Here is a 44,736-nt window from a genome sequence, read left to right as displayed (position 1 = left end):
TGTGGACCTGGTCGTACAATTTCACAAAAAAAAGCGCTCTATCAAACGATTGCTGAACAAATCGACTTGAAAACGTCTTTAACCAAAGAAAACATCTTCATTTTACTCAATGAAGTCCCACTTGAAAACTGGTCCTTCGGGCATGGCAAAGCACAGATGATTCAGGAATAAACTATTCTGCCGATTACTCACTATCCTAATAGTTATTTTATGACTTTCAAAAATCACCTAATAATTATTATTCAACACACAGACGTTAGAACGATTAAAGTTAATCCTTAACAATCAGTCATTTTAACTTGTTATCTTACTAAAAAAACTGAGTATGACTAATAGCTTTGTATCTTTTCCATAAAAGAAAAAGATGATGCTGGAATTTATCATTACCAACACCATCTTTTTTTATTTTTTTGTTTAGAGTGACTGATGAATTACATCATTCCGCCCATTCCACCCATACCACCCATATCTTGAGGCATTGGTGATTCTGGTGCCGGTCTGTTAGCAACGACTGCTTCTGTTGTTAAGAAGAGCGCTGCGACTGATGCAGCATTTTGTAATGCCGAACGCGTCACTTTAGTAGGATCAACAATTCCTAATTCTACCATGTTACCCCATTCGCCATTTGCCGCATTGTAACCAATTCCTGCAGCTTCTTTTTTCAAACGTTCAACAATTACTGCACCTTCAACGCCAGCATTTAAAGCAATTTGTCTCACTGGTTCTTCTAACGCACGGAGTACAATATTAATACCTGTCTGTACATCACCAGTTTCTTCTAATGCCGCAACATCGTTGTACACATTAACCAACGCTGTACCACCACCGGCAACAATACCTTCTTCAACTGCTGCACGTGTAGAGTTCAATGCATCTTCAATACGTAATTTACGCTCTTTTAACTCAGTTTCTGTAGCAGCCCCAACTTTAATAACTGCAACACCACCACCAAGTTTAGCTAAACGTTCTTGTAATTTTTCACGATCAAATTCAGAAGTAGATGCTTCTAATTGTGCTTTTATTTGTCCGATACGTGATTCAATATTAAGCGCTTGTCCAGCACCTTCGACAATTGTTGTATTTTCTTTCGTTACATTGACACGACTTGCTGTTCCTAACTGATCAAGTTCCGTATCTTTTAATTCTAATCCTAACTCATCAGTGATCATTGTCGCTCCCGTGATGATTGCAATATCTTGCAACATTTCTTTACGACGATCACCAAAGCCAGGTGCTTTAACAGCAACAACATTAAATGTACCACGTAATTTGTTTAATACTAATGTTGCTAACGCTTCACCTTCAACATCTTCAGCGATAATTAATAGTGCGCGTCCTTGCTCAACAACTTGTTGCAAGACAGGTAAAATCTCTTGAATGTTGTTGATTTTTTTATCAGTCACCAATATATATGGATTTTCTAATTCAGCAATCATTTTTTCTTGATCTGTTGACATATACGGTGATAAATAACCGCGGTCAAATTGCATACCTTCAACCACATCTAATTCTGTTTTAAAACCTTTTGATTCTTCTAAAGTGATAACACCGTCGTTACCCACTCGTTCCATTGCTTCTGCGACTAATTCACCAATTTCTTGGCTTCCCGCTGAAACGGCAGCAACTTGTGCAATTGATTGTTTCCCTGTAATCGTTGTTGAAATACGTTGTAATGCTTCAACTGCTGCTGCAGTTGCTTTTTCCATTCCTTCGCGAATACCTACTGGGTTAGCACCCGAAGTGACGTTTTTTAATCCTTCTTGAATCAATGCTTGTGCTAATACTGTTGCAGTTGTTGTACCATCACCGGCAACGTCGTTTGTTTTGCTTGCTACCTCAGACACAAGTTTTGCACCCATATTTTCAAAAGCATCTTCTAACTCAATTTCTTTGGCGATTGTTACACCATCATTTGTAATTAAAGGTGAACCAAAGGCTTTTTCTAAAACAACGTTTCGTCCTTTAGGTCCTAAAGTTACTTTAACTGCATTAGCTAATTGATCAACCCCACGCAACATTGACGCACGTGCGTCTTCACTGAATTTCAAATCTTTTGCCATTATAAGTTCCTCCTCTATTCGTTCTTTATTCTATTCAACAATTGCTAAAATATCATCTTCACGTAAAATTAAATATTCTTTGTCATCGTATTTTACTTCTGTTCCCGAATATTTCGAAAACACAATACGGTCACCTACTTTTGTTTCTAATGTTGTTTTAGTTCCATTTTCTAAGCTACGACCTGCTCCTGTTGCAACAACGATGCCTTCAGAGGGTTTCTCTTTAGCAGAATCTGGCAGCACAATACCACCTATCATTTTTTGCTCAGTTTCAATAATTTCAATCACTACGCGATCGCCTAATGGTTTTAACATACTAACAACCTCCTCAGATAGTAGAATTTTTTAGCACTCGTTACTCTCAAGTGCTAATCACAACTATTATAATAGACAATTTTGGTCAAATTTGCAAGTTATACGGATATTTATTTTAGTTGCTGATTTGTCATATTATCGCTACAATGATACTAGCAATAAAAACAGAAGACAAAGGAGTTATCAGGTTATGAATAAAAGATATTGGTGGATACTTGCAGTGTATCTCATCATACAGATTACTTCATCTTTAGGCGTTTTCTGTGTTATGGTAATGAAACAGTTTCGCCCTGTATCAGATCAACAAGCGAACGTAATTATCTCTAACTGGTCTATTGGTATTTTTATCATCGGTGCCTTCATTGTATTACTCTTGTTACGAAATGCACCTTCAACAACTTATATTGATCGCCAACCTAAAATGGCTTGGACTAAAAGTATTTGGTTTATTATCGGTGGTGTCTTTGTCGCTTTCATAACACAGGCAATCACATCCACGATTACAGCTATCATCAATGGAGGGCTCGAACAATCGGAAAACACAGCTAACTTAATGGGCGTGCTATTTGAAAATCCCTTGTTCATCGTTTTAATTGTTTTTGTTGCCCCATTTTTGGAAGAAATTATTTTCCGAAAAGTTATTTTTGGTGCACTGACTAACAAAATGCCTGTCGCTTCAGCTGCGCTTGTCAGCGCCGTGATTTTTGCAGTCATACACTTCGACTTTTCTTATTTACTTGTGTACACTGGAATGGGACTCGTATTTGCTTATTTCTACTATAAAACCAAACGTATCTATGTTTCATATGCTATTCATATGTTGATGAATGCGGTTGTTGCGCTAGCAGGATCTTTACAAAACTAACAAATTAATAGAATGGAGTTTTATTATGCAGTCTGTCCGTGGACAAATTATCTTTAACCTCTTGTTTGGTGTTATTTTTACATATTTAGCCATTCGCCCTGTTTCCGAGAATGGATGGACAATTTATCCCATCCTATTGATCTCATTTGCGGCTATCGATTTTATTCGAGTTGTTAACTTAGTGATGTTAACTCGCAAAAATAAAGATGATCAAAAATAAAAATAAAAACCAGCTTGATTTGCTACTAGCAAAATCAACTGGTTTTTTCTTTTACTTAATTTTCATTTAATAACAGTGCATTGATTTTTCTCAAGACACTACTAACTTTTTCAGTTCTCGCCTACAAAACCGCCTGTTAAGACTAATTTTCCGACCATTTGACTTTTTTCTAACAAAGCATGCGCTTCCTTCAAAGATTTAGCATTGATACCATTTGTCATTTCCTGTGTTAAGGTTGACGTCAATTCACCACTATCTAAACGCTCAGCAATAAAGGCTAATATCTCTCCTTGTGTTTCCATTTTGTAACTGTAGTTCGCTTTAGCAAACATAAATTCCCAATCAAAACTAGCTGATTTATTTTTCAATACATTCATATTCAATGTATCTGTCGCTTCAACGATTGATGCAATATGTCCAAATGGTGCAATGAGTGCTGCAGCTTCATCAAAATAACGCTCGGTTGAATGTAAAATAATAATCGCTTCTAATGATTCATGTCCAAGTTTTTGTAGCTGTTCTGTCATGTTATCATGGTAATCAATCACTGCATCAGCACCATTTTTTTTCACCCAATCATTGTTTTTGGGGCTGCAGGTCGCAATTACTTCTATCCCTGCCCATTTTGCTAATTGTATTGCGATTGATCCTACGCCACCTGCACCGTTAATTACCAATAACGTTTGACCACTATTCGCATTAGCTTCTGCTACAAAACCGATTTTTTCAAACAGCAACTCATAGGCTGTCAAAGCGGTCAATGGCATAGCTGCTGCTTCGGCTGCAGAGATATTATGTGGTGCTTTGCTTGCTAAGCGCTGATCCACTAGTTGATACGCGGCATTACTGCCTTGACGTTGTGCTGAACCTGCATAATAAATACGATCGCCAACAGCAAATTTTGTTACGTCCTCTCCAACTGACACAACTTCTCCGACTGCATCAAAACCTAATATGCGAGCTTCAGTTAAAGCAGCAGTATTTTGACGTAATTTTGTATCTACTGGATTGACAGAAACAGCAATTACTTCAGTTAAAACATCTTGACCACTTGCTACTGGAATCGTCAGTTCAAGATCAACTAAGCTCGTGCTTTCAGTAATCGGTAAACCTTGAAATAAACCTACGGCTTTCATTTTTTTTAACATGTACATTCCGCCTTTCTGAATAACTATTCCCCTAAAGTATAAATGTTTTTCACTGATATACCAACTTAAACACAATAAAAATAGCCAGCTGATAAGTCAGCTGACTGTTTCATCTACCTTCTCGTAAACACCTTATTACTCTGGATTGATACTATTTTTTAAATCACTTTCGTATGTTGTTTCATTTGCTTTGTTGACGCGTCGAACGCGACCTTTAATTGGGAAATCCTGTAACTTTTCAAGTACCATTTCACCTTTACTATTTAAAATCTCTACGAATGTAGATACATCTAAAATACTAATAACGCCGATATCTTCACCTGTCATGCCCTCTATCCCACACAAAGCACCAACTACATCACCCGCACGCATCTTCGTTTTCTTACCTGCATTAATATGTAATTTCATGATTTCATCTTTAAAATCATGGCCTTTTTCTTTTTTAATTTGCATTTTTGTTTCCTGTTTTTGTTCAAAAGCCGGCAACGATGCTTCAACTTGTTCCGTTGTAGGATGTGCTACCTTTTCAATCGTGCCTTCCATCGTTTCCATAATTGGCTCAAGGTAACGATAATCAGAAGAAGTTACAAACGATACAGCTTGCCCATGATTTTCAAATCGTGCAGTTCGACCAATTCGATGCACATAACTTTCAACGTTTTCTGGTAAATCAAAGTTTAACACGAGTGCAATATCAGCAATATCCAACCCACGTGATGCAACATCAGTTGCCACCAAGTAACGGAAATAACCATGTTTAAAATCGTTAATTACCGCTGTTCGATGACGTTGTTCCATCCCACCATGTAAAGTCGCGACTTCAACACCTAACTCAAATAGTGCATCTGCAATTTCTTCAACAGCCGCCTTTGTATTACAAAAGATAATACTACTTTCAGGATTCTCTACAACAATAACATCTTCTAATAATGCCACTTTATTATCATAATCAACTTCATAATAATGTTGTTGAATACGATCAATAATTTTATTTTCAGCTTTAACTTCAATAAATTGTGGTGCTTTCAAATAACTTTGTGATAACTTTTTGATTGCTGGCGGCATGGTTGCAGAAAATAATGCCATCGTGCGTTTATTTGGAATTGCTTTAATAATATTTTCTATTTGTTCAATGAATCCCATCGCCATCATTTCATCTGATTCATCGATTACAACGTTGGTAATCTTACTTAAGTCTATAGTACCTCTTGTTAAATGATCAATTAAACGCCCTGGTGTTGCAACCACTACGTGTGTTCTTTGTTTAAGATTTTTTTCTTGTTTTTCAAATGAACTACGTCCAAAAACTGCCTCCACTTTGATTCGTTTGTAACGACCAATATTAAAAATATCTTCTTGTATTTGTAAGGCAAGTTCACGCGTTGGTGTTAAAACCAATACCTGTGGCTTACGCTCTTCCCACTCAATTATTTCACACATAGGAATAGCAAACGCGGCTGTTTTACCACTACCTGTTTGTGACTTAACAATCAAATCCTTACCTTGCAATAGTTGCGGAATAACTTCCTCTTGAACGCTTGTTGGTTCTGTATATCCTAAAATGTTAATAGCTCTCACTATTTCTTCGCTTAAGTTAAATTTTTCAAATGAATTAGTACTCATAATTTCCTCCTGATACAGCAATCACGCTGTTAATTCTTCTCTTATTTATTGTAGCATAAAAACAACCTGCTTTTTCCTCACTATTTTAAACAGTTTATTTTATGCATCTTATTTCCTAGGAAATACATTTTGTTTCCCCATAAAAAAAACAGACAAACGACCTAACATTTGTCTGCATTCTCTCGTTATTAAAAATTATTTTTCATCTGTAACAACCACAGTTTTTTCTAAGTCCACTTTTTCTAATGGAATAAGTTTTGTTTTGTGCTTGATTTTGTAGAAGAAATAGCAGAAAAGGAATAACGGTATACTCATATAAGTGACTAGTATCGCCTGAATATCCCATTTAGCAAAAGAAGCTAAATCTTGCCCTACAATAACTAAAATACATAAAACCAATGCTAATATGGGGCCTAATGGGAACCATTTAGCTTTGTATTTTAACTCATCTAATGAATGTCCTTGTAATTTATAAGCTCGTCGGAACCTGTAATGAGATACAGCGATACCAATCCACGCAATAAAACCAGTTAATCCACTTGCTGCTACTAAATATAAGTAAACTTGTGGTCCTAAAATGGATGTTAAAAGAGCTAAACCAGCAACAATACCTGTGAAAATAAGAGCATTCATTGGAATACCTCTTTTATTAACACGTCCCATACGACGAGGTGCTTGACCTGATTGTCCCATCGCCATCAACATACGTGTACTAGCGTACATACCTGAGTTACCTGCCGATAAAACTGACGTTAAAATAATCGCATTCATCACACCAGCTGCCATCGCTAATCCCGCATTTTTAAATATCAATGTAAAAGGACTCATTGCGACATTTGTTTCACTTCCACCTAATAAATCAGGGCTTGTATAAGGAATAATCGCTGCAATAATTGCAATAGCTAAGATATAGAATAATAATATTCGCCAAAAAATCGTTTTGATAGCTTTAGGAATACTTTTTTCTGGTGTTTTTGATTCACCAGCTGTTATACCAATCAGTTCTGTTCCTTGGAACGAAAAACCTGCAATAACAAACATTGCTAGAATCGCTGGAACACCACCAACAAAAGGCGCTTCTTTATAAGTGAAATTAGATAAACCATAATAGTGCCCACCTAATATTCCAAAGATAGTTAAAATACCGATGATAATAAAGGCAATCACCGTTATGACTTTAATGATTGAAAACCAATATTCAGCTTCACCAAACGCTTTGACTGTTAATGCATTCAGTGCAAAAATAATCAACAAAAAGAAAACGCTAAATATCCAGCCAGGAATTTGTGGTACCCAAAAACGCATAATCAAAGCCGCTGTACTAACATCAACAGCCAATGTAATTGCCCAGTTAAACCAATAATTCCAGCCCATTGCAAATCCAAAGGCTGGATCAACAAAACGTGTTGCATACGTGCTAAAAGAGCCTGATACTGGTAAATAAGTTGCCATTTCACCTAAGCTAGTCATTAGGAAAAACACCATTAACCCAATACCAACATAAGCGACGAGTGCGCCACCAGGACCTGCTGTTGAAATTGCTGAGCCACTCGCAACAAACAAACCTGTACCAATACTACCTCCGATGGCAATCATCGATAAATGACGCGTTTTCAGTTGGCGTTTAACACCTTCCGTCTTTACCGTATGATGTTCATCTAATGCCATAATTTTTCCACCTTTCGTTTACTTTTAATCCTTTTGAATTATAGAACATGTACAATGGTAGCTAAAAGAACGCCAACAACATAGGACATGCTAATATAGTAAATAAATGTATAAAGCTCTTTTTGCTTCAATAGTTTAAAACTTTCTAAACTAAATGTTGAAAAAGTAGTTAAACCACCAAAAAAACCAATAACAACTAACAATAATTGTGTTTCATCTGGTTTTTGTAAAAGGTATGCCGCCATCGCATAAGACCCTACCATATTAACGATAAAGGTTGCTAATGGAAAGATTCCTTTATATACAAAAGAGATTATTTGTGTTACGAGATATCGACATAAGGCACCTAAACCAGCGCCTAGACCAACAAGAAGAAAACTCATCCTTTTGCCCTCCTCTTATTTAGAAGTTTATGTACGAGATAATAAGCAAGTTGAATCATCAAAAAACTACCGATTAAACTTACTGAGAAATAACTTAGCGCGAGTACGATCTCTACTGCTTTAAATAATCGTACAAAATCAATGCTGAATGCTGAAAAAGTTGTAAACGCACCGATAAATCCAGTGCCGATGGCCATAATGATCATTTTAGGTATTTTAGTTGCGATACTCATATATTCATTCACAATAACCAAAACAAAACAACCGAGTAGATTCACAATTAACGTCCCGTAAGGAAAACCATCGCTTTGAAATAACAAACCAATGCCATAACGTGACATTCCTCCAAGTGAACCAAATAAAAACATAAGCAAATAGCTCATTGTTCTCCTCCTTATACTCTTAAAAAATAAAAAAGATAGCCAGATATAATCTGGCTATCTTTAACTATGCGGCCAAGAGGACTTGAACCTCCACGCCCTAAACGGGCACCAGATCCTTAGTCTGACGCGTCTGCCAATTCCGCCATGGCCGCTTACACTTGCATTACTTATATTACCGTAATTAACTTTCGCTGTCAACAGCTTTTATGTATTTCTTCTTTTTTTATTCGATTTAACGTATATTATTTGCTTATTTATTCAAAAAAAAACAGTTACCTTTAAGCATAGTAACTGTTTAATACTAATTAAATCCAAATTTTTACAATTAAATATGCAAAAAACAAAGCGGAGATTACCCAAGTCATTTTGGATATTTGTTTAATTTTCCCTACAAATACTTTTACAAGTGGATACGCTACAAAACCAAAAGCTAATCCATCTGAAATACTCATAGAAAAAGCCATCATTACAATCATTAAGAACGCTGGGAACCATTCGCTCAAATCAACTAAATTGATAAAACGAATATTCTGCATCATTAAACAACCTGTGATGATAATGACTGGTGCTAAGGCAGAGCTTGGAATAAACGATAGTAATGGAATCATAAAAATAGCCGCTACAAAACAAATACCAACCGTTATGGCAGTGATTCCTGTACGTCCACCTTCTTGAATTCCCGTTGAACTTTCTGCAGCTGGAATAGTCGGACTTGTACCTAATAAACTTGAAAAGAGCATCACAATACCGTTAACACGAAAAGCCTTTTTAAAACGATGATTATCGATGCCAGGTAATATGCCATTAAATAATCCCATCGATTCAAAAATTAAAATCATTGCCAAAGAAAAAGTCCCTAATATAAAGCCACCTGATAAAAAGCCGCTAAAATCTAATTTCCCAACAATTTGAGGATAATCAGTAATTGCTTGTAACGAAAATAGACTCTTTTCTCGTGGAATAATATTGAATACATTCGTAATTACTGTTGTGATCAGTATTCCTATAAAGAAACTCCCTTGAATTCCTTTAAAAAAGAGAAATAATGTTAAAACCAAGGTAAACAAGGTCATTAATAATAACGGTGATGAAAAATCATTTAATTGCATAAAGGTATGATCACCTTTTACAATGACACTACCTTTCTCTAATCCGATTATAACTAGGAACAAACCAATTCCAGTTGTAATGGCATGTTTTAAACTTTCTGGCACTGCATCTGCTAATAAATTTGTTAATGGTGTATATGCAACAATTAAATAAATAACACTTGCAGAGAAACTTACAGCCAATGCCTCTTGCCAGCTCAGTTTCAATGAATAAACAAGCGTATATGTAAAAAACGAATTGACTCCCATCCCTGTCGTAATGACAATGGGTACTTTAGCAAATAGACCGATTGCAACACAACCGATAATCGAAATAATGATAGTACCAAAAACACTGAGTTCAGGAGGGATTCCTGCTTCTGCTAAAATCATTGAGTTCACAATAATTACATAAGATATCGCAAAAAATGCTGTTAAACCAGCGAGTACTTCTTTTTTGTAATCGACCTTAATTGGATACTTTGAAAACATATGACACGCTCCTTGTATTTAAATTACAGCTGTTCAAATGCATCGCATCGTTGCTTACTATTTTAAGACAAAGCAAATAATAAACGTGTTATTATTCATGCGACCCATGAGTTATCTATAATTTAAGTTGTTCTATTATTTTTTGTTATTAGCTTAACATAGTTATGTAAGCGTAAAGCAATGCACTATTTATTTTAACACGTTTAGTACACAAATAGTTTTTATTAATTATATAAATAATTAAGCTATACTAATGCATGATTTCCAGACGATTCTTCATATCTTTAGAATACTTTTAAATTCACGCAAATAAAAAAGTCTCTATTATAAATAGAGACTTAAGAACTGGGGTGGCAGGGATCGAACCTACGCATGATGGAATCAAAATCCATTGCCTTACCGCTTGGCTACACCCCATAAACTGGCGGTCTGGACGGGACTCGAACCCGCGACCTCCTGCGTGACAGGCAGGCATTCTAACCAGCTGAACTACCAGACCAATAAAAGTGACCCGTACGGGATTCGAACCCGTGATACCGCCGTGAAAGGGCGGTGTCTTAACCGCTTGACCAACGGGCCTAAATATAAATACGGAGAAAGAGGGATTTGAACCCTCGCGCCGCTTTCGCGACCTACACCCTTAGCAGGGGCGCCTCTTCAGCCACTTGAGTATTTCCCCTAAAAGAAGTTATCTCTTGACTACTCTTAGTATTATATAGGCTTTCTCCGACATCGTCAATAGTTTTTAAGAAACTATATTAATTTGTCTGAAAAAAGTTTCTCTAAACTAAAAAAGTGTCGTAGAAAACTTCAGTTATTATTTGTCAGTTATTTTTTTCAATCTACCTTTACACTTACCACAAACATATTTTACAACATTAAGCTGTTTCTTACGATGATAAATAAAATGGCATGTTTGACATTCGTATTGATGATCATTCGCTGTTTCAATTCGTTTACAGAAACGGGTTCCTCCAACAGCTCTTAACATTGTTTTGAAATCAACATCACGGTGCTGGTATCCTTTTCCTTGAAGATGTAAATGATAATGACATAGCTCATGCTTCATTATTTTTTCAAAATATTCCTCACCATAGGCATCTAAATATTTATGGTTCATTTCAATAGCATGTGTCGCTAATAGATACCGACCGCCCGTTGTCTGCAGTCGTTTATTAAAACGCGCTTGGTGAACAAAAGGATGTCCGAAAAAAACTTCAGACACCCTTTCCATCCATTGTTGTAACTGTTCATCCGTCATTGTTATGCTTTAACACGCGGTTGAATCATCGATAAAGCAACACGTTGTTTGTTTGTATCAACGCTTACAACCCAAACGGTTACTATATCACCCACTGAGACTACTTTCATTGGGTCTTTTACAAATTTATCGCTGAGTTTAGAAACATGAACTAAACCGTCTTGTTTCACACCAATATCGATAAATGCACCAAAATCAACAACGTTCCTAACAGTGCCTTGTAATTCCATACCTTCTTTTAAATCAGTCATCGATAATACATCTTGGCGTAATAACGGCGCTTCCATATCGTCGCGTAAATCTCGACTCGGTGCTTTCATTGAAGCAATAACATCGGTTAATGTTGCAACACCAACACCTGTGCTTTCACTCAATGACTCAATATTAATATTCGCAATCCCTTTAACCAATTCTTCCGTACCTAAATCACTTGGTTTTAATTGTAATTGGGTTAAAATTTGTTTTGCAACATCGTATGATTCTGGGTGAATAGCAGTTTCATCCAACTTGTTTTTAGCGTCAGGAATACGTAAAAAACCGATACTTTGCTCATAAGATTTCGCGCCTAAACGTGGGACCTTTTTCAATTGTGCTCGACTTAAGAACGGGCCGTTTTCTTCACGATAACGACGGATATTTTGTGCGGTTGTTTTGTTAAGACCAGAGACGTATTGTAATAGTGCACTTGATGCCGTGTTGACATTAACACCTACTTGGTTAACTGCCGTTTCAACTACAAATGTTAGGGTATCTGATAATTCTTTTTGGGAAACATCATGTTGATATTGTCCAACTCCAACAGATTTAGGATCAATCTTAACCAATTCGGCTAATGGATCTTGTAAACGACGACCAATTGAAATTGCCGACCGTTTTTCAACTGTGAGATCAGGGAATTCTTCACGTGCCATTTCACTAGCAGAATAAACACTCGCACCCGCTTCATTCACAATAATATAGGCAACTGACAAATGATTATCTTTGATCAATTCCGATGTAAATTGTTCGGATTCACGTGACGCTGTCCCGTTACCAATAGCAATAATTTCAACATCGTATTTCTTAATAAGATCCAACATTATTTTTTGCGCTTCTACCAATTTGTTTACTGGTTTATGGGGATAAATAACTGATGTTGTTACTGCCTTGCCTTGCTTATCCAGCACAGCTAATTTACATCCTGTACGATAGGCTGGATCTAATGCCAACACACATTTGTCTTTTAATGGCGATTGCAGCAATAATTTACGTAAATTTTGACCAAAAATATCAATCGCATGCGTCTCTGCATGCTCCGTTAATTCACTGCGTATTTCACGCTCTATCGCCGGTCCGATGAAACGTTTGTATGCATCTGTAATCGCGGCAATAATTGCAGCTTGGGCTACTGTCTCTTGTTTACGCATCACCTGCAAGGCAATGTAGCGTTGAACGGCTTCTTCATCAACCTCAAGGTTTACTTTTAAGACGTCTTCTTTCTCTCCACGGTTAAGCGCTAACACACGATGAGGAACGATTGATTTTACTGCCTCATCATAATCGTAGTACATTGCAAAGACTTCTTGCTCATCAACCGCTTTCTTTTTCTTAGTTGCTGTTAAACGACCACGATTATATGTCATCTCACGTATGAAGCTACGATAAACAGGATTGTCACTAATAACTTCTGCCAGAATTTCATGAGCACCTGCTAATGCTTCTTCACTTGAGTTGATTTCTTGTTCCGCATTGATATATTTTTCAGCTTCCGCTACTGCACTACCCGTTGTAGGCAATCCTAATAACCAATTTGACAACGGTTCTAAACCTTGTTCTTTAGCGATTGTTGCTTTCGTACGTTTCTTTATTTTATAAGGGCGGTATAAATCTTCAACAACTTGTTGTTTTGTCGCTTTTTCAATTGCTTGTTTTAACTCGGTTGTTAACTTACCCTGTTCCGCAATGGTTCGTAATACATCTTCTTTACGTTGCGATAACTTCACTAAATAGTTATAACGTTCTTCAATTGTACGGATTTGAACCTCGTCTAGTTCTCCTGTGGCTTCTTTACGATAACGTGCAATAAACGGAACAGTATTACCCTCTTCTAGCAATTCTAAAGTTGTTTCAATTTGTTTTTTCCGCAGTGTTAATTCGCTGGTTAATTGTTGTATGATGATTGCATCCATTCGTTTAAAACCCCTTTATACTAATTTTTCCTTCGTCATAATTCAATTTTATCACACTCACACGCCTTTTAAAAAAAAGATGAGTTATAAAAAAAAGACACCACGCACATAAATTGTGAGTACTGTCCTTTTATTCGTCATATTGCATTTTTAATAATGCGGCACGTAATTTCTTAATTGCTCCACGTTGTAATCGTGAGACGTGCATTTGTGATACTTCCATTTCTTCACCAGCTTCTTTTTGACTTTTATTATCAAAAAAAGTTAGTTGTAATACCATACGTTCACGGTCATTAAGGACAGGCATAGCCTTTTCAAGCAGCATGCGTTGTTCTATCATTTCATAACCATCTTCATCTTCACCAACAACATCTAATAAACTCATTTGCGAACCATCATTATCTGTTTCAAAGGTATGATCCACAGATAATGCTTGATAACTTTGACCCATTTCCATTGCTTCTAGTACTTCTTCTTGTGTGTAGTCAATACTCTGAGCAATTTCTTGAATACTTGGAGAACGTTGAAGAGCAATCGTTAACTCTTCTACTGTATTTTTTATCTTTGGACCAAGTTCTTTTATTCGTCTTGGTACATGTACACTCCAGGTTTTATCACGCAAGTAACGTTTAATTTCACCAATAATTGTAGGGATTGCAAAAGATTCGAACTTACGATCAAATGAGGCATCAAAACGAGCAATTGCACCTAATAATCCCAAATAACCCACTTGAACTAAATCATTGTGATAGGATTGTTTTCCATTAGAGTATTTACGCGCCAAAGCTTCTACAAGACCAGAATAATGAAGAACCAACTTTGTTTTAGCCTCTTCGTCATTTGATTTTTGCACTTGTTGAATCCATTCATCTATTTGTTCCTTAGTCGGATCAGTTGCTTTTCCTCTGTGCACCATATATTGTAGTCACCTACTCTTTATCAAAGTATTTAATCATTTCGATTTCCACACCATTTTCTTCTTTAAGTACCACATCATCCATTAAGGCTTGAATCAAAAACAACCCCAAGCCACCCACTTCTAAAGTATCAGCAGTTACATCTGCTGTATAGGGTTTACGATCACTTGAAAGCTTTACACCATCTGATGGAGTAACGCCTTCATCTTTAACACGTATTCCTAGCCGGTCTTCATAGCGTGAAAATATAATTTCAATAATGCCTTCTTCACTATTTTGATAAGCATGAGTGACTGCATTAGTAATTGCCTCACTAATAGCAATTTTCAAATCCTCGATGATTTCATAACTGAAACCACATTGATTAGCAATACTCGAAAGCGTTAAACGTCCTAAAGAAATATATTCGGATTTAGCAGGTATTTTCATTTCAATACAATCAATTTTTTTAATTGTCATCAGCACCGTCATCCTTTTCCTTTCGATTTATCGACATTATATTGTCTAGACCGGTAATTGTAAATAAGCGGTATAGTCGCTTAGGTACTTCTTCAATTAACAACTGTCCATTTACCTTAACAAGACTTTTATAAATACCGACAAAAACTCCTAAGCCTGTACTATCCATATAAGTTACTTCACTCAAATTGACTCGTATTACAAAATTTTCAATCTCAGCAAACTTAGACATTTCAATTTCTAAACGAGGTGCCGTATTACCATCAATTTCACCCCTTAATGTGAAAATGGCTGTATTATCATTCGTTTCTTCGACACTTGTGTTTAAAACCATTTAATATCCCCCCCTATTTTTAAGCTATACGTTTGATGATAATTAATGTGAAATCGTCATATAGTTTAAAATTTTGTAGCTCAGCTAATTTTTTATACACATTATCAGCAATATCCTGTGCCGATAATTCATGGAACGAGTAGATTAACTCTTTTAATGTTTCACGTTCAATAAACCCGTCACCAATTCGTGTCTCTGTCACACCATCTGATAACACCACAATAAAATCACCTATACTAAGCGAACGCTGGTACTCATGATAAGTGACTTCTTCTTGAATACCTAACATTAATCCTTTGGCATATAGATCCTGGTATTCATTATCTAATGCGTTATACCAAAAACCAATTTCATGACCTGCAGACGAATAGGTAAACACTTTATTCGATTTATCATATACCCCTAAAAACATCGTAATAAACATATTATCTGAAATATTTTCTTCAACCACCTTGTTAAGGTAGGATAACATACCACTCACACTTACTACATCATCAGGAGCATTTTGCATACCATACTTAAGCATCGACATTGCTAGCGCTGCGGGTATCCCTTTACCTATCACATCCGCTAGACTGACAGTGATGGCTGTTTCATTTTCAAAAAAATGATAATAATCACCACTCATTTGGTTAGCAGGCTTATCACACACACCAACATCCAGATGTTCTTTACTTGGAATTTCTGTTTGTAACAATGATTTTTGGATTTTCCCAGCTTTTAAAATTTCTTTTTGCAGTTCTTCCTGTTGTTTTTTTATAATAAGATTCCGTCTATAATCCGCACCATAATTCACCATTACCGTCATCAATACCTCTAAAGACGACAATACAATATCCGGTAATTTTTCTGGAATCGTAAGAAGTGCGGTACGATGAATACCAACGATTTCTTCAGGTGAAACACCTTGTGAAATTGCTTCTTTACTCCACTTATTAATATTATATAAGTATTTTTCGTCCCCTTCTTTTATATACCCATTCAGAAATTTACTATAATCTTTCTCAAAACGGAAAGTCACAAATTTCACCCCTTAATTAACCATTTTGTCACGGTTACTTCCACCCCGTCTACCCCTAACTCTGTTGAAGCAATTTCAAACTCATCAAACCAGCGTCTAACGCTTAACATTTCTAGCCTTATACCATCTGTTTGATTTACTGCAATATTTTCAGACAGGAAATCTGCCATATTTTCTATGCCAGGCCCCTGATCTACTGCTATTATTTTAATTCCCATTCGTTTCTCTTCAATAATTCCTTCTATTGAAAAGACACCTGACTGAGCAACTGTATACATATTTTGACATATACCACTGGTAAAATTAATAATATATGCTTGTGTAACATAATCAAAACCGATTTTCTTACACACTTTTCTAACTTCTTGACGGACTTCGATTATGTCCCATTCACTATTTATTTCAAACTTCGATTTTATATGCATTACGTTCACCTGGCCTATAATATTTAGGGTGTTTTCTTTTATTAGTTTCAGTATATGCATAGAGCATAATACTATTATAGCCTATTTTGTTTCTATAAGTATGATAATCCACTTGACCTACTAAAAAGTAACCAGGCTTAAACTTATTTTCAGACTGTTATCTACTTCTTTCATCACCTTTTTATCAAGAACTGTTACACGGTCTGTTAACCTTTGTTTATCAATTGTACGAATTTGTTCTAACAAAATCACTGAATTTTTATTCAATCCTTTTTTGCTGCTTTTTACTTCGACATGGGTTAAAAGTTTTGCTTTTTGAATTTTAGCAGTAACAGCTGCAACAATAACGGTTGGACTGAACTTGTTGCCGATATCATTTTGGATAATCAACACTGGTCTAATTCCACCCTGTTCTGATCCTTTGACAGGAGATAAGTCTGCATAATAAATTTCACCTCTTCTAATCATTCTAGCATTCCTCCATTTGATGAAGCTGGTTATCGAAAAAACCTGCTTCCACATTTCAATTGTGTGATCGATTTTGATGTGTTCTTCGATGGTTTTTTAAATATAATAACGTGGAATGCGATCGCTTAGGAGACAAACGATTTCATAATTAATAGTGCCACTATAATCAGCAACATCATCAGTAGTAACTGACTCATTGTAACTTTCGCCAATAAAAGTAACTGTAGTATCTATCGGATAGTATTTTGGTAAACGAATCATACATTGGTCCATACACACACGACCAATAATTTGACAACGTTGGCCTTCAATTAAAACAAAACTGCCTGAACGATCACGCAACCAACCATCCGCATAACCTATCGGAAGCGTGCCAATCCATTCGCCTGTTTCAGCTACTTTATATGTAGCACCGTAGCCAATCGATTGACCTTCTTCAACCCATTTAACTTGAGTTAATTTTGAAAAAAGTGCCAATGCAGGTTTTAATTGATAAGGTAGCATTGGTTTTATTTCCATAGATGGTGATAGACCATACATTGCAATACCTAGTCGAATGCAGCTAATTTCCAACTCCGGGTGCATGAGAGCAGCTGCGCTATTCGAACAATGGATATATTTAGGTTGTGTAATAAGGGCTGTCTTTAATACTTTAAATGTTTTTAACTGTTGTTTAAAATAAGTAGTATCCAGCTCATCCGCAGTAGCAAAATGCGTGAAAACACCCTCTAATTGTGCCGTTGGATGCTCAACAATATTTTTTTCAATTATTTTAATTTCTTCTTCATCTCGAAAGCCAATTCGTCCCATTCCAGAATCAATCACTAAATGTAAGTATAGGGGCAAGTTTTCAGCAATATGAGGTTTTACTAACTGCCAATATTCCAAATCACAAATAGGAATACTCAATGATTCTTTTTGTGCAATCGCAACATCTTCTGCGCGAATAGGCGCAAGAATTATTATAGGTTCATTTATCCCAGCTGCTCTCAACTCTAAAGCTTCATCAAGTAACGCCACGCAAAAACCAGTTGCTCCGCCAGCCTTCGCAGCTTTCGCAACAGCAACTGCACCATGGCCATAACCATTTGCTTTAACAACAGCAAAAACAGCAACATTTTCAGATAATATTTTTTTCTCGTTACTGATATTTTCCTCGATGTTTTTCAAATTGACTTCTATCCATGTATTACGATGTGTCCCTAACGTCATATAATTACCTCTCTTCTAATATTACCTGTGCCATTGCTATAGTGCTCGTATGTGTGATAGACACGAAAGCGTTCATTCCAAATGGATGGGTTATTACTGGTTTTCCACCTTTTTCATTCAATATTTCTAAATCTTGAAAAGAACATTCAGGGCCAATACCTGTACCATATGCTTTTGAAAAAGCTTCTTTTGCAGCGTAACGCCCTGCTACAAACTCAATAACGCGTGTCCCTTTCAACTTATTACAGGCTAAAATTTCCGCCTCAGTTAACACCCGAGATGCAAAACGCGAATTGCGTTCAATCAATTGTGCAATTCGATCAAGATCCACAGTATCTATACCTATACCAATAATCATTTAAATACCTTCTTTTCCTAGTTTACCAACACTATTTGTCATAGTAAAGGCTTTTAGTATGACTTACTCACTTCAACATTAATTTATTTTTGACTGAACCAATTATAAATTTTTTGTGCTTCTATATTTTTTAAATATTGCAAACTCACCTCATATGAAGTCGTTTCTTTAATAGCCAATCGTACATGTTTAAAATCATTTTTTTCCATCCAAATTGAATCCTTAAAATACATCGCTTGTATTCTATTACGATTAACGTATAATTTTTCTGTTGTAAACCAACCAATCACTTGAAAAACCAAAAAACGTCCTGCAATTTTATAGCCACTATAACGTCGTTGTATAATATACTTTATAAAAAACAGCAGAGGTAACATTAACAAGAACCATGCCCATGGTTTGGAAATAAAATAAATACCAATTAAAAGTGGTGCGTATAACCATAAAATACGTGTTAGAAAGAACGAATGTAATGTCCTTAAAGCTAATCCTTGCTGCACTTCAGGAAATGTCATCATTGGAAAAACTTTGCTCATAAATCCTTCTATTTCATTTTCTTTAATAAGCGGCATCACATATTTATCTGTCCCCTCAACTTCACCAGCCTGAATGACTGATATGCTAGCATAGCCTAAAAAATGTGCAATGATCCCTTTTTTTATTGAGACGGCTTGTACTTTATCATAGCTCACTGTTGTTTTATGTCTTTCAAACAAGCCGCGTTCAATTACAAAGTAGCCCTCATAGCCATGTAACGTGAAATTATAATACTTGATGTAATCACTCACTAATGCAATTAACACACTTATAAGAAACGCCAGCAAAATTAGGACGATAATTGTTATAACGCCATAATTAAATAATCTTTCAATTTGTGCATCGATATATTTTTCACCTATGTAACTTTGCAACTGGTTTATAATCCCAATTAAAACAAATAAACCTATATATGATTTTAGAGAACTTAAAGCATTTATAATAATATTTTTAAATGGCAGTGTTTCTTCCCATACTGTTTTCTCAACATTTTCGATTACACTCTCATTTGATCCTTTATTTACTTCATGTAATTCACTCGTTTTTTTACTATCTACTGCTTTTTTACGATAGTTTTTAATTAAATCAATATCGCTTGTTTTAACAGCATTTAAGACAATCGTCGATTCACTACCAGCAACTTCTATCTTCGCTTGCACAACATCAAATGGCTGATAAAAAAACCATTGTTGATCATGGATGGATTGAATGCGCTCATATGGCATAAATTTATGTTCTTTCACGAAAATCCCCTCATACTGATGAACACCATCTTCAGCGACTTCATAATAACGAAAGAAGTAACTTACTAATTTTAATAACAGCAATACGATTAAAACGATTGAACCTCCATATACTAAAAAACCACTTACTGTTTGTTTTATAACAACGTTAAAAAACAACATCGCTAAGAGAAACCACCACGTTTTAATAAATTCAAAAAACAAAATAAACAGCTGAATTGGATGCTCTCTTTGACGTGTTTTTGTATGTATATTAGACATCCTCAACAGCCACCTTTACCAACGCAATAATTTGATTTCGTAGTTGTTCTGCCTGATTTTCTTCTAAACCCAAAATAGTATGTACAGTTGCTGCAGTATGGATATCAACCGTCATTAGACCTGCCTTCCTAAGCAATGGGCCCTGAGTTGTTTCAACATGTTGAATTCGTACCATCGGTATAAGTTCACGATGTCTAAAAATAATACCGTAAGCTATTTCAAGTTCTTCCTCACGAATCTCAAATCGGAAACGATGCCAACGCAAAGAATTAATTACTTTATCCTCAACAAAATACAATAATAACAATATAACTAAACCGATAGATCCCCAATAGTATGACCAATCAAACAAATAAGCTAGCGTTAAGTAGGCAATAGTAAGGACAAAAAAAATCGCCATCTCGATAAAAATAACTTGTCGCCACACTTTTTTTATTATTACTGGTAATTGATTCTTTAAAATTTCCACATATAACATCCTTTCTTTAATTTAATTCTAGATGATATTTTAACAAAGTGCAACATTGGTTTCATTCTAATCATCTTGCTCATATTTCAGTAAAATACAGACATTCTCTTTTCTATCTATCTAAATCATTTACATTTCTAAGTTTCAACAATTATACCTTTTCTATGTTTTCATTACAATAGGTCATCTGCACAACAAACATTTATGAAAGGCGCTTTATCCAAAAAAATTAACGTGATAAAACAAAAAAAGAGCCTAGTTAATCACTAGACTCTTGAATGTTAATTATTTTTTAAATGAACTACGTTCGCCTGAGCTACGACGTGAACCGCCGTTTCCAGCTGGACGTTCACGACGAGCGCCGCCTTCTTTACGATCACTTGAAGCGCCGCCACCTGAGCTACGACGTGAACCGCCGTTACCTTTGTAACCGCCGCCGCCTTTGCCGCTGCTGCTAGTACGTTTACCTTTGTATCCGCCGCCTTTGCTGCCACGGTTTCCTCCACCGCCACGGTTAGGCAATGGACGCTCTTCAGTAATATGTACTGGTGTTTGATCTGGAGTTTTAGTTACTAATGCAAGCATTGCAGCAACTGCATCTTCAGCAGAAACACTTTCAAGCAAGTCACGAGCAGATGTAACATAGCTTTCTAAGTTACCTTTACGTACTTTATCCATTACTTGCTCAACTGACTGAGTCAATTGGCTAGAAAATGCTTGATCTTCTGTTGGTGGCTCAAGAGGAGTCATACGTTTCTTAGTTGTTTGTTCAACAATACGTAAGTAACCTAATTCACGTGGCGATACAAATGTAACAGCCATTCCTTCTTTACCTGCACGACCAGTACGACCAATACGGTGTACGTATGATTCTGGATCTTGCGGAATATCAAAGTTATAAACGTGAGATACGTTAGAAATATCTAATCCACGAGCAGCAACATCAGTTGCAACTAAGATATCAATTTTACCTTCTTTAAATTTACGCAATACACTTAAACGTTTAGCTTGCGTTAAATCACCATGAATACCTTCAGCGTTGAATCCACGCATATCTAATGCACGTGAAACTTCATCAACACGACGTTTTGTACGGCCGAAGATGATAGATAATTTTGGTGCTTGTACATCTAAAAGACGTACCAACGCTTCAAATTTTTCTTTTTCTTGAACTTTAACGTAAAATTGTTCAATTAAAAGTGCTGTCATTTCTTTAGCTGCAACACGTACAACTTCTGGTGATTGCATGTAACGTTCAGCGATACGACGAATCGGATCAGGCATTGTTGCTGAGAATAACAATGTTTGACGTTCTTTAGGAATTTCGCTAAGGATTGTTTCGATATCATCGATGAATCCCATGTTCAACATTTCATCAGCTTCATCCATTACGACAGTTTCAACATTGTTTAATTTCAATGTTTTACGACGAATATGGTCTAAAACACGACCTGGAGTTCCGACAACGATTTGTGGATTTTTTTTCAACGAACGGATTTGGCGACCAATGTCACTACCACCGTAAACTGATAATACACGTGCACGTTTGTCAAAGCTTAATTTGTAAAGCTCTTCAGCAACCTGAATTGCTAACTCACGTGTTGGTGCAATAATGATAGCTTGAACGTTATCATTTTTAGGATCGATTTTTTGAATAAGTGGCAAACCAAAAGCAGCAGTTTTACCTGTACCTGTTTGTGCTTGTCCAATTAAATCTTTTCCTGCAATTGCTAATGGGATTGTTTTTGATTGGATTGGTGTAGCTTCCTCAAACCCCATGCGTTCTACTGATTTTAATACGTTTTCATCTAAACCTAGTTCTGAAAATTTAGTCAATATATTCTTCTCCTTTATGGTGCAAAATTGGTATTAAACCATCTACTCAGGAGAGCTTCTGTATGATCTCTTCTACAATTGTCACTGCTTTTACAGCTTAAGTTTTTATCCATAATAAAAGCTTGGTCTCTGATATTGCGTACCAAGCAAATGTGTCTCACAGTAACTACTTATAAACTAATATTCACTCAAAAAGCCCTCGCCCTAATTAGCTCGGCTTACTAATCTATTCTAATAATAACACGTACGAGCATTCATTTCAATATTTTTTGACTAAAGAATGACATTTTTACATTTTTTTTCATGTTTTTTATGAAAAGTGTTGAATTAACTTTCATAATACTAATCAATACCTGCTTATCTCTCTTATAATGAAAACTGGTACTAAAACAGTAGCACTTTTACAACCAATCACGATTATTTGTTTGATTATTCGTATAACTAAACAAAGGCAATACGACCAATCTTTCTTTCCATATAAAAAAGCATATTGATTGGAAATCATCAACATGCTTCTCTATCCTGATTATTTGGCTAAGTGGGCAACGACATTATTTAATCTCATCGAATTTGAGCCTTTAAATAGAATCATTTCATCACCACTGACACTAGCTTCTAAAGCTTCTGTCAATTTGTTTAAGTCAGTAAAGTAATGTACTTTTTCTGCTGATAATACAGATTTAGCTGCTTCTGTAAAATAAGACATATAAGGACCATATGCAAACACTTCATCAATCTCTTCAGTTAAAGAATCCGCAATACCCGCATGTAACATTGGTGACTGTGCACCTAACTCCAACATATCGGCTAGTACAATAATTTTGCGACGATTTGTTTTGATGTGTTCGAATGTTTTCAACACAGCTTTTAAAGCTGTAGGACTTGAATTATAAACATCACTTAACATTTGGATGCCATTTCTGCCCTCTATCCATTCCAAGCGATCAGAGGTACGGCCAATTTCATATAAACCTTTTTGAATATTAGCGACAGATACACCTAAGCGGCGCGCTGTTAAAAAAACCGCGAGTGCGTTATACACATTATGTTCGCCAACAATCGGCACATGAAATTTAATTTTGTCGGTTAGAGATGTTGTGAAATCAGTAGAATCCATTGACGTTTCAATACTCGTCGGATAAACAGTATTGTTCTCAGATTCACCAAAACTTTCACGTTGAAAAACAGCTTCACCAACAAGTCGTTCCTTTAATAATGGATCATCTGGATAAATTAATAAACCATCAGCAGACAAACCTTCTGCTATTTCTAGCTTTGCGTCCGCAATTCCTCCACGTGATTTTAAGTACTCAAGATGTGCTTCACCAATATTTGTAATGACCGCTATATCGGGCTGTGCAATTGCAGTTAAAATGGCAATTTCACCTGCATGATTCATACCCATCTCTAAAACGGCAACTTCAGTATCAAGCGGCATGCTTAAAATAGTATACGGCACCCCGATATGATTGTTGTAATTCCCTTGTGTTTTATGTACTTTGAATGTTGTTTCAAGCACGCTTGCCATCATGTCTTTTGTTGTTGTTTTACCATTACTTCCTGTAATGCCAACAACTTTTGGATTGATTTTTTCAAGATAACTTTTCGCCAATTTTTGCAATGCGACCAATGTATCTTCTACAATTATCAGTGCTAATCCTGTCGGTTTTTCAACAGTCGAATCCGCTTGCCAAAAGGAAGCGTATGTTCCTTTTTCACGAGCATCTTCAATATAAGCATGGCCATCACGCTCACCTACGAATGGTATAAATAAGTTCCCTTTATTAATCTTTCTAGTATCAAATGAAATACCTGTAATCTCAATTGAGTTGTCACCTTCAACGATACCATCAACCCAACGTGCAACTGTTTGTACTGTTTCTTTAATCATTTTATATTACTCCCTTAATAAATTCTAGCTATCTTTTATAGTTCTAGATAAACCATGCAATAAAGAAAGATACAATTAGCCATAATAATGTAAATAAAACAATTGTAACTTCTCTGTTGCGGAAAAATTTCCCGAAAAAAATACGGATAAAAATATAGAATAACATGATTCCCCATAATACATAGAGTAGGCTATCTGGAAAAACTGGAATATGACTAAAGAAGATTCCAAAACCTGTCAAAATCATTATAATAATTAACATTAACAAATCTAACATCTTACATTACTCCCTTATTTCGTTTTTTGAGGGTCAATTAGATGTCCAAATTTAACAATTTGCTCAATCATTTTAACATCATTTTCTTTTACCATCTGTTTCAATTCGCGCGCTTCTCGGTCAGTCACAAGACTAATTGCCGCACCTTGTTCGCCCATTCGACCAGTACGGCCACTGCGATGAACATATTGCGTCAAACTTTGCGCCATATCAAATTGAATAATTGCTGGTAAATTCGGTAAATCAATCCCTCGAGCAGCAACATCAGTTGCTAATAATAAAGAAGTTTCACCCTTTTTAAAATCACGAACTGATTCTTGACGTTGTAATTTGGATAAATCGCCATGTAATGCAGAAATTTTAACACCATCGTGGTTTAATTTTTCATATACAGTGTTTAAACGACCAATTGTATTTACAAACACGATTGCTCGCATGTTTTCTACTTGCGCCAAACGATAAAGTGTTTTTACCTTATCACGTGGATTAACTTGAATATAGATATGATCAATTGTGGTAGGCATTTTAGCTTCGCCTGCTACCACTTCAATTTGTTGACTACTTTCAACTTTATCGAAAAAGTTATCCAATCGCTCTGAAGTTGTCGCAGAAAACAAACTGATTTGACGATCTCTATTTGCTGATTGACAAATAAAACGTGTTGTTTCTTCATGTTCTTCTGTCAGTAAAACATCCGCTTCATCAATGGTAATATATTTTATTTCATGCATTTTTAATTTTTTTTGTTTGATTAATTCTTCCACGCGACCTGGAGTTCCAACAAGTACCTGTGGTTTTTTCTTTAATTTCTCTAATTGACGCTTAATGTTTGCGCCTCCACCCAAAGTTGTCATTGTTACACCATTAATTAAAAATGGACGAATAACATCTGCAATTTGGACAACAAGTTCTTGCGAAGGTGCAAGAATAAGCCATTGGCATTTTTTCTCATTAGTAACACGACTCAAGTGCCCTAAAGCATAAGCCAATGTTTTACCAGTTCCTGTAGGAGCTTGTGCTACAACATCAGTTCCTGTCATTAATGGTTCGTAACTTTTTATTTGTATTTCTGTAGGTTCGTTATATCCTAACGCTTTCCATTTATCTTGCCATTCTGACGGCCAGTTTGTTTGATCCATTTAAAAATAACAACCTTTCTTTACTCAATTCTTCTACTTCATTATGACAGAAAGACTCAAATATTGCATTATTTTATTAAATGTCATCTCACCTCGTTTCAAGTATAAGTAATACTGCTTATATTTTTATTACCCAGTTAAAATGTTTGAAAATTCTAACTAAATAAAAAATTTATAAAAAAAAGCTAGTAAGTTATCCCATTTTGCGATAGCATGTATATAATTAATCGATTTTAAATGGGGGGATTTTTTTGGAATTACGGCAACTATTGTACTTTGTCGAAGTAGCAAAACACGAACATATGACAAAGGCTTCTGAACAACTACACGTCGCTCAATCAGCCATCAGTCGTCAAATTACAAATCTAGAGGATGAGCTTGGTGTTGAGTTATTTAATCGCATGGGCCGCAATCTACATCTTTCTAAAATTGGAAACCTCTATCTATCACAAGTGAAAATTGCATTAAATGAACTTAAGAAAGCTGAGAATATCGTTTCAGAATATGCTAATCCTGAAATTGGTACTGTTAAAATTGGCTTTCCTACTTCGTTAGCAACAAATTTATTACCTACACTCATCTCATCATTTCGTGAAAAATATCCGAATATTAATTATGAATTTGTGGAAGGTTCTAATAAAGAACTCAACGAAAATTTATTGAGTGGCAATTTAGATTTAACATTTTTTTCTCCTTTACCGATAAAATCAAACTTCATTGATACTTTCACTTTTTTTAATGAGAAATTAAAACTTGTCATTCCAAACAATCACCACTTAGCTCAAAAAAAACAAGTAAACCTGGTTGATTTAAAAAATGAAAAATTCATTTTTTTTCCTGAAACTTTTTCATTATTCACTGATATTACATCTGCTTGTGAGAGTGTTGGTTTCCAACCTGAAATAATTTTCCAAAGTGCTGACCTACATACAATCAACGGCTTAGTCGAAGCTGGTTTAGGCGTTGCCATCTTGCCTGAAATTATTTTAGCTGATAACAACCCAAAAGATTCTCACATTATTGATATAACCAATCCTGCACTCTCACGTACCGTTGGTATTGGCTATACATTACAACGACGATTATCGCCGAGTGAACAACTGTTTAAAGATTTTTTGATTTCTTATTTTAATGTAGATATTGAGGTGGCTAACTAAAATGTTAATGAATCTAAATCCAAGACCGGCACCACAAGAGTATCTTTGTAGAGAAGGTGCCTACGACACACTCCCAGAAAAATTAGCTGAACGTTTTATAAAAAAAGCTATTTTAGTGCACGGCACAAAATCAATGGCTGTAGCTCAACCATTTCTTCCAGTATTTGATGATATTGTTATTATACCCATCGCATTTAATGGGGAATGTTCAGAAGAAGAAATACAACGCTTGGTTAGTTTATGTGCATCTGAACAAGCTGATGCAATCATCGGATTGGGTGGGGGCAAAATTATGGATACGGCTAAGGCTGCGGCTTACCGTTCTGGTGCACTCCCAGTTATTCTACTGCCTACAATGGCGAGCAACTGTGCTGCTTGGACACCGCTCAGTGTTCTTTATACACCTAGTGGTAATTCAACTGGTTTTGAGGTCTATCCTCAGCAGATATCGCTATTATTGATTGAACCACGAGTGATTATTAATTCTCCCATTCCCTTTTTTATCGCTGGCATTGCTGATACACTTGCAAAATGGTACGAAGCTGATGCGATATTATCGCAAATTAACGAACCAAGTTTAGCGCTTGATTTTTGTCGTTATGCCGCACAGATTTGTCATGATATCCCCCTTGCTTTAGGTGAAAAAGCTGTTGAAGATATGCGTAATAAACAGCCTACCTCCACTTGGATCAAAGTGATGGAAACCAATATAATGGCTGGTGGCCTTGTTGGTGGTTTTGGAGACGAGTACGGTCGCACCGCAGCTGCCCATCCAATCCACGATGCACTTACTTTGCGAGCAGAAACACATCAGTTCTTACATGGCGTAAAAGTAGCCTATGGCGTTCTTGTTCAATTAGCAATGGAAGGTAAATGGGATGAAATCGATCGTCTTTCCACTTTTTATAACACTTTCAACTTACCGCGTTGTTTAGCAGATTTAAATCTCAATCATTTAACCGACAACGAGTTGCTTATTATTGCAAATAGAGCATGCGAACCTGGTGAAAGCATTCATTTCCTACCAGGAGAAGTAACGCCTCAACTTGTGGTGTCAGCGATTCGTAATTTAGAAAAACATAACTATTAAAAAAACAGCAATCTCACATTTAGTGACGATTGCTGTTTCTTATTATTGAGCGTTCAATAAACCTTCTCATTTTCAGGCATAAAGTACTGTTCTTTTGTTTCAAAAATAATACTTACTGTCGTACCCACACCTTCAATTGATTCTAACGAAAGCACATGACCTAATTTTTTCGACATTTCCTTAGCGAGATAAAGCCCCATACCTGTTGACTTATAAGTGTTTCGCCCTTGAATCCCTGTATAGCCTTTTTCAAACACACGCTGGTGGTCTTCGATAGGAATACCAGGACCTGTATCGCTTATCATCAATTTAGCCTGTCGTCCATCTGCCTCCAAACAGCAAGATACTTCTCCACCTTGAGGTGTGTATTTAACTGCGTTTGAAATAATTTGATCACATACATAACTTAACCATTTCGAATCTGATCTAATCCAAATTTCAGGGACATTTATATTTAATTTGATACGCTTATTTATAAAGGCTGTTGCCTGACGTTTGATAGCATCTTTAACAATACGTTCAGCATTAATTTCTGTAATTAAATAATCGATTTCAAATGAATCTAATCGAGAAAAATAGAGTGACTGCATGGTTAATCGATCCACTTCATTCATTTCAGAAAGCAACTGTTGATAAACTTTTTCTGGCAATACTGCCTTATTATCTTTTAAAATCATTTTACTTGCGATGATAGGCGTTTTAATTTCGTGTGCCCAATAAAGTGCATAATTTTGCTTCTCTTTATCTTTATCAATTGATTTCGAGACATAACGATGATAGTTCTTCACTTGTTGTCTAAAAGAACGCATAAACATTTTTTGTTGTGTCGAATGTCCTTTAGGCAAGGCTGCAATATTATCTAACGTTTCATTTGTTGTTAAGACTTCATTTATTTGTCGCCAAAAACGATTCATTTTTAGATAATCAACAACTAAGTAGAATAATGTTAAACACAAATAAATGAACATAAGATAATGATAATCACCCAACCGCATAATATTCCCTGGTTGTGTTAACAAAAATACCAAAATAAACACAAACAAAACAGTAGCATAGGCTAAAAATGATTTTTTTTCTTTTAAATATTGTAAAATAGTCATACTGTTACGCCACCTTTTATTTCAAAATGTAACCTTGACCTTTCTTTGTTTGTATACGATCATGTATTCCAATTTCAGTTAACTTTTTACGCAAACGTACAATGTTTACCGTCAATGTATTATCATCAACAAAACTTTCATCTTCCCATAACACTCTCATAATTTCATCACGAGATACAATTTTAGTTTGATTTTGCATCAAAGTATACAATATCAAAAATTCATTTTTAGTTAAGTCTATTTTATTGTTCTCATAACTAACAACGTTTGTATCAATATGTAAAAAGAGGCCCTCTTGTTCCATCACAGTTGGTTGTTCTAAATCCTTATATGAATAAACCCTTCTTAACAATGCATTCACCCGCGCCATTAAAATATCCATATCAACTGGTTTTTCAATATAGTAATCAGCTCCCATATTCATTCCCATGATTTGATCCATTTGAGAATCACGTGAGGATATAAATATAATAGGGACATTTGAAATATCTCGAATTTGTCGACACCAATAAAAACCATCAAATTTAGGCAATGTAACATCTAAAATCACAAAGTGTGGTTCGATATCTAAAAATTCTTTTTTTACATTTTCAAAATCAATCACGGTGTGAACTTCTAGTCCCCAGCGCATTAAATTTTGTTTCATCGATTCTAAAATAATTGGATCATCTTCTACAATGTATACTTTCATTATTACCCTCCTATCTTTTATATGTTTGTTCTCATTTCTGGTGGACAGACAATTTTTAAATAATGATAAACAGCCATTACATAGTAGCATAAGTATATCACTGCATAAATGCTTAAGCTAAATACAATGGAAATATCAAATTGAAAACCTAACAATTTAAAATATGCAAACAGTGCAAATAAACAATGACTCATTGCTATAAAAAGTGGCACAATAAAGATAAAGCCTAATTGTTTAGCTACAATCATACGCATTTCTTCATAAGATACGCCCATTTTATAGAGTATTTTATAGGTTTGAATATCCTTAGTCGCATCAATTATTTGCTTGAAATAAATGATAGTTCCAGTTGTTACAATAAAAACCAATGATAAAAACAAACCAATATACAAAATCATTCCGAAAGTCAATTTAGACCAATTTTTATCTTCTTCGATAGATATGACACTCGCCCCATGATAGTGGCTAACAACTTCATTCATTTGTGTCACCAATTCACGACTATCCGTAAACGGCTTCAAATTAATATAATATACCGGTGTTGCCTTTGTTTTTTGCGAGAGTTCATAGTAAAGCTGATTACTTACCACCAGTATACTATTATAAGGACTAAAAACATTCTCTTTCTCCCTAATTTCAGTCGTTTTCAAATGAACTTTTTCATTGCCAATTTTATATACCACACTTTTTTGATTAGCAGAAAAATTTATCCCTTCATTATTTTTGCTATACAAAAAGATACTCTCATTGCCTAATATTTTTTCACTTGGTCTAAAATTAAATTTACGAGCAATTTTATGATAATCTTCCCATGGTATAACACGTATATTATAAGGGTTATTAACCATTTTAGGTACTTCTATATCTCCTGTTAAAAAGCTGGTATGTATTTTGAAATCGAGTTTTCTTTGATCTACTTTCGCAAGTGCTTCATCGTACATTTTGGGATTTCCATTTAACAATTGATAATTAATCATCGGATTATTTCTCACATCAATTGTTGTTTTATAAAACAAACTATTCACAATACAAAAGGCGGTCATTGTCACTGCACTTAATATCGTTATTGTTGTTATCATTATAACTTGTGAGTGCATTCTAGAACGTAACTGCTCAATCCAAATCATGTTTGTTCCGCGGTAAACATAAATTTTCAGTGTTGCTAATACGGTCAATAGTAATGGAAAAAGCGATTGAATAACAAAGTATGTGCCTACACAAACCAATAGGGTAACCAATGGAATCCATAAAAATAGAGAGATGTTTAAAATCTTTTCTCCTTCGGCATCAAACAAACAAGCAATCGAATAGCCAAATAAAATAAGTACCAAACCAATCGTACTAAACAAAACGGTCAAGTAAGGCTTGTATTTCTTTTCCTTCGGTTGAATCAAGTTAATGATGGGAAAATTTTTCACACGATACATTCCCGTTACTGCTGTTAAAAAAATTAAACTTGTAAACACAACCACTGTTTCAATTAAAGCTGGATAAGAAAAAGAAAACCCAGATGCTTTATCAAAACCCACAAATTTAAATAGAATCATCGTCGCTAATTTTGAAAAGAAAACCCCACATAACAAACCGCTACACAAGGCAATCAAGCTCATCGTAAATGTTTCAATAAATAATGTCGCACGTACTTGATATCTTCTCATTCCTAATAAAAAATAAGTGCCGATTTCTTTTTTTCGCTCTCTTAGGAAGTAGTTACTAGAAAAGAAAATGAAAATAGCCATTACAAAAAATAGTACGACAGCCGACATATTAAAACCTAACTGAATATAATTGGCATTATCAAGATTATTTAAAAGCTGGCGATTATATTTTAGATTTGAAAAGATAAAATAGATGGCTGTTGCAAAAATAAGCGATGTTAAATAAACACGGTACACACCAAAACTGCGCTTAATATTACGTAAGGCCAGTTGAAAAATCATCTTTTGCTCCTCCTATTACAGCTAGTACATCTAAAATACTCTTCAAAAAGGCTTGTCGTGTGCGCTTACCTTTGTATAATTCTGTAAAGATAGTACCGTCTTTTATAAACAATATGCGCTCACAATAACTAGCCGCATAAGCATCATGTGTCACCATTAAAATCGTTGTTTTTTCAACCTTATTTCTTTGAGCCAAAAGTTGTAAAAATTCTGTCGATGCATTTGAATCCAGCGCACCCGTAGGTTCATCTGCAAATAATATTGCTGGGGAGGAAATAAAAGCACGTGCTGCTGCCGCTCGTTGACGCTGTCCTCCCGATATTTGTGAGGGTAAGCGTTCAGAAGTATCTTCGATATGAAACGCTTCAATCGTTTTTTGATAACGTCGTTCTATTTCACTTTTATTAAATTTAAGTATCGTTAAGGGCAAAATAATATTTTCTTTGATTGTTAACGTTTCAATTAAGTTATATTCTTGAAAAATAAAACCCAATTTTTCTTTACGAAATTGCGCCATTTTCTTTTCTGTTAAATTTAAAAGGTCTACGCCATCAACAAAAACCTCACCACTAGAGGCTTCATCAATTGTCGATAATATATTAAGAAGCGATGTTTTCCCTGCTCCGGATGGCCCCATAATTCCTACAAATTCACCTTTTGGGATATCAAATGAAATACCATTAATTGCTGTATAAAGCGCATCATTCTTACCGTAGATTTTTCTAATATGTTTGACTGATAAAACTGGTTCCATTATTACCATCCTTTCTTACTATTTCTATTCTATCTTTTTTTTAGTTTTTTTGCATGTTTTTCTATTAATTACCAGCAATTTCAACTGCTAGACAATCCCGCTTTAAACGTGTAAAGTAATGAAAAGAAGATGAGTTTAAGGAAGGTGTGAGTCGATGCAAACGATTGGTTTTATTGGCGTTGGTAACATGGGAGGCGCAATTGCAAGAGGTTTAATTTCAAAAAATATCATTAGTCCTAACAATTTAATAATGTCTGGTGGCTCTGGCCCTCGTACAGCTAAACTACAAGCAGAGATTGGCGGTACCCTTTTAAGTAACATCGAAGTTGCAAAACATGCAGATATCTTATTTATTGGTGTTAAACCAGTCATAATGCCTGCTTTATTAGCAGAAATTAAAGAAACGCTAGCTGCACGTCCTAACACATTGATAGTCACAATGGCAGTAAGTTTAACAATCGATTGGTATGAAGAACAACTCTCATCAACAATCAAACTTATTCGGACTATGCCGAATACGCCAGTTGCCGTTGGAGCTGGTATGACAAGTATCATTCCTAATGGGAATATTTCACCGAACGAACTGACCTCTGTACAAGCATTCTTTAATGCGTTGGGCAAGACAGTTGTGATCGAAGAACGATTAATGGATACAGCTTCAGCACTCGCGGGTTCATCACCTGCCCTTGTTGATATATTTATCGAAGCTTTAGCAGATGGTGCAGTTGCAAAGGGCTTACCACGTGCCCAAGCTTATGAGATGGCTGTCCAAACAATTATTGGCAGCGCAAAATTAATGCAAACAACACAGTTACATCCTGGCGAATTAAAAGATCAAGTGTGTTCTCCAGGTGGTACAACAATTGAAGCTGTTAAAACATTAGAAAAACATAATTTTCGTTATGCTGTTATCGATGCCATTGGCCAATGTGTTGATAAGGCTAAAAAATAACTTTTATTTAGTAGTCACACATCATTTTGTGTGACTTTTTTATTATCTCTAAAATTATTATTACTTTATTTATAGCTTTCTTATTTGGTCAATTACTAATGATATTACTGACTGTGACAGTCTTTAAAACATTTAATTTCATAAAAAAATAAATTAAAAAGCATTCTATTTTAAATTAGGGGTTTACTTTTTTATAATTTCGGGTATAATACATATACAGCTGATTAATACGGAACTTTGATTTCGAACCCGCCTTCATTCGAATTCGAATTTAGTCAGACCTGTTGTATATCAAAGAAAGGAAGTGCTAAGTATGATTTATACTAATAACACTAAGAAAGATGTTATTTTAGCGCGTAACAATGATGAATTTCGTCAGTTATTGAACGGAATGATTCCTAACCCAAAAGAGTCGTCATTAATACGCAAACAAAAAGTAATTAAATAAATTGCTCAGTCCTCCTATTACATTGATAGGGGGCTTTTTTTATTACTTGGATACACTCCGTCTTTTTTCCAATAATAATCCATAAAAACAAAACAATTAATTTTGTTTACTACAAACAATGATTACATAAAAAAATTCATCTGATTTTTTTAACAAATATGCTATTTTACTTGAAAAGGGGTATAATACAAGTGAAAGATAGTTTAACTAATTAAGGGGGAAACCACCATGACATTATCTTACGAACGAATCTTAGTAGCTATTGATGGATCAAAAGCATCAGAACAAGCTTTTAAAGAAGCAACTGCTGTTGCTAAAAGAAATAATGCAACATTAGGTCTCGTACATGCAATTGATACACGTGCTTTTTCAGCAGTTACTTCATATGATGGAGCGATGACAGACAAAGCAACAGAATATGCTGAAACACTCTTAACAGAATATAAAGAATCTGCTATTAAAGAGGGCCTTGAAAATGTAGAAATTTTCATTGAATACGGTTCACCAAAAACTGTTATTTCACGTGAAATTGCTAAGAAATTCAAAGCTGACCTCATTATGTGTGGTGCAACCGGTTTAAACGCTGTTGAGCGTTTACTTGTCGGAAGTGTTACTGAGTACGTTATTCGTCATGCACCATGTGATGTTTTAATTGTAAGAGGCACAGCTCCAGACGTAGAAACTGTTTAATATTTAATAAAACAGTTGTATATCCCAAAAAGCACAACATGTTGACATAAATGTCATTATGTTGTGTTTTTTTATAAAAAAATCCTAACGATATCACTATCGTTAGGAGAAATATTGTTTAATTATTTTTCATTTTGAACAGTCACAACATCACGAGCGATTTCTACTTCTTCGTCAGTTGGGATAATTAATACTTGAACTTTAGAAGCATCCGTACTGATTGAACGTGCTGAATCACGGTTTTCATTAGATTGGTTCAACGCTTCATCTAATTCAACTCCCATGAAACCAAGACCTTCGATTGCGCCACTTCTTACAACAGCACTATTTTCACCAACACCTGCTGTGAATACGATAGCATCAACGCCACCCATTTCTACTGCATAAGCGCCAATTGTTTCTTTAATACGTTTGATAAAGATTGATAAAGCTAATTCTGATTGATGAACGCCCTCTTGTGCAGCAGTTGTTACATCACGTAAATCACTAGAAAGTTCAGAAATACCTAGTAAGCCTGATTGTTTATTAAACACGTCAATAACTTCTGCAGCTGTAAGGTTTTCTTTTTCCATTAAGTATGGAACAACTGCTGGATCCAAGTTACCTGAACGAGTTCCCATTGTTAAACCTTCTAACGGCGTAAAGCCCATTGAAGTATCTAACGATTTACCATCTTTAATCGCACAAATACTTGCACCATTACCAATGTGACAAGAAATAATACGTAAATCTTTTACATCTTGTTTCATGAATGTTGCTGTTTCTTTAGAGATATAGTTATGGCTTGTACCGTGGAAACCATATTTACGAATACCATGTTCCTTATAGTAACGGAAAGGAATACTGTATAAGAATGATGTTTCTGGCATTGTTTGGTGGAATGCAGTATCAAAAACGGCAACAGTTGTTGCTGTTGGAATTGCTTCTTGGAAAGAACGAATACCTGTTGCATTAGCCTTGTTATGCAATGGTGCAAATGCAGCTAACTTATCAATTTCTTTGAGAACTTCTTCAGTTACAAGCGCTGAGCTAGCAAATGTTTCACCACCATGTACAACACGGTGACCAGTTCCTGTAATTTCATCAAGGCTCTTAACAACATCAAGTGAGATTAAGAATTCAAGAATCATTTTTACTGCTTGGTCATGATCTGCAAGATCTAACGTTTGTTCATGCTTTTTACCTTCTTTAGTTTTAATTGAAATTACTGAATCTTTTAATCCAATACGTTCAATTAATCCTTTAGCTAATACTGTTTCACTTGGCATTTCAAATAATTGAAATTTTAATGATGAACTACCTGCGTTGACTGCCATAATTTTTTGCATTTTTAAATTACCTCTTCCATTCTTTTTTAGTTGTTTTTAAACCATTCTTCTAATTTTTTTATAATTGCTAACATTTTTTTTGCATCTGATAAGTTAGGCAATTGTGAAATAAGGACATCTTTTGCGGGCTGTACTTCTTCACTTTTTTTACGGAATACTACGATACTTTTAACTGCTTCTTTTTGTTTGAAAAGTGAGTCTGGTAATTGTAACACCATCTCTAAAGAGCCATTTTGTTGAACATAAGCGTTTAACTGCTTGCCAACTTCACCAGCTAAAATGTTAGACGGGAGAAGTAAGACTGCATGTCCACCACTTTTCAAATAATTGAAAGCTTGTTCAACGAATAACAAGTGAGCAAACGAGTGACCTTCATCTTGACGTAATTCAAAGTTTTTTGCTCCCTCATCATTCGGATAATACCCAATCGGCAAATCACTCACTACCGCATCCACAGGATCAATTAATAAGTTACTTAAACCGTCTTGGTGAATCAATCGCATAGGTGTGTGTTGTAAATTCGCCCCTGCATAAGAAAGTGAAACGAGTAAATCATCAACTTCGACACCGGTCATAGAAATTGACTCGCGCTCTTTCATTTGATTATGAACCGTCATCAACAAGTTACCCGTACCCACTGCAGGATCAAATATTGTAACATCCTTTGTATTGGCTGTGAATTTATCAACCAAATAACCCATAATAAACCCAATTGAATCTGGCGTCATTTGATGATTTGTTTGGATTTCATCCTCACGTAAACCCTTCAACAATACAAGTTGGTAAGCACGACGAATTACTTCAGCTGGAACTTCTTCCAATTGAATATTGTTATATTGTTCTAATAACTTTTGAGAAAGTTCTGGATTCATATTTTCTTGCAGAACTTTATGTTCGAAAATATTTTCTGCTGTCTGATAAACAGCCTCCAAATAAGTAATACCCTCTGCTTTTTTCAACGGTTCTATTGCTTGATCTAGTTGTTCGAACAATTCTTCAAACTGAATATCCTTTGACATACTGGTGCACCTCTCCTACTTCTACAATCTTCTGCACATTTCATTATTGTAACGACAATAAGCACTATCCGCAAGTGATACAAGCGAATTTTTGCCCAACAATTTCTAAATGTTTCTTTTTATAGACACGTTTGCGTATAATTAATACGAATCGACTTCATTCATTATAATAGCAGAAATCGTATAATGTTTCTATGGTTACCGCTGATTTTATGCAAGTCTTTCTAAATCAAAAATAAAAACTCTTATATACTAGCCTTAACAAACAAAAAAACTCAGTACTGCAACAACAATTGCTGCAGAGTACTGAGAAATTAATTCGAAATATTTATGCGTTTTTAGCCGCTTCGATTGCTGCTTCATAGTTAGGATGATTTGTAACTTCATCTAAATATTCAACATAAACAATTTCATCATTTGCATTGATAACAAATACTGCTCGACTTAATAAGCGTAATTCTTCAATCACTACGCCATATGCCAATCCAAATGAAAGTTCTTTATGATCAGATAATGTTACTGCATTAGGTAAACCTTCTGCTGCACACCATCTTTTTTGTGCAAATGGTAAATCGTTTGATATTGTCAAAACAACTGTATTTTCTAAGCTACCACCATCAACGTTAAAACGACGACTCTCTTGTGAGCAGACGCTTGTATCTACAGAAGGAACAGCTGCGATTAATTTAACTTTACCTTTATAATCAGCAAGTGTTTTTTCTTCTAATCCGTTATCTAAAACGCTGAAGTCTGGTGCTTTGTCACCTACTTTTAATTTGTTTCCGAGTAATGTTACTTCTCCGCCTTTAAATGTTGTCATGTTGAACATCATCCTCTCTTCTTTTAATTGCTACATCCTTATTATACGAGGTATTACACCCTAATTGCATTTATTTTGCCTATAGTAAGCCTTCAAATTCTTCAGAAGTCGCACTATTGGCTTCAATTGAGACAGTAATCGTTTCAACATTAGCAATTGCTTCTGCCATTAACGTATCAAAATCAACTTTTGATTCAAAGCGTTCTACCTTGTCTAAGCGAGGTTGTGTTTTTGGTTGCTTAGGAGTAAAGATTGTACAGCAATCTTCAAACGGCTGAATCGATAACTCAAATGTATCAATTTCTTCAGCAATTTTAATAATATCATTTTTATCCATTGTAATTAACGGACGTAGTATCGGTGTACTTGTCACATCATTAATCGCTAGCATACTCATCATTGTTTGTGAAGCAACTTGACCTAATGATTCACCATTAACAATTGCTAATCCATCATTTTGACGGCGAATTTCATCTGTTATACGCATCATAAAACGACGAGTAGACGTCATAATATAACCTTCAGGAATACGTTGTTTAATTGTTTCTTGAATTTTTGTAAAAGGTACCAAATGAATTTTAATATCCCCTGTATAACGCGTTAGTTTTTGCGTTAAATCAATTGCTTTTTGTTTAGCGCGTTCACTTGTATACGGAGGGCTATAAAAATGAACAGCTTCAATTTCAACACCACGACGCATTGCTAAATAACCTGCAACTGGACTATCAATCCCACCTGACAGCATCAACATAGCTTTTCCAGCAGAACTAACAGGCATACCACCTTGTCCCATGACTGTTTCAGATGAGATATAGACACCCTCTTTACGAATTTCAACTGTAATTTCAATATCAGGATTTTTCATACGAACGGCAATATCATCGTTATACGCATCCATAATCGCATCTCCGACCATTAAATTAACATCATTCGTATCGAAAGGAAATTCTTTATCCGCGCGTTTAGTTCGTACTTTAAACGATTGTCCTTCTTTATAATGACGTTGCAATAACGCAACTGCCATCTCTTTGATTTGTTCGATATCTTGTTCTACCTTGATTACGGGACTATAACTTTGAATCCCAAACACCAAATGTAATCGTTCCATTATTAATTGATGATCGGCACCATTCAATGTAATAAACAAACGATCTCGCTCTGCATTAATCTTCACTTCTGGTACATCTTTTAATAATTGATGGACACTACTTGCTAAGCGTCGTACAAACACTTTACGGTTATTTCCTTTTGTTGAAAGCTCGCCATAACGAACCAAAATACGATCATATTCTATCATTTATTTCACCACTTCATTTAAATTTTTGATGACACGTGTTATTGCTTGTTTAACTTTTACCATCTCAGAAGCGCTTGTATCGTAGTTAAAACTAAAACGAACTGCGCCTTTCGCTTCTTTGTTTGGAATTTTCATCGCCATTAACGTGCCATCACTTGTTGGAGATTTTGATGAACATGCACTGGTTGTTGAAATATAAATCTCTTCTGCTTCTAGCGCATGTACAAAAACTTCACCTTTTTGTTTCTGAACACTAAAACAACAAATATGTGGTGCACCTTCTGTTGATGAATAAACTGTTACGCCAGATATTTCTGTTAACCAGGCAATAAAATCGTTCTTTAATGCAGCTAGTTGCGAAACTTCTGTTTTCATACGTTCCATTTCCATACGCATTGCTTTTGCCATTGCAACTACAGCGGCAACATTTTCTGTACTGCTTCTAAAACCGGCCTCTTGTCCACCACCATGCAATAGTGGCTCAATTCGAAGATAACCTGACTTATAAAGTAGTCCCGCTCCACGCAGGCCGTGAAACTTGTGTGCTGAGGCACTTAATAAATCAATGCCCATTTCTTTAATATTAAGTGGCACTTTTGATAATGACTGTACCGCATCGACATGAAACAACACATGATCATATTGTTTTAACACCTTTCCAATTTCTGCAATCGGCTGAATACTTCCAATTTCATTATTAACATGCATAATCGATACTAAAATTGTATCTGGACGTATACTCGCCTCAACATCAGCTACTGCAACATGTCCTGTTTTATCAACTGGCAAATAGGTAACTTCAAAACCATTTTTTTCTAAAAATGCCATTGTATTCAAAACAGAAGGGTGTTCCATTTTAGTTGTAATCAAATGCTTCCCACGATTTTGGAATGTCCAAGCAATACTTTTAATTGCCATATTATTACTTTCGGTCCCACTAGCTGTCATGATTAATTCATTTTCATCAACTGCTAACAGTTGTGCCATTTGTTTTTTTGATTCTCGATAAAGCTTTTCAACTTTACCACCTAATCCATGTAACGATGATGGATTAGCAAAATATTGTGTCGCGACCTGCCCATAAGCTTTCACAACTTCAGGATAAGGTTGCGTTGTTGCACTATTGTCCAAATAAATCATTTCTATCACCTTTCTTTACACAACAATGCCAGATAAACACTATGTTTTATCTGGCACCAGACTGTAGATAAAAGCTGTTCAAGGTCGTCACTCCTTGCTTGCTCGGGATTACGTACTATAAGTACGCGCACCGTCACGCGCTCGTCGTTCCTACTATAACAGCATTTCTATCCAGCCTTCTCATATCATAGTCAAAGTCGCTTAAATCATCTTCAAAGAAAAAACAGTTTTCGAGACTTTGTATACAATCTGATGTCAGATAAACACTCTGTTTTATCTGGCACCTTCATTCTACTTATCTTTCTAAAACACAACCATATCAGTCTTTAAATTACCAACTAATTTTATACGACTTCAACTAAAATATCAATCTTTTAATAATGATAATTTGTATTTGCAAGTTGTTCTTCAACACGTTTAACTGCACCTGCTTCAACTTTTTCTAAACTTTTAGCAGCAATCTCTAAAGCTTTATTATAATCATGTTCGTCATCATAATAACCTTCTGCAACTTGTAATTGCATCGCTAATTCTTGATTTTTAAAACGGTAGCGGTTTGCATATTGAATAACACCTTCAACTAGACGAGCATTTTCAACCATTTCATAAATACCTGATTCAACCCCGTCTACTCTGTTTGCCGCCTCATTCCACAAACTGTTCATCGCGCTTACATTAATTGGTGTTTCTTCTAATGAAGCATTTAATGAACCTACACTGATATAAGCCTCTTCGATTGATTCTTTTAAATCAGTCGGCACACCGGGTATACGACAGCGTTGGATATAACTTTCTAATTTTAAAAGACGGTCAATATAACTGTTAGCTTTTGCTTTAGCTGCTAATTCATCTTTGCGAATTTTTTTCAATTGTTCACTGTATTCTTGTTGCAATACTTTATTTTCAGCAATTGTTTCTTGTAAAGCAACAATCAATTCAGCGATACTCGAGTGATCAACAGTGCCTTCTGAAAAGGCAATTTTAGCCTGCTCATAGTTTTGTTCTGCACGCTTTAAGTTTTTGCGCATGCTCGCTGGTTTAGCAGCTGTTTCTTCACTTAATTCATATTTTTCAGAAACTGTTTTTGCTTCAGAATAAAGCATCTCAACAGCATCTTGCTCCATTTTCAATTGATGCTCTGTCTCCAATTGTTCATTTTCAACAAATTGTCGCGCCACAGCTTCTGCTTCCAATTGATCATAAAGACTGTTAACTTTCTCTGTAATACGTTCAATTTCTAAAGTCGCTTCTTGGTTATCACCAGAAGATACCAATGATTCTACACCTTTAAGTTCTTCTTTAAAACTTTCAATCGCTTGATCACAATTGATAAGGTTAAGCGAATAGCCCTGCGCTTTCATACCATTATAACCACGTGAAAGTTGAACGAATTCATTAGGCAATTCATGATTTAATTTTTGTAGGAGTGGTGGAATTTCTTTGATTTGTGTTTCCAAAGATGTAATATGCGCTTCAATCGTATCTTTATTACGATAGTACTCAAGAAAATCACCCATATTATATTGTTCATTCGCTTGTGTAATTTCTTCACGCAAACGCTTCTCTTCACTTTCAAGTCGTTCTATTTGTGAACCAAATGTATACGCTTGTGTTAGTAATACTTTACGTGATTCTATCAACTTATCATCAGCTTCTTCTAAAGAACGTTCTACCTCAGCATGATGTTTAGTTAAACGATCAAGATTCTTTGTAATAGTATCAATTTCTTTTTCCATACTATCTAATAATCTTTCAGTTTCTAACGCTGTCGGTTTCACTGATGTAATACGAAACATCTCATTATCTTGCTCCATTTCATGAAGTAATTCCTCCACTTTCGGCAAGTTTTTATCGATTAAGTGCTCCCAACGTTGACGTTCACCCTCAAACGCTTCTTTTGTTTCACCACTAAGTGCAATCTTTTTCACTGAATTTAGTTTATCAATGACAGGTCGATCGAATAATACTTTTTTCCTAATTTCGAGTGCTTCAATTAATTTATCCGCACGACGTCTCATCATATAAAATACCACTAAGATGATAATTACAATGACGATAAAAACGATTAAGACTTTTAAAAACATGGTCATCCCCCTGTCGTTAGCTTCATTAATGTATACCATTATTTTTTTCGATTTTTTAATTTTCAAATGTCCATAGACATAGTCTATAATAACACTATTACGTGAAAAAATAAAATGTTAGAGCTGTTTTTTTCAGACTAATAGTTATGTTTTAACCGTATATTTATTTATAGGAGGGATTTTTAATGACAGATTCAAAGCAATACGAACGTTTAATCAAACAAACCGAGGCACTCTTGATGGGCGAAAACAACTTAATCGCCAACATGAGCAACGTCTCTGCTTTACTAAACGAAACACTTGAAGATATTAACTGGGTTGGTTTTTACCTTTATGAACAAGATGAACTTATATTAGGACCCTTCCAAGGTAAAGTTGCCTGTGTCCATATCCCATTAGGAAAAGGCGTGTGTGGCACCGCAGCAGAAAGTCTTGAAAGTATCGTCGTTCCAGATGTAAATGCTTTCCCCGGCCATATTGCCTGTGACAGTGCTTCTTTATCTGAAATTGTTATCCCTATTGTTAAAGATAACAAATTAATCGGTGTTTTAGATATTGATGCCCCGATTAAAAAGCGTTTTTCTGACCATGACAAACACTATTTAGAGCAAGTAGTTACATATCTTTAAACTGTAGAGCTTGACTTAACAACTACATTCGGGTTATACTAATCATTGTGTAAAATAGTGCAGCTGATGTGTGGCTGCTAGGTCAGTATTTCATTCCCGTTTTAACAACGAGGTGTATCGTGTAACCTGCGGCTGCATGGTGAAGGTATGTAAAGATGAAATCCGCTAGTAGTAAATCATATCCGTATTTGTTTTATGCTAAAACAAATTCAAAGGAGGAGTCTCTCAATGGCTCGTTATACAGGTCCATCTTGGAAATTGTCTCGCCGCTTAGGCCTTTCACTTCTAGGAACAGGTAAAGAATTAGAAAAACGTCCGTATGCTCCAGGTCAACATGGCCCTACGCAACGTACAAAATTAAGCGAATACGCTTTACAACAACAAGAAAAACAAAAATTACGTCACATGTTCGGTATAACTGAACGTCAATACCACAACACTTTCTTACGTGCTGGTAAACTACAAGGTAAACAAGGTGAAAACTTTATGATCCTTTTAGAGCAACGTTTAGATAACGTAGTATACCGTTTAGGTTTAGCTCGTACTCGTCGTGGAGCTCGTCAATTAGTAAACCATGGTCATATTTTAGTCGATGGTAAACGTGTTGATATTCCTTCATACCAAGTAGATCCTGGTCAAGTTATCTCTGTTCGTGAAAAATCACTTAACAACTCTTCTATTAAAGAGTCTTTAGAAGTGGCACCAGCAGTAGCTGAATACTTAACTTTCGACGCTGAAAAAATCGTTGGATCGTTAGTACGCTTACCAGAACGTTCTGAATTACACCCAGAAATTAACGAAGCGTTTATCGTTGAGTTTTACTCACGTTAAGCAACACCGTTATATTCGAAAAGCCATTCCTACGGGAATGGCTTTTTTTGTTACTGACATTGTTGCGAAGAGATGAGCTTACAAAGACAGTATGGGTGCAGTTATCGTAGCGGATTTATCGCTTTACGAGAACAGTATGGGACGGAGCGAAAGCGAGTACCACTCCTTGTGTTAATGTCCATCAAGTCATTAACAGTCTTTTAAAAATAGCTTATAAGCGTAACCTTCTTTAATAAAACAGTTACACCCTTTCCCACTTACCATGAGTTACTTGTTTCAATCATCTCATTTTTTAGAAGTTGAATAGCGTTTTTTTCAAAATAATTTATTTGATCTTTCATTTGTTTGGTAAAAAACCATTTCTTAATTTGTAGACTATTAATTGGCCGATGAGTGGTATCATGAGCATCTGTTGCAATAAAATGAATCAACTCTTTTCGAATAAGTGTTTTACTGATTTTTTTAAAATTCGAATTGAAGGAGAGGCTTTTCCAAGTTAATTGTGTATATACACCTAAATCAATAAAGGCGGTTAATTTATCAGGTTGTTGTTTAATGATACTATTCCGTTCAGGGTGAGCAATAATTGGTTTATAACCTGATTGAATCAACTGTGATACAAGCGTTAAGCTGTATAAAGGGATAGCCGAGGTGGGTAGTTCAATTAAAACATAGTTGCTATCAGCTAAAGTAATTGCTTCTCCTTGCTGCAACTTTGTTAATAGTTCTTCATGTATTCTCAGCT

At 35.4% G+C, this 44,736-nt stretch carries 45 protein-coding genes and 5 tRNA genes; 10 read left to right on the top strand and 40 right to left on the bottom strand.

Annotated elements, in window-relative coordinates:
* Nucleotides 1-171: tautomerase family protein (locus IKV95_RS02420; protein ID WP_287451379.1), on the top strand; the 171-nt coding region annotated here is incomplete at its 5' end.
* A 260-nt stretch (nucleotides 172-431) separates the two neighbouring features.
* On the opposite strand, the gene groL is transcribed toward IKV95_RS02420, so the two are convergent.
* Both groL and groES read right to left on the bottom strand, forming a co-directional pair.
* Nucleotides 432-2,060: a chaperonin GroEL gene (gene groL, locus IKV95_RS02415; RefSeq protein ID WP_029090536.1), complete on the bottom strand. Its 1,629-nt coding sequence runs from the start codon at nucleotides 2,058-2,060 to the stop codon at nucleotides 432-434.
* Between the two features lie 30 nt (nucleotides 2,061-2,090).
* Nucleotides 2,091-2,375 (bottom strand): co-chaperone GroES, encoded by a 285-nt coding sequence (groES, locus tag IKV95_RS02410; protein ID WP_069119563.1) that lies wholly within the window; start codon nucleotides 2,373-2,375, stop codon nucleotides 2,091-2,093.
* A gap of 190 nt (nucleotides 2,376-2,565) precedes the next feature.
* Here groES and IKV95_RS02405 point away from each other — a divergent pair, with 190 nt between their 5' ends.
* Both IKV95_RS02405 and IKV95_RS02400 read left to right on the top strand, forming a co-directional pair.
* Nucleotides 2,566-3,240 carry a CPBP family intramembrane glutamic endopeptidase gene (locus IKV95_RS02405; protein WP_036042381.1) on the top strand — a complete coding sequence of 225 codons (675 nt, stop codon included), beginning with the start codon at nucleotides 2,566-2,568 and terminating at the stop codon, nucleotides 3,238-3,240.
* Between the two features lie 25 nt (nucleotides 3,241-3,265).
* Entirely contained in the window at nucleotides 3,266-3,460 is a 195-nt protein-coding gene (locus IKV95_RS02400; protein WP_036026723.1) for a YdiK family protein, read from the top strand.
* 110 nt (nucleotides 3,461-3,570) lie between these two features.
* Here IKV95_RS02400 and IKV95_RS02395 read toward each other — a convergent pair whose 3' ends face one another.
* The 27 genes from IKV95_RS02395 to IKV95_RS02265 form a co-directional block, all read right to left on the bottom strand.
* Entirely contained in the window at nucleotides 3,571-4,608 is a 1,038-nt protein-coding gene (locus tag IKV95_RS02395; RefSeq protein WP_227002017.1) for a zinc-binding alcohol dehydrogenase family protein, read from the bottom strand.
* Between the two features lie 135 nt (nucleotides 4,609-4,743).
* Nucleotides 4,744-6,231 (bottom strand): DEAD/DEAH box helicase, encoded by a 1,488-nt coding sequence (locus tag IKV95_RS02390; RefSeq protein ID WP_069119559.1) that lies wholly within the window; start codon nucleotides 6,229-6,231, stop codon nucleotides 4,744-4,746.
* Between the two features lie 195 nt (nucleotides 6,232-6,426).
* Nucleotides 6,427-7,899, bottom strand: coding sequence for an amino acid permease (locus tag IKV95_RS02385; protein ID WP_287451378.1), 1,473 nt, complete (start codon nucleotides 7,897-7,899; stop codon nucleotides 6,427-6,429).
* A gap of 38 nt (nucleotides 7,900-7,937) precedes the next feature.
* Nucleotides 7,938-8,282, bottom strand: a complete 345-nt coding sequence (locus tag IKV95_RS02380; RefSeq protein ID WP_029090541.1) for a fluoride efflux transporter FluC — start codon at nucleotides 8,280-8,282, stop codon at nucleotides 7,938-7,940.
* Nucleotides 8,279-8,665 (bottom strand): CrcB family protein, encoded by a 387-nt coding sequence (locus IKV95_RS02375; RefSeq protein ID WP_287451377.1) that lies wholly within the window; start codon nucleotides 8,663-8,665, stop codon nucleotides 8,279-8,281. Before IKV95_RS02375 ends, IKV95_RS02380 begins: the two co-directional genes overlap by 4 nt.
* Nucleotides 8,666-8,732: 67 nt before the next feature.
* Nucleotides 8,733-8,817 (bottom strand) — tRNA-Leu (locus IKV95_RS02370).
* 153 nt (nucleotides 8,818-8,970) lie between these two features.
* Entirely contained in the window at nucleotides 8,971-10,245 is a 1,275-nt protein-coding gene (locus IKV95_RS02365; RefSeq protein WP_029090543.1) for an NCS2 family permease, read from the bottom strand.
* Between the two features lie 345 nt (nucleotides 10,246-10,590).
* Nucleotides 10,591-10,662: transfer RNA gene (locus tag IKV95_RS02360), tRNA-Gln, on the bottom strand.
* A gap of 5 nt (nucleotides 10,663-10,667) precedes the next feature.
* Nucleotides 10,668-10,744: transfer RNA gene (locus IKV95_RS02355), tRNA-Asp, on the bottom strand.
* An 8-nt stretch (nucleotides 10,745-10,752) separates the two neighbouring features.
* Nucleotides 10,753-10,824: transfer RNA gene (locus IKV95_RS02350), tRNA-Glu, on the bottom strand.
* A 12-nt stretch (nucleotides 10,825-10,836) separates the two neighbouring features.
* Nucleotides 10,837-10,924: transfer RNA gene (locus IKV95_RS02345), tRNA-Ser, on the bottom strand.
* Between the two features lie 138 nt (nucleotides 10,925-11,062).
* Nucleotides 11,063-11,506: a SprT family protein gene (locus tag IKV95_RS02340; protein ID WP_029090544.1), complete on the bottom strand. Its 444-nt coding sequence runs from the start codon at nucleotides 11,504-11,506 to the stop codon at nucleotides 11,063-11,065.
* A gap of 2 nt (nucleotides 11,507-11,508) precedes the next feature.
* Nucleotides 11,509-13,674 carry a Tex family protein gene (locus IKV95_RS02335; RefSeq protein ID WP_069119553.1) on the bottom strand — a complete coding sequence of 722 codons (2,166 nt, stop codon included), beginning with the start codon at nucleotides 13,672-13,674 and terminating at the stop codon, nucleotides 11,509-11,511.
* A gap of 130 nt (nucleotides 13,675-13,804) precedes the next feature.
* Nucleotides 13,805-14,590, bottom strand: a complete 786-nt coding sequence (gene sigB / locus IKV95_RS02330; RefSeq protein WP_069119551.1) for an RNA polymerase sigma factor SigB — start codon at nucleotides 14,588-14,590, stop codon at nucleotides 13,805-13,807.
* 13 nt (nucleotides 14,591-14,603) lie between these two features.
* Complete coding sequence (gene rsbW / locus IKV95_RS02325; protein WP_069119549.1) at nucleotides 14,604-15,050, bottom strand: anti-sigma B factor RsbW; 447 nt, start codon at nucleotides 15,048-15,050, stop codon at nucleotides 14,604-14,606.
* A complete protein-coding gene (locus tag IKV95_RS02320) occupies nucleotides 15,040-15,384 on the bottom strand; it encodes an STAS domain-containing protein (protein WP_069119547.1) in 345 nt (114 codons plus the stop codon). The genes rsbW and IKV95_RS02320 overlap by 11 nt, the downstream gene beginning before the upstream one ends.
* A gap of 19 nt (nucleotides 15,385-15,403) precedes the next feature.
* Entirely contained in the window at nucleotides 15,404-16,405 is a 1,002-nt protein-coding gene (locus IKV95_RS02315; protein ID WP_069126273.1) for a PP2C family protein-serine/threonine phosphatase, read from the bottom strand.
* A 5-nt stretch (nucleotides 16,406-16,410) separates the two neighbouring features.
* Entirely contained in the window at nucleotides 16,411-16,830 is a 420-nt protein-coding gene (locus IKV95_RS02310; RefSeq protein WP_029090550.1) for an ATP-binding protein, read from the bottom strand.
* A gap of 120 nt (nucleotides 16,831-16,950) precedes the next feature.
* Nucleotides 16,951-17,298, bottom strand: coding sequence for a type II toxin-antitoxin system PemK/MazF family toxin (locus IKV95_RS02305; protein ID WP_029090551.1), 348 nt, complete (start codon nucleotides 17,296-17,298; stop codon nucleotides 16,951-16,953).
* 96 nt (nucleotides 17,299-17,394) lie between these two features.
* Nucleotides 17,395-18,510, bottom strand: a complete 1,116-nt coding sequence (alr, locus tag IKV95_RS02300; protein WP_069126274.1) for an alanine racemase — start codon at nucleotides 18,508-18,510, stop codon at nucleotides 17,395-17,397.
* Between the two features lie 4 nt (nucleotides 18,511-18,514).
* Nucleotides 18,515-18,868, bottom strand: coding sequence for a holo-ACP synthase (acpS, locus tag IKV95_RS02295; RefSeq protein ID WP_029090553.1), 354 nt, complete (start codon nucleotides 18,866-18,868; stop codon nucleotides 18,515-18,517).
* A gap of 83 nt (nucleotides 18,869-18,951) precedes the next feature.
* Nucleotides 18,952-20,409 carry a PH domain-containing protein gene (locus IKV95_RS02290; protein WP_287451376.1) on the bottom strand — a complete coding sequence of 486 codons (1,458 nt, stop codon included), beginning with the start codon at nucleotides 20,407-20,409 and terminating at the stop codon, nucleotides 18,952-18,954.
* Nucleotides 20,402-20,878: a PH domain-containing protein gene (locus IKV95_RS02285; protein WP_029090555.1), complete on the bottom strand. Its 477-nt coding sequence runs from the start codon at nucleotides 20,876-20,878 to the stop codon at nucleotides 20,402-20,404. Before IKV95_RS02285 ends, IKV95_RS02290 begins: the two co-directional genes overlap by 8 nt.
* 285 nt (nucleotides 20,879-21,163) lie before the next feature.
* A complete protein-coding gene (gene cshA / locus IKV95_RS02280; protein ID WP_258176359.1) occupies nucleotides 21,164-22,714 on the bottom strand; it encodes a degradosome RNA helicase CshA in 1,551 nt (516 codons plus the stop codon).
* A gap of 526 nt (nucleotides 22,715-23,240) precedes the next feature.
* Nucleotides 23,241-24,605 (bottom strand): UDP-N-acetylmuramoyl-tripeptide--D-alanyl-D-alanine ligase, encoded by a 1,365-nt coding sequence (locus tag IKV95_RS02275; RefSeq protein WP_069126279.1) that lies wholly within the window; start codon nucleotides 24,603-24,605, stop codon nucleotides 23,241-23,243.
* Between the two features lie 43 nt (nucleotides 24,606-24,648).
* Complete coding sequence (locus tag IKV95_RS02270) at nucleotides 24,649-24,882, bottom strand: hypothetical protein (protein WP_029090558.1); 234 nt, start codon at nucleotides 24,880-24,882, stop codon at nucleotides 24,649-24,651.
* 14 nt (nucleotides 24,883-24,896) lie between these two features.
* Nucleotides 24,897-26,021 carry a DEAD/DEAH box helicase gene (locus IKV95_RS02265; protein ID WP_029090559.1) on the bottom strand — a complete coding sequence of 375 codons (1,125 nt, stop codon included), beginning with the start codon at nucleotides 26,019-26,021 and terminating at the stop codon, nucleotides 24,897-24,899.
* A gap of 251 nt (nucleotides 26,022-26,272) precedes the next feature.
* Here IKV95_RS02265 and gltC point away from each other — a divergent pair, with 251 nt between their 5' ends.
* On the top strand, nucleotides 26,273-27,178 hold the full coding sequence (gene gltC / locus IKV95_RS02260; protein WP_029090560.1) for a glutamate biosynthesis transcriptional regulator GltC: 906 nt from the start codon (nucleotides 26,273-26,275) through the stop codon (nucleotides 27,176-27,178).
* A 1-nt stretch (nucleotide 27,179) separates the two neighbouring features.
* Nucleotides 27,180-28,268: an iron-containing alcohol dehydrogenase family protein gene (locus IKV95_RS02255; protein ID WP_069126626.1), complete on the top strand. Its 1,089-nt coding sequence runs from the start codon at nucleotides 27,180-27,182 to the stop codon at nucleotides 28,266-28,268.
* A 53-nt stretch (nucleotides 28,269-28,321) separates the two neighbouring features.
* On the opposite strand, the gene IKV95_RS02250 is transcribed toward IKV95_RS02255, so the two are convergent.
* Genes IKV95_RS02250 through IKV95_RS02235 form a run of 4 tightly spaced genes read right to left on the bottom strand, consistent with a single transcriptional unit; the run spans nucleotide 28,322 to nucleotide 32,753 of the window.
* Nucleotides 28,322-29,368, bottom strand: coding sequence for a sensor histidine kinase (locus tag IKV95_RS02250; protein ID WP_029090561.1), 1,047 nt, complete (start codon nucleotides 29,366-29,368; stop codon nucleotides 28,322-28,324).
* Nucleotides 29,369-29,384: 16 nt separating this feature from the next.
* Nucleotides 29,385-30,059, bottom strand: coding sequence for a response regulator transcription factor (locus IKV95_RS02245; RefSeq protein WP_036026733.1), 675 nt, complete (start codon nucleotides 30,057-30,059; stop codon nucleotides 29,385-29,387).
* Nucleotides 30,060-30,076: 17 nt separating this feature from the next.
* On the bottom strand, nucleotides 30,077-31,999 hold the full coding sequence (locus IKV95_RS02240; RefSeq protein WP_287451375.1) for an FtsX-like permease family protein: 1,923 nt from the start codon (nucleotides 31,997-31,999) through the stop codon (nucleotides 30,077-30,079).
* Nucleotides 31,974-32,753, bottom strand: a complete 780-nt coding sequence (locus tag IKV95_RS02235; RefSeq protein WP_029090564.1) for an ABC transporter ATP-binding protein — start codon at nucleotides 32,751-32,753, stop codon at nucleotides 31,974-31,976. The genes IKV95_RS02240 and IKV95_RS02235 overlap by 26 nt, the downstream gene beginning before the upstream one ends.
* Nucleotides 32,754-32,907: 154 nt before the next feature.
* On the opposite strand from IKV95_RS02235, the gene proC reads away from it, so the two are divergent.
* From proC to IKV95_RS02220, 3 genes are all read left to right on the top strand, one after another.
* Nucleotides 32,908-33,705, top strand: a complete 798-nt coding sequence (gene proC, locus IKV95_RS02230; protein ID WP_069119223.1) for a pyrroline-5-carboxylate reductase — start codon at nucleotides 32,908-32,910, stop codon at nucleotides 33,703-33,705.
* A gap of 313 nt (nucleotides 33,706-34,018) precedes the next feature.
* Nucleotides 34,019-34,153 carry a hypothetical protein gene (locus IKV95_RS02225; protein WP_256084907.1) on the top strand — a complete coding sequence of 45 codons (135 nt, stop codon included), beginning with the start codon at nucleotides 34,019-34,021 and terminating at the stop codon, nucleotides 34,151-34,153.
* Between the two features lie 228 nt (nucleotides 34,154-34,381).
* Nucleotides 34,382-34,843 (top strand): universal stress protein, encoded by a 462-nt coding sequence (locus IKV95_RS02220; protein ID WP_069119221.1) that lies wholly within the window; start codon nucleotides 34,382-34,384, stop codon nucleotides 34,841-34,843.
* A 122-nt stretch (nucleotides 34,844-34,965) separates the two neighbouring features.
* Here the strand turns inward: IKV95_RS02220 and IKV95_RS02215 are convergent, their stop codons facing one another.
* From IKV95_RS02215 to IKV95_RS02190, 6 genes are all read right to left on the bottom strand, one after another.
* Nucleotides 34,966-36,171: an acetate/propionate family kinase gene (locus IKV95_RS02215; RefSeq protein ID WP_069119219.1), complete on the bottom strand. Its 1,206-nt coding sequence runs from the start codon at nucleotides 36,169-36,171 to the stop codon at nucleotides 34,966-34,968.
* Nucleotides 36,172-36,197: 26 nt separating this feature from the next.
* A complete protein-coding gene (locus tag IKV95_RS02210) occupies nucleotides 36,198-37,190 on the bottom strand; it encodes a class I SAM-dependent methyltransferase (RefSeq protein WP_069136647.1) in 993 nt (330 codons plus the stop codon).
* Nucleotides 37,191-37,518: 328 nt separating this feature from the next.
* The gene (gene tpx, locus IKV95_RS02205; RefSeq protein WP_029090569.1) at nucleotides 37,519-38,010 is read right to left on the bottom strand and encodes a thiol peroxidase; all 492 of its coding nucleotides are present in this window, start codon (nucleotides 38,008-38,010) and stop codon (nucleotides 37,519-37,521) included.
* 79 nt (nucleotides 38,011-38,089) lie between these two features.
* Complete coding sequence (gene thiI / locus IKV95_RS02200; protein WP_029090570.1) at nucleotides 38,090-39,304, bottom strand: tRNA uracil 4-sulfurtransferase ThiI; 1,215 nt, start codon at nucleotides 39,302-39,304, stop codon at nucleotides 38,090-38,092.
* Between the two features lie 3 nt (nucleotides 39,305-39,307).
* The gene (locus IKV95_RS02195; RefSeq protein WP_119904757.1) at nucleotides 39,308-40,447 is read right to left on the bottom strand and encodes a cysteine desulfurase family protein; all 1,140 of its coding nucleotides are present in this window, start codon (nucleotides 40,445-40,447) and stop codon (nucleotides 39,308-39,310) included.
* 374 nt (nucleotides 40,448-40,821) lie between these two features.
* Nucleotides 40,822-42,531: a septation ring formation regulator EzrA gene (locus IKV95_RS02190; RefSeq protein WP_029090572.1), complete on the bottom strand. Its 1,710-nt coding sequence runs from the start codon at nucleotides 42,529-42,531 to the stop codon at nucleotides 40,822-40,824.
* Between the two features lie 185 nt (nucleotides 42,532-42,716).
* Here IKV95_RS02190 and IKV95_RS02185 point away from each other — a divergent pair, with 185 nt between their 5' ends.
* Nucleotides 42,717-43,160 carry a GAF domain-containing protein gene (locus IKV95_RS02185; RefSeq protein WP_029090573.1) on the top strand — a complete coding sequence of 148 codons (444 nt, stop codon included), beginning with the start codon at nucleotides 42,717-42,719 and terminating at the stop codon, nucleotides 43,158-43,160.
* A gap of 228 nt (nucleotides 43,161-43,388) precedes the next feature.
* Nucleotides 43,389-43,991 carry a 30S ribosomal protein S4 gene (gene rpsD, locus IKV95_RS02180; RefSeq protein ID WP_029090574.1) on the top strand — a complete coding sequence of 201 codons (603 nt, stop codon included), beginning with the start codon at nucleotides 43,389-43,391 and terminating at the stop codon, nucleotides 43,989-43,991.
* A gap of 257 nt (nucleotides 43,992-44,248) precedes the next feature.
* Here rpsD and IKV95_RS02175 read toward each other — a convergent pair.
* The coding region (locus IKV95_RS02175; RefSeq protein ID WP_353734604.1) for a CpsB/CapC family capsule biosynthesis tyrosine phosphatase at nucleotides 44,249-44,736 on the bottom strand (488 nt) is incomplete at its 5' end.

This window comes from Brochothrix sp. (assembly GCF_017549435.1).
GTDB lineage: Bacteria > Bacillota > Bacilli > Lactobacillales > Listeriaceae > Brochothrix > Brochothrix thermosphacta.
Note: the sequence above shows the minus strand (reverse complement) of the source record. Positions and strands in the feature narration are given on the sequence as shown.

Excerpts from the sequence above, each read along its gene's own strand:
- IKV95_RS02275 (WP_069126279.1), bottom strand. The coding sequence starts at position 24,605 with ATGATTAAAGAAACAGTACAAACAGTTGCACGTTGGGTTGATGGTATC.
- IKV95_RS02365 (WP_029090543.1), bottom strand. The coding sequence starts at position 10,245 with ATGTTTTCAAAGTATCCAATTAAGGTCGATTACAAAAAAGAAGTACTC.
- IKV95_RS02240 (WP_287451375.1), bottom strand. The coding sequence starts at position 31,999 with ATGATTTTTCAACTGGCCTTACGTAATATTAAGCGCAGTTTTGGTGTG.
- IKV95_RS02245 (WP_036026733.1), bottom strand. The coding sequence starts at position 30,059 with ATGAAAGTATACATTGTAGAAGATGATCCAATTATTTTAGAATCGATG.
- IKV95_RS02220 (WP_069119221.1), top strand. The coding sequence starts at position 34,382 with ATGACATTATCTTACGAACGAATCTTAGTAGCTATTGATGGATCAAAA.
- rpsD (WP_029090574.1), top strand. The coding sequence starts at position 43,389 with ATGGCTCGTTATACAGGTCCATCTTGGAAATTGTCTCGCCGCTTAGGC.
- IKV95_RS02255 (WP_069126626.1), top strand. The coding sequence starts at position 27,180 with ATGTTAATGAATCTAAATCCAAGACCGGCACCACAAGAGTATCTTTGT.
- IKV95_RS02235 (WP_029090564.1), bottom strand. The coding sequence starts at position 32,753 with ATGGAACCAGTTTTATCAGTCAAACATATTAGAAAAATCTACGGTAAG.
- IKV95_RS02215 (WP_069119219.1), bottom strand. The coding sequence starts at position 36,171 with ATGCAAAAAATTATGGCAGTCAACGCAGGTAGTTCATCATTAAAATTT.
- IKV95_RS02190 (WP_029090572.1), bottom strand. The coding sequence starts at position 42,531 with ATGTTTTTAAAAGTCTTAATCGTTTTTATCGTCATTGTAATTATCATC.
- IKV95_RS02265 (WP_029090559.1), bottom strand. The coding sequence starts at position 26,021 with ATGGATCAAACAAACTGGCCGTCAGAATGGCAAGATAAATGGAAAGCG.
- IKV95_RS02405 (WP_036042381.1), top strand. The coding sequence starts at position 2,566 with ATGAATAAAAGATATTGGTGGATACTTGCAGTGTATCTCATCATACAG.
- IKV95_RS02390 (WP_069119559.1), bottom strand. The coding sequence starts at position 6,231 with ATGAGTACTAATTCATTTGAAAAATTTAACTTAAGCGAAGAAATAGTG.
- IKV95_RS02290 (WP_287451376.1), bottom strand. The coding sequence starts at position 20,409 with ATGTCTAATATACATACAAAAACACGTCAAAGAGAGCATCCAATTCAG.
- IKV95_RS02310 (WP_029090550.1), bottom strand. The coding sequence starts at position 16,830 with ATGCATATAAAATCGAAGTTTGAAATAAATAGTGAATGGGACATAATC.
- IKV95_RS02335 (WP_069119553.1), bottom strand. The coding sequence starts at position 13,674 with ATGGATGCAATCATCATACAACAATTAACCAGCGAATTAACACTGCGG.
- rsbW (WP_069119549.1), bottom strand. The coding sequence starts at position 15,050 with ATGACAATTAAAAAAATTGATTGTATTGAAATGAAAATACCTGCTAAA.
- groL (WP_029090536.1), bottom strand. The coding sequence starts at position 2,060 with ATGGCAAAAGATTTGAAATTCAGTGAAGACGCACGTGCGTCAATGTTG.
- IKV95_RS02250 (WP_029090561.1), bottom strand. The coding sequence starts at position 29,368 with ATGACTATTTTACAATATTTAAAAGAAAAAAAATCATTTTTAGCCTAT.
- IKV95_RS02380 (WP_029090541.1), bottom strand. The coding sequence starts at position 8,282 with ATGAGTTTTCTTCTTGTTGGTCTAGGCGCTGGTTTAGGTGCCTTATGT.
- IKV95_RS02185 (WP_029090573.1), top strand. The coding sequence starts at position 42,717 with ATGACAGATTCAAAGCAATACGAACGTTTAATCAAACAAACCGAGGCA.
- IKV95_RS02270 (WP_029090558.1), bottom strand. The coding sequence starts at position 24,882 with ATGTTAGATTTGTTAATGTTAATTATTATAATGATTTTGACAGGTTTT.
- tpx (WP_029090569.1), bottom strand. The coding sequence starts at position 38,010 with ATGACAACATTTAAAGGCGGAGAAGTAACATTACTCGGAAACAAATTA.
- sigB (WP_069119551.1), bottom strand. The coding sequence starts at position 14,590 with ATGGTGCACAGAGGAAAAGCAACTGATCCGACTAAGGAACAAATAGAT.
- IKV95_RS02225 (WP_256084907.1), top strand. The coding sequence starts at position 34,019 with ATGATTTATACTAATAACACTAAGAAAGATGTTATTTTAGCGCGTAAC.
- groES (WP_069119563.1), bottom strand. The coding sequence starts at position 2,375 with ATGTTAAAACCATTAGGCGATCGCGTAGTGATTGAAATTATTGAAACT.
- IKV95_RS02320 (WP_069119547.1), bottom strand. The coding sequence starts at position 15,384 with ATGGTTTTAAACACAAGTGTCGAAGAAACGAATGATAATACAGCCATT.
- alr (WP_069126274.1), bottom strand. The coding sequence starts at position 18,510 with ATGACGTTAGGGACACATCGTAATACATGGATAGAAGTCAATTTGAAA.
- IKV95_RS02305 (WP_029090551.1), bottom strand. The coding sequence starts at position 17,298 with ATGATTAGAAGAGGTGAAATTTATTATGCAGACTTATCTCCTGTCAAA.
- IKV95_RS02385 (WP_287451378.1), bottom strand. The coding sequence starts at position 7,899 with ATGGCATTAGATGAACATCATACGGTAAAGACGGAAGGTGTTAAACGC.
- IKV95_RS02195 (WP_119904757.1), bottom strand. The coding sequence starts at position 40,447 with ATGATTTATTTGGACAATAGTGCAACAACGCAACCTTATCCTGAAGTT.
- IKV95_RS02340 (WP_029090544.1), bottom strand. The coding sequence starts at position 11,506 with ATGACGGATGAACAGTTACAACAATGGATGGAAAGGGTGTCTGAAGTT.
- IKV95_RS02400 (WP_036026723.1), top strand. The coding sequence starts at position 3,266 with ATGCAGTCTGTCCGTGGACAAATTATCTTTAACCTCTTGTTTGGTGTT.
- acpS (WP_029090553.1), bottom strand. The coding sequence starts at position 18,868 with ATGATTATTGGTATAGGTATAGATACTGTGGATCTTGATCGAATTGCA.
- IKV95_RS02210 (WP_069136647.1), bottom strand. The coding sequence starts at position 37,190 with ATGTCAAAGGATATTCAGTTTGAAGAATTGTTCGAACAACTAGATCAA.
- IKV95_RS02375 (WP_287451377.1), bottom strand. The coding sequence starts at position 8,665 with ATGAGCTATTTGCTTATGTTTTTATTTGGTTCACTTGGAGGAATGTCA.
- proC (WP_069119223.1), top strand. The coding sequence starts at position 32,908 with ATGCAAACGATTGGTTTTATTGGCGTTGGTAACATGGGAGGCGCAATT.
- IKV95_RS02395 (WP_227002017.1), bottom strand. The coding sequence starts at position 4,608 with ATGTTAAAAAAAATGAAAGCCGTAGGTTTATTTCAAGGTTTACCGATT.